The organism is Prosthecodimorpha staleyi, assembly GCF_018729455.1.
In the GTDB taxonomy this organism is placed as follows: Bacteria; Pseudomonadota; Alphaproteobacteria; order Rhizobiales; family Ancalomicrobiaceae; genus Prosthecodimorpha; species Prosthecodimorpha staleyi.
The window spans coordinates 1-57,025 of the sequence record NZ_JAHHZF010000003.1 but is presented as its reverse complement, the minus strand read 5'-3'; the positions used below and the strand labels follow the sequence as shown (position 1 = coordinate 57,025).

At 68.5% G+C, this 57,025-nt stretch carries 50 protein-coding genes (1 of these 50 cut by a window edge); 33 read left to right on the top strand and 17 right to left on the bottom strand.

Annotated elements, in window-relative coordinates:
• From KL771_RS06220 to KL771_RS06200, 5 genes are all read left to right on the top strand, one after another.
• Positions 1-1,021, top strand: the 3' portion of a protein-coding gene (locus tag KL771_RS06220; protein ID WP_315901489.1) for a carboxyl transferase domain-containing protein. 584 nt of this gene lie to the left of the window's left edge; the window shows 1,021 of its 1,605 coding nt (coding positions 585-1,605); its start codon lies beyond the left edge, outside the window; its stop codon occupies positions 1,019-1,021.
• Between the two features lie 13 nt (positions 1,022-1,034).
• Positions 1,035-3,065: an acetyl-CoA carboxylase biotin carboxylase subunit gene (locus KL771_RS06215; RefSeq protein WP_261967688.1), complete on the top strand. Its 2,031-nt coding sequence runs from the start codon at positions 1,035-1,037 to the stop codon at positions 3,063-3,065.
• 36 nt (positions 3,066-3,101) lie between these two features.
• Complete coding sequence (locus KL771_RS06210) at positions 3,102-4,274, top strand: isovaleryl-CoA dehydrogenase (protein WP_261967687.1); 1,173 nt, start codon at positions 3,102-3,104, stop codon at positions 4,272-4,274.
• A gap of 64 nt (positions 4,275-4,338) precedes the next feature.
• Positions 4,339-4,665: an AbrB/MazE/SpoVT family DNA-binding domain-containing protein gene (locus tag KL771_RS06205; RefSeq protein WP_261967686.1), complete on the top strand. Its 327-nt coding sequence runs from the start codon at positions 4,339-4,341 to the stop codon at positions 4,663-4,665.
• The gene (locus tag KL771_RS06200) at positions 4,662-5,051 is read left to right on the top strand and encodes a type II toxin-antitoxin system VapC family toxin (RefSeq protein ID WP_261967685.1); all 390 of its coding nucleotides are present in this window, start codon (positions 4,662-4,664) and stop codon (positions 5,049-5,051) included. Before KL771_RS06205 ends, KL771_RS06200 begins: the two co-directional genes overlap by 4 nt.
• Positions 5,052-5,061: 10 nt before the next feature.
• Here the strand turns inward: KL771_RS06200 and KL771_RS06195 are convergent, their stop codons facing one another.
• The 3 genes from KL771_RS06195 to KL771_RS06185 form a co-directional block, all read right to left on the bottom strand.
• Entirely contained in the window at positions 5,062-5,526 is a 465-nt protein-coding gene (locus KL771_RS06195) for a macro domain-containing protein (protein ID WP_261967684.1), read from the bottom strand.
• 13 nt (positions 5,527-5,539) lie between these two features.
• A complete protein-coding gene (locus KL771_RS06190) occupies positions 5,540-6,130 on the bottom strand; it encodes a TetR/AcrR family transcriptional regulator (protein ID WP_261967683.1) in 591 nt (196 codons plus the stop codon).
• Positions 6,131-6,945: 815 nt separating this feature from the next.
• Positions 6,946-8,151 carry an acyl-CoA dehydrogenase gene (locus tag KL771_RS06185; protein ID WP_261968081.1) on the bottom strand — a complete coding sequence of 402 codons (1,206 nt, stop codon included), beginning with the start codon at positions 8,149-8,151 and terminating at the stop codon, positions 6,946-6,948.
• Positions 8,152-8,602: 451 nt separating this feature from the next.
• Between KL771_RS06185 and KL771_RS06180 the strand changes: the two genes are divergently transcribed.
• From KL771_RS06180 to KL771_RS06165, 4 genes are all read left to right on the top strand, one after another.
• Positions 8,603-9,826 (top strand): CaiB/BaiF CoA transferase family protein, encoded by a 1,224-nt coding sequence (locus KL771_RS06180; RefSeq protein WP_261967682.1) that lies wholly within the window; start codon positions 8,603-8,605, stop codon positions 9,824-9,826.
• Between the two features lie 91 nt (positions 9,827-9,917).
• Positions 9,918-10,862, top strand: coding sequence for a sugar-binding transcriptional regulator (locus KL771_RS06175; RefSeq protein WP_261967681.1), 945 nt, complete (start codon positions 9,918-9,920; stop codon positions 10,860-10,862).
• A 97-nt stretch (positions 10,863-10,959) separates the two neighbouring features.
• Positions 10,960-11,253: a type II toxin-antitoxin system Phd/YefM family antitoxin gene (locus KL771_RS06170; RefSeq protein WP_261967680.1), complete on the top strand. Its 294-nt coding sequence runs from the start codon at positions 10,960-10,962 to the stop codon at positions 11,251-11,253.
• Positions 11,247-11,690, top strand: coding sequence for a type II toxin-antitoxin system VapC family toxin (locus KL771_RS06165; RefSeq protein WP_261967679.1), 444 nt, complete (start codon positions 11,247-11,249; stop codon positions 11,688-11,690). The genes KL771_RS06170 and KL771_RS06165 overlap by 7 nt, the downstream gene beginning before the upstream one ends.
• 160 nt (positions 11,691-11,850) lie before the next feature.
• On the opposite strand, the gene amaB is transcribed toward KL771_RS06165, so the two are convergent.
• Positions 11,851-13,395 (bottom strand): L-piperidine-6-carboxylate dehydrogenase, encoded by a 1,545-nt coding sequence (gene amaB / locus KL771_RS06160; protein ID WP_261967678.1) that lies wholly within the window; start codon positions 13,393-13,395, stop codon positions 11,851-11,853.
• A 559-nt stretch (positions 13,396-13,954) separates the two neighbouring features.
• On the opposite strand from amaB, the gene KL771_RS06155 reads away from it, so the two are divergent.
• The 4 genes from KL771_RS06155 to KL771_RS06140 are packed head-to-tail and all read left to right on the top strand — an operon-like array spanning position 13,955 to position 17,641.
• Positions 13,955-14,803 carry an electron transfer flavoprotein subunit beta/FixA family protein gene (locus KL771_RS06155; protein WP_261967677.1) on the top strand — a complete coding sequence of 283 codons (849 nt, stop codon included), beginning with the start codon at positions 13,955-13,957 and terminating at the stop codon, positions 14,801-14,803.
• 22 nt (positions 14,804-14,825) lie between these two features.
• Entirely contained in the window at positions 14,826-15,932 is a 1,107-nt protein-coding gene (locus KL771_RS06150; protein ID WP_261967676.1) for an electron transfer flavoprotein subunit alpha/FixB family protein, read from the top strand.
• Positions 15,933-15,971: 39 nt separating this feature from the next.
• Positions 15,972-17,279 (top strand): FAD-dependent oxidoreductase, encoded by a 1,308-nt coding sequence (locus KL771_RS06145; protein ID WP_261967675.1) that lies wholly within the window; start codon positions 15,972-15,974, stop codon positions 17,277-17,279.
• 53 nt (positions 17,280-17,332) lie between these two features.
• Complete coding sequence (locus KL771_RS06140) at positions 17,333-17,641, top strand: ferredoxin family protein (RefSeq protein WP_261967674.1); 309 nt, start codon at positions 17,333-17,335, stop codon at positions 17,639-17,641.
• A gap of 14 nt (positions 17,642-17,655) precedes the next feature.
• Here the strand turns inward: KL771_RS06140 and KL771_RS06135 are convergent, their stop codons facing one another.
• The gene (locus KL771_RS06135; RefSeq protein WP_261967673.1) at positions 17,656-18,579 is read right to left on the bottom strand and encodes a LysR substrate-binding domain-containing protein; all 924 of its coding nucleotides are present in this window, start codon (positions 18,577-18,579) and stop codon (positions 17,656-17,658) included.
• Positions 18,580-18,668: 89 nt separating this feature from the next.
• Here KL771_RS06135 and KL771_RS06130 point away from each other — a divergent pair, with 89 nt between their 5' ends.
• The gene (locus tag KL771_RS06130; protein ID WP_261967672.1) at positions 18,669-20,207 is read left to right on the top strand and encodes a trimethylamine methyltransferase family protein; all 1,539 of its coding nucleotides are present in this window, start codon (positions 18,669-18,671) and stop codon (positions 20,205-20,207) included.
• An 8-nt stretch (positions 20,208-20,215) separates the two neighbouring features.
• Entirely contained in the window at positions 20,216-21,223 is a 1,008-nt protein-coding gene (locus KL771_RS06125) for a GlxA family transcriptional regulator (RefSeq protein ID WP_261967671.1), read from the top strand.
• Between the two features lie 19 nt (positions 21,224-21,242).
• On the opposite strand, the gene KL771_RS06120 is transcribed toward KL771_RS06125, so the two are convergent.
• From KL771_RS06120 to chvE, 7 genes are all read right to left on the bottom strand, one after another.
• Complete coding sequence (locus KL771_RS06120; protein ID WP_261967670.1) at positions 21,243-21,701, bottom strand: type III secretion system chaperone; 459 nt, start codon at positions 21,699-21,701, stop codon at positions 21,243-21,245.
• Positions 21,702-21,861: 160 nt separating this feature from the next.
• Positions 21,862-23,172 carry a hypothetical protein gene (locus KL771_RS06115; RefSeq protein ID WP_261967669.1) on the bottom strand — a complete coding sequence of 437 codons (1,311 nt, stop codon included), beginning with the start codon at positions 23,170-23,172 and terminating at the stop codon, positions 21,862-21,864.
• Positions 23,173-23,322: 150 nt separating this feature from the next.
• The gene (locus KL771_RS06110) at positions 23,323-24,474 is read right to left on the bottom strand and encodes an epoxide hydrolase family protein (RefSeq protein WP_261967668.1); all 1,152 of its coding nucleotides are present in this window, start codon (positions 24,472-24,474) and stop codon (positions 23,323-23,325) included.
• Between the two features lie 169 nt (positions 24,475-24,643).
• Positions 24,644-25,708 (bottom strand): alpha/beta fold hydrolase, encoded by a 1,065-nt coding sequence (locus KL771_RS06105; protein ID WP_261967667.1) that lies wholly within the window; start codon positions 25,706-25,708, stop codon positions 24,644-24,646.
• 196 nt (positions 25,709-25,904) lie between these two features.
• Complete coding sequence (gene mmsB / locus KL771_RS06100) at positions 25,905-27,257, bottom strand: multiple monosaccharide ABC transporter permease (protein WP_261967666.1); 1,353 nt, start codon at positions 27,255-27,257, stop codon at positions 25,905-25,907.
• A gap of 1 nt (position 27,258) precedes the next feature.
• Positions 27,259-28,788: a multiple monosaccharide ABC transporter ATP-binding protein gene (gene mmsA, locus KL771_RS06095; RefSeq protein ID WP_261967665.1), complete on the bottom strand. Its 1,530-nt coding sequence runs from the start codon at positions 28,786-28,788 to the stop codon at positions 27,259-27,261.
• Positions 28,789-28,956: 168 nt separating this feature from the next.
• A complete protein-coding gene (gene chvE / locus KL771_RS06090; RefSeq protein WP_261967664.1) occupies positions 28,957-30,021 on the bottom strand; it encodes a multiple monosaccharide ABC transporter substrate-binding protein in 1,065 nt (354 codons plus the stop codon).
• 301 nt (positions 30,022-30,322) lie between these two features.
• Here chvE and KL771_RS06085 point away from each other — a divergent pair, with 301 nt between their 5' ends.
• Complete coding sequence (locus tag KL771_RS06085; protein WP_261967663.1) at positions 30,323-31,258, top strand: polysaccharide deacetylase family protein; 936 nt, start codon at positions 30,323-30,325, stop codon at positions 31,256-31,258.
• Positions 31,259-31,343: 85 nt separating this feature from the next.
• The gene (locus KL771_RS06080; RefSeq protein WP_261967662.1) at positions 31,344-32,936 is read left to right on the top strand and encodes a gamma-glutamyltransferase family protein; all 1,593 of its coding nucleotides are present in this window, start codon (positions 31,344-31,346) and stop codon (positions 32,934-32,936) included.
• A gap of 45 nt (positions 32,937-32,981) precedes the next feature.
• Here the strand turns inward: KL771_RS06080 and KL771_RS06075 are convergent, their stop codons facing one another.
• Positions 32,982-35,141 carry a glycoside hydrolase family 3 N-terminal domain-containing protein gene (locus KL771_RS06075; RefSeq protein WP_261967661.1) on the bottom strand — a complete coding sequence of 720 codons (2,160 nt, stop codon included), beginning with the start codon at positions 35,139-35,141 and terminating at the stop codon, positions 32,982-32,984.
• A 93-nt stretch (positions 35,142-35,234) separates the two neighbouring features.
• Here KL771_RS06075 and KL771_RS06070 point away from each other — a divergent pair, with 93 nt between their 5' ends.
• The 8 genes from KL771_RS06070 to KL771_RS06035 all read left to right on the top strand — a co-directional run bounded on the left by KL771_RS06070 (position 35,235) and on the right by KL771_RS06035 (position 43,110).
• A complete protein-coding gene (locus tag KL771_RS06070) occupies positions 35,235-36,962 on the top strand; it encodes an ABC transporter ATP-binding protein/permease (protein ID WP_261967660.1) in 1,728 nt (575 codons plus the stop codon).
• A gap of 271 nt (positions 36,963-37,233) precedes the next feature.
• A complete protein-coding gene (locus tag KL771_RS06065) occupies positions 37,234-37,806 on the top strand; it encodes a hypothetical protein (RefSeq protein WP_261967659.1) in 573 nt (190 codons plus the stop codon).
• 78 nt (positions 37,807-37,884) lie between these two features.
• Entirely contained in the window at positions 37,885-39,009 is a 1,125-nt protein-coding gene (locus tag KL771_RS06060) for an ABC transporter permease (RefSeq protein WP_261967658.1), read from the top strand.
• Between the two features lie 4 nt (positions 39,010-39,013).
• Complete coding sequence (locus KL771_RS06055; RefSeq protein WP_261967657.1) at positions 39,014-39,805, top strand: ABC transporter ATP-binding protein; 792 nt, start codon at positions 39,014-39,016, stop codon at positions 39,803-39,805.
• A 2-nt stretch (positions 39,806-39,807) separates the two neighbouring features.
• Entirely contained in the window at positions 39,808-40,932 is a 1,125-nt protein-coding gene (locus KL771_RS06050; RefSeq protein WP_261967656.1) for an ABC-type transport auxiliary lipoprotein family protein, read from the top strand.
• A 175-nt stretch (positions 40,933-41,107) separates the two neighbouring features.
• Positions 41,108-42,025: a dihydrodipicolinate synthase family protein gene (locus tag KL771_RS06045; RefSeq protein WP_261967655.1), complete on the top strand. Its 918-nt coding sequence runs from the start codon at positions 41,108-41,110 to the stop codon at positions 42,023-42,025.
• A 286-nt stretch (positions 42,026-42,311) separates the two neighbouring features.
• Positions 42,312-42,767: a hypothetical protein gene (locus KL771_RS06040; protein ID WP_261967654.1), complete on the top strand. Its 456-nt coding sequence runs from the start codon at positions 42,312-42,314 to the stop codon at positions 42,765-42,767.
• 79 nt (positions 42,768-42,846) lie between these two features.
• A complete protein-coding gene (locus KL771_RS06035) occupies positions 42,847-43,110 on the top strand; it encodes a hypothetical protein (protein WP_390866540.1) in 264 nt (87 codons plus the stop codon).
• Between the two features lie 306 nt (positions 43,111-43,416).
• On the opposite strand, the gene gph is transcribed toward KL771_RS06035, so the two are convergent.
• The gene (gene gph, locus KL771_RS06030; protein WP_261968079.1) at positions 43,417-44,157 is read right to left on the bottom strand and encodes a phosphoglycolate phosphatase; all 741 of its coding nucleotides are present in this window, start codon (positions 44,155-44,157) and stop codon (positions 43,417-43,419) included.
• A 68-nt stretch (positions 44,158-44,225) separates the two neighbouring features.
• Between gph and KL771_RS06025 the strand changes: the two genes are divergently transcribed.
• From KL771_RS06025 to KL771_RS06015, 3 genes are all read left to right on the top strand, one after another.
• The gene (locus KL771_RS06025; RefSeq protein WP_261967653.1) at positions 44,226-44,615 is read left to right on the top strand and encodes a hypothetical protein; all 390 of its coding nucleotides are present in this window, start codon (positions 44,226-44,228) and stop codon (positions 44,613-44,615) included.
• Between the two features lie 257 nt (positions 44,616-44,872).
• Complete coding sequence (locus KL771_RS06020) at positions 44,873-46,372, top strand: phosphomannomutase/phosphoglucomutase (RefSeq protein WP_261967652.1); 1,500 nt, start codon at positions 44,873-44,875, stop codon at positions 46,370-46,372.
• A gap of 14 nt (positions 46,373-46,386) precedes the next feature.
• Positions 46,387-47,802: a mannose-1-phosphate guanylyltransferase/mannose-6-phosphate isomerase gene (locus KL771_RS06015; RefSeq protein ID WP_261967651.1), complete on the top strand. Its 1,416-nt coding sequence runs from the start codon at positions 46,387-46,389 to the stop codon at positions 47,800-47,802.
• 46 nt (positions 47,803-47,848) lie between these two features.
• Here the strand turns inward: KL771_RS06015 and KL771_RS06010 are convergent, their stop codons facing one another.
• From KL771_RS06010 to KL771_RS06000, 3 genes are all read right to left on the bottom strand, one after another.
• Entirely contained in the window at positions 47,849-48,760 is a 912-nt protein-coding gene (locus tag KL771_RS06010; RefSeq protein ID WP_261967650.1) for a DMT family transporter, read from the bottom strand.
• Positions 48,761-48,783: 23 nt separating this feature from the next.
• Positions 48,784-49,770: an aspartate/ornithine carbamoyltransferase family protein gene (locus KL771_RS06005; protein WP_261967649.1), complete on the bottom strand. Its 987-nt coding sequence runs from the start codon at positions 49,768-49,770 to the stop codon at positions 48,784-48,786.
• Between the two features lie 211 nt (positions 49,771-49,981).
• On the bottom strand, positions 49,982-51,889 hold the full coding sequence (locus KL771_RS06000; RefSeq protein ID WP_261967648.1) for a putative bifunctional diguanylate cyclase/phosphodiesterase: 1,908 nt from the start codon (positions 51,887-51,889) through the stop codon (positions 49,982-49,984).
• 433 nt (positions 51,890-52,322) lie between these two features.
• Here KL771_RS06000 and rfbC point away from each other — a divergent pair, with 433 nt between their 5' ends.
• The 5 genes from rfbC to KL771_RS05975 all read left to right on the top strand — a co-directional run bounded on the left by rfbC (position 52,323) and on the right by KL771_RS05975 (position 56,313).
• The gene (rfbC, locus tag KL771_RS05995; RefSeq protein ID WP_261967647.1) at positions 52,323-52,892 is read left to right on the top strand and encodes a dTDP-4-dehydrorhamnose 3,5-epimerase; all 570 of its coding nucleotides are present in this window, start codon (positions 52,323-52,325) and stop codon (positions 52,890-52,892) included.
• A gap of 35 nt (positions 52,893-52,927) precedes the next feature.
• Entirely contained in the window at positions 52,928-53,983 is a 1,056-nt protein-coding gene (gene rfbB / locus KL771_RS05990) for a dTDP-glucose 4,6-dehydratase (protein WP_261967646.1), read from the top strand.
• Entirely contained in the window at positions 53,980-54,945 is a 966-nt protein-coding gene (gene rfbD / locus KL771_RS05985) for a dTDP-4-dehydrorhamnose reductase (RefSeq protein WP_261967645.1), read from the top strand. The genes rfbB and rfbD overlap by 4 nt, the downstream gene beginning before the upstream one ends.
• Positions 54,942-55,811, top strand: a complete 870-nt coding sequence (rfbA, locus tag KL771_RS05980) for a glucose-1-phosphate thymidylyltransferase RfbA (RefSeq protein ID WP_261967644.1) — start codon at positions 54,942-54,944, stop codon at positions 55,809-55,811. The genes rfbD and rfbA overlap by 4 nt, the downstream gene beginning before the upstream one ends.
• A gap of 160 nt (positions 55,812-55,971) precedes the next feature.
• The gene (locus tag KL771_RS05975; RefSeq protein WP_261967643.1) at positions 55,972-56,313 is read left to right on the top strand and encodes a hypothetical protein; all 342 of its coding nucleotides are present in this window, start codon (positions 55,972-55,974) and stop codon (positions 56,311-56,313) included.
• Positions 56,314-57,025 lie beyond the last annotated feature (712 nt).

Sequence of the window (57,025 nt, the reverse complement as noted above, 5' to 3'; positions counted from 1 at the left end):
GGCCATGGCCGACCAGTCGATCATGGTGCGCAACCAGGCGACCATCTTCCTCGGCGGCCCGCCCTTGGTGAAGGCGGCGACCGGCGAGGTGGTCTCGGCCGAGGATCTCGGCGGCGCCGACGTGCATACCCGCATTTCCGGCGTCTCCGACCACATGGCCGAGACCGACGCCCATGCGCTGGCGCTGGCCCGCGATGTGGTCGCCCGCCTCAACCGGCGCAAGCAACATAGCCAGGACATCCGGCCGCCGCGCGAGCCCGCGCTCGACCCCGCCGACATCTACGGCATCGTCTCGGCCGATCCGAAGAAGCCGTTCGACATCCGCCAGATCATCGCCCGCATCGTCGACGGCTCGGAACTCGACGAGTTCAAGCCGCTCTACGGCACCACCATCGTGTGCGGCTTCGCCCGGATCTGGGGCTATCCGGTCGGCATCGTCGCCAATAACGGCATCCTGTTCTCGGAATCGGCCCAGAAGGCGGCGCATTTCATCGAGCTCTGCGCCCAGTCCGGCACGCCCTTGGTGTTCCTGCAGAACATTACCGGCTTCATGGTCGGCCGCAAATACGAGGCCGGCGGCATCGCCAAGGACGGCGCCAAGATGGTCACCGCCGTCTCCACCGCCAAGGTGCCGAAATTCACCGTGATCATCGGCAACTCCTTTGGGGCCGGCAACTACGGCATGTGCGGGCGCGGCTACGATCCGCGCTTCCTGTGGATGTGGCCCAATGCCCGCATCTCGGTGATGGGCGGCGAGCAGGCCGCCAACGTGCTCGCCCAGGTCCGCCGCGACGGCCTGGAGGCGCGCGGCGGCACATGGCCGGCCGAGGCCGAGGAGGCCTTCAAGGCCCCGATCCGCGCCCAGTACGAAGAGCAGGGCCACCCCTACTATTCCTCCGCGCGGCTCTGGGACGACGGCATCATCGACCCGCTCGACACCCGCATGGTGCTCGGGCTGGCGCTCTCCGCCGCCATGAACGCCCCCGAGGAACCGACCCGCTTCGGCCTGTTCCGGATGTGAGGGAGACCGACCCATGACCCGCACACCCGACCCGCAAGCCCCCGCGATCCGCCCGATCACCCGCATCCTCGTCGCCAATCGCGGCGAGATCGCCGTCCGGGTCATGCGCACCGCGCGCCGGATGGGCATCGGCACCGTCGCGGTCTATTCCGACGCCGACGCGACCGCCGCCCATGTCGCCGCCGCCGACGAGGCCGTCCGCCTCGGCCCGGCGCCGGCGCGCGACAGCTATCTGAAGGTCGATGCCATCCTGGAGGCGGCGCGCGTCACCGGCGCCGACGCGATCCATCCCGGCTACGGCTTCCTGTCCGAGAACGCCGCCTTCGCGGAGGCCTGCGCGGTGGCCGGCATCGTCTTCGTCGGCCCGCCAGCCTCCGCCATCCGGGCGATGGGTTCGAAATCCGCCGCCAAGCAGCTGATGGAGCGCGCCGGCGTGCCGCTGGTGCCCGGCTATCACGGCGACGACCAGGATCCGGGCCTGCTCGCCGAGGCGGCCGCGGCGATCGGCTATCCGGTGCTGATCAAGGCCTCGGCCGGCGGCGGCGGCAAGGGCATGAAGGTGGTCGAGAGCGCGGCCGGCTTCGCCGAGGCGCTCGCCTCGGCCCGGCGCGAAGCCGCCAATGCCTTCGGCGACGACCGCGTGCTGGTCGAGAAATACCTGACCCGGCCACGCCATATCGAGATCCAGGTCTTCGCCGACAGCTTCGGCGAGACCGTGCACCTGTTCGAACGCGACTGCTCGATCCAGCGCCGCCACCAGAAGGTGATCGAGGAGGCGCCCGCTCCGGGCATGACGCCGGAGCGCCGCGCCGCCATGGGCAAGGCCGCGGTCGAGGCCGCCCGGGCAGTCGGCTATGTCGGCGCCGGCACGGTCGAGTTCATCGCCGAAGGCGACGGCTTCTACTTCATGGAGATGAACACCCGGCTGCAGGTCGAGCATCCGGTGACCGAATCGATCACCGGACAGGACCTGGTCGAGTGGCAGATCCGGGTCGCCCGCGGCGAACCCTTGCCGCTGCGCCAGGAGGCGCTGTCGATCGCCGGCCATGCGGTCGAGGTCCGGCTCTATGCCGAGGATCCGGCCAAGGGCTTCCTGCCGCAGACCGGGCGGCTCGCCCATCTCGTCCTGCCCGAAGGCCTGCCCGGCATCCGCGTCGATGCCGGCGTGCGCGGCGGCGACACGGTCTCGGTCCACTACGATCCGATGATCGCCAAGATCATCGCCACCGGCGCCGACCGGGCTGAGGCGCTCGGCCGGCTCGCGCGCGCGCTCGACCGCACCGAGGTGGTCGGGCTTCGGACCAACCGCGCCTTCCTGGCCGCCATCGCGCGCCATCCGGCCTTCGCGGCGGCCGAGCTCGATACCGGCTTCATCGCCCGCCACGAGGCCGACCTGCTGCCGGCCGAGACCGCTCCGGACGGGCTGACGCTTGCGCTCGCCGCCGCTGCCGTGCTCGGCCGCCGCGCCGGCGCGGCCGTGGCGGAGGCCGATCCGGCCGATCGCTGGTCGCCCTGGAACCGGACCGACGCCTTCCGGCTGAACCGGCCGCGGGTGGTCGATCTCCTGTTCGAGGCCGCCGGCGCGATCCAGCCGCTGCGCGTCGAGCTCGTGCCCGGCGGCCTCAAGACGGAGGCGCTCGCGCTCGCCTATGGCCTGGACGGCTGGGCGGAGGCCGGCGGACGCATCGTTTTCACGGCGGACGGCCGGCGGCGCAGCGCCGCGGCGGCCTTCGACGGCGACCGCGTCGCGCTCTTTCTCGATGGCGCCGAGACGGTGCTGCGCGTGGTCGATCCGCGTGCCGCGGCGGGCGACGAGGGGGCCGGCGCCGGCCGGATCGCCGCGCCGATGCCCGGCACGGTGGTGGCCGTCGCGGTCAAGCCAGGCGACGCGGTCGAGAAGGGCCAGGCCCTGGTGGTGGTCGAGGCCATGAAGATGGAGCACACGCTGCGCAGCCCGCGCGACGGCAAGGTCGCCAAGGTCAACGCCGCCCCGGGCGATCTGGTCGCCGAGGGTGCCGAACTGGTCGTGCTCGAAGAAGGCTGAGACCAGCCGCAACTTCAGAATTCCGAGGAAACCGCCATGATCCCGAACAGCTTCAAGGGCTTCGACTTCGACCTCGGCGAGACCGCCGACATGCTGCGCGACACGGTCGCGGCCTTCGCGGCCGACCGCATCGCCCCGATCGCCGCCAAGGTCGATCGCGAGGACTGGTTCCCGCGCGAGCTCTGGCCGGAGATGGGCGCGCTCGGCCTGCACGGCATCACGGTCGAGGAGGAATGGGGCGGCGCCGGGCTCGGCTACCTCGAACATTGCATCGCCATGGAGGAGATTTCCCGCGCCTCGGCCTCGGTCGGACTGTCCTACGGCGCGCATTCCAATCTCTGCGTCAACCAGTTGCGCCGCTGGGGCACCGACGACCAGAAGACGCGCTATCTGACCAGGCTGGTCTCCGGCGAGCATCTCGGCGCGCTGGCCATGTCGGAGCCCGGGGCCGGCTCCGACGTCGTCTCCATGAAGCTTCGCGCCGAGAAGCGCGGCGACCGCTACGTGCTCAACGGCACCAAGATGTGGATCACCAACGGTCCCTCGGCCGACACGCTGATCGTCTATGCCAAGACCGATCCGGCCGCCGGCCCGCGCGGCATCACCGCCTTCCTGATCGAGAAGGGCTTTGCCGGCTTCTCCATCGCCCAGAAGCTCGACAAGCTCGGCATGCGCGGTTCGGAGACCGGCGAGCTGGTGTTCCAGGATTGCGAAGTGCCGGAGGAGAACGTGCTCGGCGCGGTCGGCAAAGGCGTCAACGTGCTGATGTCCGGCCTCGACTACGAGCGCGCCGTGCTCGCCGCCGGCCCGCTCGGCATCATGCAGGCCGCGCTCGACATCGTGATCCCCTATATCCACGACCGCGAGCAATTCGGCCAGCCGATCGGCACCTTTCAGCTGGTCCAGGGCAAGGTCGCCGACATGTATGTCGGCCTCAATGCCTGCCGGGCCTATGTCTATGCCGTCGCCAAGGCCTGCGACGCCGGCAAGACCACCCGCGAGGACGCGGCCGGCGCCATCCTGTACGCTGCCGAAAAGGCCACCAAGGTCGCGCTCGACGCCATCCAGCTGCTCGGCGGCAACGGCTACATCAACGACACCGCCACCGGCCGCCTCCTGCGCGACGCCAAGCTTTACGAGATCGGCGCCGGCACCAGCGAAATCCGCCGCATGCTGATCGGCCGGCAGATTTTCGAGCGGACCGCCTGAGGTTGTAGTCGACGCGAGGAAATGGCATGATTGGCCCGGTCCGCCAGGATCGGGAGTTCATGCCATGTCGACCCACCGACACTCGTCCGGGTTTGCGGAGGACCAAGCGTCCTTCGAGGCCGCCGCCGCCAACGCGATCCCGGCCGCGCCCATGCGATTGCGCGTCGGCCCCGGTGGTCGGGTGGTGGTTCCGGCCGAGGTGCGTAAGCAGCTCGGCATCGAGACTGGCGACCTTCTGCTCGCCCGGATCGTAGACGGCGACTTCGTGCTGACCACCGTGGCCAACGCAACTCGCCGGATCCAAGCGATTGCGGCGAAGTACAAGCGGCCGGGCGTCGGCGAGGTCGACGAGTTCCTCGCGCAGCGTCGGGCCATGTGGGGCGAGGAATGACCACCGAGGGAGCGGTTCTCGACAGCTCGGCCATTCTGGCGTGGATCTTCGCCGAGCCGGGTGCCGACTTGGTTCGTTCGGTGATTGCGAGCAGTCACGTCAGCGCCGTGAATCACGCGGAGGTCGTCGGCAGGCTCGCCGAGGCCGGCTGGGGCGATGACGACATCCACGGCTTCCTGAAAGAAGCGGCCTATCGGATCGTCGCGTTCGACGCGGGGCAGGCCTTTGCGGCCGGCCTCCTGAAGCAACGCACTTCGAAACTCGGACTGTCGCTCGGCGATCGCGCCTGTCTCGGCCTCGCGGCATTGCTCGGGGCGCCGGTCTATACCGGCGACCGCATCTGGTCTCGCCTCGACGTCGACCTGGAAATCCGTCTGGTGCGATGAAGAGAGAGCATCACGTCTCCGGCACGACCCCGTCGAGCAGGTAGACCACCGGCCGGAATCGGGTTGATTCCGCCTCGACGATCTTCGCGATCACCGACCAAGAGCCGCCGGCGAGACCGGCCCCGATCAGCGGCATGGCGACGGCCGTGCCGTCCGCGACCGTCTCGTTGATGGCCCGCATGACGGACTGCATGGCGTCGTAGTCCACGAATCGACGCCCGCCGCGCGGCGAGCCGAAGCGCTCCTGCGTGATCGCGTTGCCGACCCGATGGCGGCCGCATTCGGCCCAGATGATGGTTCCGAGCTTCAGAGCGCGGGCCTCGTGCGCGGCACGGTAGGCCGCATAGGCCGCCGGATAGCGATCGCGGATCGCACGGGCGACGCCGGCTCCCATGGAGCCCTGCGCGTTGCAGCCGTGCACGAGCACCGGCTCGGCCGCCTCGAGCAGGTCGCCTGTCCTGTATTCGATCCGCATCAACCGCCTCCGGTCACCCCATCACGCTGCGCATCGCCAGGTCGGTATGGATGCGGATCAGCTCCTCCTGGCTGCGTGGGCCGTCGGGACGGTACCACATGCAGATGCCGGTCAGCATGGCGATGATCGCGAAGGTGGTGACCCGGGCGTCCTCGATCCGGAACAGGCCGCGCGCGGCGCCCTCGCGCAGGATGTCGGTCAGGCGCGCCTCGTAGGCGTCGCGCAGGGCGACCGCGGCGGCGCGGTTGTCCGGCTCCAGGCTGCGCAGTTCCATATTGGCGATCACGACCTCGGCGCGGCGGGTCATGTGGTAGGTCAGGTGCAGCCGGCAGAAGGCTTCCAGCCGCGCGACCGGCCCCTCGACGCCGTCGAGCGCCGCGTCCAGCCGGGCGATCAGGGTCTGCATGTGGTCGAGGACGATCTCGACCAAGAGCGCCTGTTTCGAGGCGATGTGGTTGTAGAGCGAGCCGGACTGGATGCCGACCTCGGTGCCGAGCTGGCGCAGGCTCATGGCCTCGTAGCCATGCCGATAGATCAGCCGCAGCCCCGCCGCGCGGATCGACTGCGCCGTCTTCGGTCCGCTCGACCCGACCGTCCTCGCCATCTCCCCGGACCCCTTGCGCCTCGACGGCCGGAGATTACCGCAAGGCCGGGGAAAAATACGAGCGCTCTTTTGTTTTTAGTGCCGGAGCCCACGCCGGCATTCGCAGATCGAGCGGCGAGAGGCGGCCACCCACAGACCCCTGGGCACGCGTCGATCTCTCCGCGCATCCCCGGACAAGGCCCGAAGGGCCGCCGATCCGGGGCCTACTCGCCTCTGAGCGGCATCAAGATCGTCAGTATAATCAAACCCTTGCGGCAAGTTGGCAGCAGAGTGGGTCCCGGCGCTCCGCTGCGCTGCGGCCGGGAATGCGATGAGAGATCGAGTATCCCTGTCGAGATCCGTGGAGCGCCCCGCGATCTCCCGGCCGCATCCCCGGACAAGGCCCGAAGGGCCGCCGATCCGGGGCCTACTCACCTCTGAGCGGCATCAGGATCGTCGGTATAATCAAACCCTTGCGGCAAGTTGGCAGCAGAGTAGGTCCCGGCGCTTCGCTGCGCTGCGGCCGGGAATGCGATGAGAGATCGAGTATCCCTGTCGAGATCCGTGGAGCGCCCCGCGATCTCTCGGCCGCATCCCCGGACAAGGCCCGAAGGGTCGCCGATCCGGGGCCTACTCGCCTCTGAGCGGCATCAGGATCGTCGGTATAATCAAACCCTTGCGGCAAGTTGGCAACAGAGTGGGTCCCGGCTCTCCGCTGCGCTGCGGCCGGGAATACGATGAGGGATGGTGGACCCACCCCGGCGAATGCGGGGGGCGATCGGTGATTGCCCGGCGGACGGGGGAGCCCCATCCGCCGTTTTCGCAGGACCAAAGCCTCAGAAGAACGCCTGGATGCCGGTCTGGGCGCGGCCGAGGATGAGGGCGTGCACGTCGTGGGTGCCCTCGTAGGTGTTGACGGTCTCCAGGTTCTGCGCGTGGCGCATCACGTGGTATTCCTGCTGGATGCCGTTGCCGCCATGCATGTCGCGGGCGACGCGGGCGATGTCGAGCGCCTTGCCGCAATTGTTGCGCTTGACCAGCGAGATCATTTCCGGCGCGGCCTTGCCCTCGTCGAGCAGGCGGCCGACGCGCAGCGAGCCCTGCATGCCGAGGGCGATCTCGGTCTGCATGTCGGCGAGCTTCTTCTGCACCAGCTGGGTCGCGGCAAGCGGCCGGCCGAACTGCTTGCGGTCGAGCGTATACTGGCGGGCGCGGTGCCAGCAGTCCTCGGCGGCGCCGAGCACGCCCCAGGAGATGCCGTAGCGGGCGCGGTTGAGGCAGCCGAACGGACCCTTCAGGCCCGAGACGTTGGGCAGCAGGTTCTCCTCGGGGATGACCACGCCGTCCATGACGATCTCGCCGGTGATCGAGGCGCGCAGCGAGAGCTTGCCGCCGATCTTCGGCGCCGACAGGCCCTTCATGCCCTTTTCGAGCACGAAGCCGCGGATCTGCCCGCCATGGGCCTCCGACTTCGCCCAGACGACGAAGACGTCGGCGATCGGCGCGTTGGAGATCCACATCTTCGAGCCGGTCAGCCGGTAGCCGTCCGAGACCTTCTCGGCGCGGGTCTTCATGCCGGCCGGATCGGAGCCGGCATCCGGCTCGGTCAGACCGAAGCAGCCGACATATTCGCCGGTGGCGAGCTTCGGCAGGAATTTCCGGCGGGTCGCCTCGTTGCCGTAGGCGTAGATCGGATACATGACCAGCGAGGACTGCACGCTCATCATCGAGCGGTAGCCCGAATCGACCCGCTCGATCTCGCGCGCCACCAGGCCGTAGGAGACGTAGCTGGCATGGGCGCAGCCATAGTCCTCCGGCAGCGTCACGCCGAGCAGGCCGAGTTCGCCCATCTCGTTGAAGACGCCGCGGTCGGTCTTTTCTTCCGCATAGGCCTCGATGATGCGCGGCTGCAGTTTCTCCTGCGCGAACTGCCGGGCCGTGTCGCGGATCAGGCGCTCGTCCTCGGTCAGCTGGTCGTCGAGCAGGAAGGGATCCTCCCAGACGAAACGCCCGCCGCCTTCCGGAGCCGACTTCTTTTCCATCTGATGCGCCACCGCCACCATCGCGTCCTCCGCCTGATCCCGGTCCATCGCCGCACGGGCGACCCGTTCGTGAATTATTTGAACCTTAAACTAATTCCGCGGCCCGGGCAACCGCCGGCCGGCGGGTCGGACCCGCGCCGGCGGCATGGCGCCCCGGCATTCGTGTCGGGCGTTGTCATCCGTGAGCCGGTCGGGTTCGTCAAGCAAGGGAAAAGGCGAAATCGGCCGATGGCCTGGACCCCAGGCGGTGAAGGACCGACGAATCGTGCCGACTTCCGCCCCCCGGCCGGGACGACACCGGATCCACGGCCGGTGCCCCTTTGCCCCTGTCCGACGAACCGTCATCGGCAGCGGATAGCTTCGGGTTTGCACGGATCGGACGGTTGCGGTCGGGCGCTGTCCGCCGCACTCTGCCGGCCCGCCGCTTTCGCCTTCGATCGTGAGAGACGCCATGTCCGCCGCACCGCTTGCCGGTCTGAAAGTCCTCGAACTCGCCCGCATCCTGGCCGGCCCCTGGGCCGGGCAGATCCTGGCCGATCTCGGCGCCGAGGTGATCAAGGTCGAACGCCCGGGCACCGGCGACGACACCCGCACCTGGGGCCCGCCCTTCGTTGAGGCGGCCGGCGGCGGCCGGCTCGGCTCGGCCTATTATCATTCCTGCAACCGCGGCAAGCGCTCCGTCGCCATCGACTTCGAGCACGAGGACGGCCGCGCGCTGATCCGCCGGCTGGCCGAGACCAGCGACGTGGTGATCGAGAATTTCAAGGTCGGCGGCCTGAAGAAATACGGGCTCGACTATGCCAGCCTCGCGGCCGTCAATCCGCGCCTAGTCTATTGCTCGGTCACCGGCTTCGGCCAGGACGGCCCCTATGCGGGCCGGGCCGGCTACGATTTCATGATCCAGGGCATGGGCGGTTACATGGACTTGACGGGGGCGGCCGACGGCGAGCCGTTCAAGGTCGGCGTGGCGGTCGCCGATATCGCGACCGGCCTCTATGCGGTGATCGGCATCCAGGCGGCGCTGGCGGTGCGCGAGAAGACCGGCCTCGGCCAGCAGGTCGACATGAGCCTGCTCGACACCATGGTCGGCATCCTGGCCAACCAGGCGATGAACTATCTCGTCTCCGGCGCGGCGCCGAAGCGGATGGGCAACGCGCATCCCAACATCGTGCCCTACCAGGTCTTCCCGACCGCCGACGGCCACCTGATCATCGCCACCGGCAACGATCGCCAGTGGCGCGACTGCGCCGGCATCCTCGGCTTGGAGGCGCTGGCCGAGGACGCGCGCTTCCGCACCAATGCCGACCGTGTGCGCCATCGCGACGACCTGGTGCGGCTGATCGCCGCCGAGACGCGCCGCTTCCGCCGCGACGACCTGCTCGCGCGGCTCGAGGCCTTGCATGTCCCGGCCGGCCCGATCAATTCGGTCGCCGATGTCTTCGCCGACCGCCAGGTGGTCGCGCGCGGCATGAAACTCGATCTCGCGGCGCCGGAGGCCGCCGGCGGCAGCGTGCCGTCGGTGCGCACGCCGATCCGGCTCGGCGCCACCCCGCTCGCCTATGAGCGCCCGTCGCCCGCGCTCGGCGCCGACACCGAGGCGGTCCTGGCCGATCTCGGCATCGCCGCCGAGGAGCGCGACCGGCTGGCCGAGGCGGGCGTGATCGCGCGGCGCTGAGCCGCCATCCTGCAATCTCTTGCAGTTTCGCTGTGACGGAGCGTGCCGGCCGTGCTATCTGGTCGTCAGACTTGACGCGAGCGATTTGCCCATGGCCCGAAACCGTCGTGACGAAGAGCTGATCCTGCGCATCGCCAGGATGCGCTACGATCAGAAACTCCCGCAGCACGAGATCGCCCGCCAGCTTGCCGTCTCCGAATCGACCATCAGCCGCGCCCTGAAGGCGGCGATGGATCTGGGCTTCGTCGAGATCCAGATCACCCCCTATGCGATGCGCGATTTCGAGCTGGAGCGTCGGCTCGTCGCGCGCTTCGGGCTCGAATTCGCCGTCGTCGTGCAGCCGCGCGCCGGCGCCCACAATGCCTACGAGATCCTCGGCCGGGCGCTGGCCCGCACGATCGAGGACCGGCTGGTGCCGGGCGCCGTGCTCGGCGTCTCGGACGGCGACACGGTCGCGGCGGTGGCGGCGGCGATCCGGCGCGGCAAGACCTCGGATGTCGATGTCGTCTCGCTGATCGGCGGCGTCGGCGCGCCCCAAATTCCGAGCCATTCGAGCGAGGTCTGCCGCATGCTCGCCGCCGGCCTCGGTGGCCGCGCCTGGCAATTGCCGGTGCCGGCGATCGTCGACGATGCCGTTGCCGCCAAGGCGCTGCTCGACACAGCAGCGGTGCGCTCGGTGTTCGAGACCATGCGGCGCTCGACCATCGCGCTGGTCGGCGTCGGCTCGATGTCGCCGCGCGCAACCGTGTTCCGCCATGGCGTGATCGATCCGGGCTATATCCGCACCATCGCCGCCAAGGGCGCCATCGGGACGATCTGCGGCCGCTTCTTCGGGGCGGACGGCAAGCCGGTGCCGTCGGATTTCGACGACCGCACCCTGTCGGTGACGCTGGCCGAGCTCGCCGCCGTACCGCTCGGCATCGCCGCCGCGGTCGGCGCCGCCAAGGCTCCGGCCATCCGCGCGGCGGTCGCCGGCCGCCTCGTCAACGCGCTCGGCACCGACAGCGAAACCGCCCGCGCCCTGCTCGACGGATAGGGCCCCCAGACCGGTGCGGCCGGACAGGCCCGGAGACGGGATCGACGCCCTGTGCTATCCTGTTCTCGTTCCGGTTGGCAGGAGCATGAAAGCAGCCATGGGTCTTGTCGTCACCGTCCGGGAAGCCGAGGAACGCATCGCCGAGCTGCTGCAGCGCGTCCGCGACGGCGAGCACGTCGTCGTCACGGAGGACGGCAAGCCGATCGTAAGTTTCGTTCCGTCCTCTGTCGATGCGCCTCAATTGCAAACGGCGAAGGTGCCGGGGGACATTTTTGCGCGATCCCGCGCCTTCTTCGCAGCGCGCGGTATCGACAGCACCGTCATTCATGTATCGCCGGATTTCGACGAGCCACTGTCGGATGACTTCTGGGAAGGCAAAGCCGAATGGTGAAACGCGTTCTGCGATTGCACAGACGCACCGCAGGTCGTCAGGCAAGCCGTTTGCTGCTGGACACGCATATCCTGATCCACGTCGTTTCCGGCACTTCCGACCTCGTCCCACACCGCCATCAGCAAGTACTCGCCGACCATCGCTCGACCCTGAAGGTCAGCGTGGTTTCCCTTTGGGAAATCGCGATCAAGATGCGACTGGGAAAACTGGGACTTCCGATTCCGCTCGTCGAGGTTCACGAGTTCTTTACAGCCGAGGGATTTGGCTTGCTGCCAATTACCGCCCGCCATGTCATGGCGGAGGTTGATCCATGGCCGCCGACCCGCGATCCCTTCGACCGGCTTCTGCTCGCGCAGGCGCAGGTCGAGGGACTGCGGCTGATGACGCTCGATCGAGCGCTGGTCGACCATCCGCTGGCCTGGCGGGCGGAGGTCTGATCGCAGTCCTGATCAGCGCCGAGATCGGGCGACCGGCGCGGTGTGAAAAATCACCGGTCCAGACGCCGTGCGCCCGAACCGGCGACGATCCCGTGCAGGCCGGCCAGCCGTCCGGCCCGGCAAGGAGACAGCCGGACCGACCGGTAGCCGATCCGGCCCCTCACTCCACGTCGAAGACGACGCCCTGGGCGAGCGGCAGGGTGGTGCCGTAGTTCACCGTATTGGTGGTGCGGCGCATATAGGCCTTCCAGGAATCCGAGCCGGCCTCGCGGCCGCCGCCGGTCTCCTTCTCGCCGCCGAAGGCGCCGCCGATCTCGGCGCCCGAGGGGCCGATATTGACGTTGGCGATGCCGCAATCCGAGCCTTCCGCCGAGACGAAGCGCTCGGCCTCGCGCATGTCGGTGGTGAAGATCGACGAGGACAGGCCCTGCGGCACGGCATTGTGCTGGCGGATGACCTCGTCGAAATCCGAATAGCGCATCACATAGAGGATCGGCGCGAAGGTCTCCTCGACCACCGGGCCGCACTGCTCGGGCATCTCGACCAGCGCCGGAGCGACGTAAAATCCGCCCTCGCAGCCGGCGACGGTGGCGCGGGCGCCGCCGGTGACCGTGCCGCCGGCCTTGGTGGCCGCGTCGAGCGCGGCCTGCATGGCCGTGAAGGCGCGCTCGTCGATGAGCGGACCGACCAGGGTGCCGGCCTCGAGCGGATTGCCGATCTTGACCGAGCCATAGGCCTTCTTCAGGCGCGGCACGAGGCGGTCGTAAACGCTGTCGTGAACGAACAGGCGGCGCAGCGTGGTGCAGCGCTGACCGGCCGTGCCCATGGCCGCGAAGGCGACGCCGCGCAACGTCAGGTCGAGATCGGCCGAGGGGCAGACGATGGCGGCGTTGTTGCCGCCAAGTTCCAGGATCGCCCGGGCGAAGCGCTTGGCGAGACGCGGGCCGACCGCGCGGCCCATGACGGTCGAGCCGGTCGCGGAGACCAGCGGCACGCGCGGATCGTCGACCAGCGCCTCGCCGGAGGCGCGCCCGCCGATCACAACCTCAAGAAGACCTTCCGGCGCCGTGCCGCCCTCGGCACGGAACCGGGCCACGGCCCGCTCGAAGATGGCCGCGACGGCGAGGGCGGTCAGCGGGGTCTTTTCCGACGGTTTCCAAACGACGGAATTGCCGCACACGAAGGCCAGCGCCGCATTCCAGGACCAGACCGCGACGGGGAAGTTGAAGGCCGAGATCACGCCGACGACGCCGAGCGGATGCCAGGTTTCCATCATCCGATGGTTCGGCCGCTCGGTGGCGATGGTCAGTCCGTAGAGCTGGCGCGACAGGCCGACGGCGAAGTCGCAGATGTCGATCATCTCCTGGACCTCGCCGAGGCCCTCCGAGGTGATCTTGCCGACTTCGAGCGAGACCAGCCGGCCGAGCGCGGCCTTGTGGGTGCGCAGCTCCTCGCCGAGCAGGCGGACGAGTTCGCCGCGCTTCGGCGCGGGCACGCGGCGCCAGTCCCGGAACGCCGCATCGGCCCGTCCGATCGCCGCCGTCGTTTCGTCGGCACCGGCCTCGGCCAGCCGCGCCAGGACCGAGCCGTCGATGGGCGAGCGCACGACGATCGCGTCGCCGGCCCTCAGGCTGGCCCCGAGGCCTTCCAGCAGGAGGGCGGTTTCGCGCGCGAGGCCGGAGGCGGTCTGGTCGGTATCGGTCATGGTTTGTCCCGCGGCTGGAGCCCGTCCCATCCGGATCGGCACGACCCGCCAGCAAGGGACCGACTCGCGATGTTGGTTCTGGGCGCGTCCCGATCGGCGGATGGCCTCCGGCCGCGACCTGCCCTGTCGAATGCGGGCTGTTTATCACCGTCCCGTGCGGAAGGCTGCCGAAAAACGACCGGCGATGACGGGATGGGCGTATCGCAAGCCGTGCATGACGCCCGGAGCAGCGCCCCGGGACGGATTTCGATCGGCCCCGGACCGGGCGTCGACGTTTCGGCCCTGGGTGTCCAGCGCAGCCGTTGATGCCGTGGCCCCTCGCCGATCCCGGAGCGGCACGATGTCTCCGCGCCGCCGAGCGCGGCTTGGAACCGATCTGGCGTCCGTGCCGCCGCGGTCGCGACATGACGTGTCTGTCGGCTTTGCGACAGGGTGGTACCAGGGAGCGCCGTTCATTCGAAAAGGAAAGCGAAGTCAAATGGATGCCGGCTTGGCACGGCTGATGCTCTTGATCTCTCGAACGGCGCCGGGGCGCCATCATGACAGCCGGGAGACGTGCATGCATATCGTCGTCTGCATCAAACAGGTCCCCGACAGCGCGCAGATCCGCGTCCATCCCGTGACCAACACGATCATGCGCCAGGGCGTTCCGACGATCATCAACCCCTACGATCTGTTCGCGCTCGAAGAGGCCCTGCGCCTGCGCGATCGGCTCGGTGGTACCGTCACGGTGGTGACCATGGGGCCGCCGACGGCTGAGGATTCGCTGCGCAAGGCGCTGACCTTCGGGGCCGACCGCGCGGTCCTCCTGACCGACCGCTTCTTCGCCGGCTCCGACACGCTGGCGACTTCCTACGCGCTCGCCGCCGCGATCCGCAAGATCGGCGAGACCTTCGGGCCGGCCGATCTGGTCTTCGCCGGCAAGCAGACCATCGACGGCGACACCGCCCAAGTCGGCCCGGGCATCGCCAAGCGGCTGGGCCTCCTGCAGCTCACCTATGTCTCCAAGCTCGGCGCGGTCGACCTCGACGGCCGGTCCATCGACGTCGAGCGGCGCGCGGAGGGCGGCACGCAGGTGCTGGCGACCCGGCTGCCCTGCCTGGTCACCATGCTGGAAGGCTCCAACGAGATGCGCCGCGGCACCATGGCGGACGCCCTGCGCGCCGCCCGGGAGCCGATCGTGGTCTGGAGCGCCAAGGATGCCGGCATCGAGGATATCGGCAAATGCGGCCTGCGCGGCTCCCCCACCGTGGTCAAGCGCGTCTTCGCGCCGACCGCCCGCTCCGAGAAGGCCGCGTTGATCGAGGGGCGGCCCGCCGCCCGCGACACGGCCGATGCGCTGATCGATGCCCTGTTCACCCGGTTGCCGAAGCTCGAGGCCGAGCTGATCGCGGCCCAGACGGCCTGAGCGCCCGCGCGAGGAGAGAGCCATGACCGAAGCCAAGCCCCAGGCCGCCGCCGCCCCGTCGCGCGCGGGCATGAAGAAAGAGTTGCCCGATCATTTCAAGGCCTACCGGCATGTCTGGGTGTTCGTCGAGGTCGAGCGCGGCCAGGTCCATCCGGTCTCGTTCGAACTGATGGGGGAGGGGCGCAAGCTCGCCGACCGGCTCGGCGTCGAGCTGGCCGGCGTCGTGCTCGGCCCACCCGGCGAGGCCACGCAGGCGGCCGTCGCCGAATGCTTCGCCTATGGCGCCGACCTCGCCTATCTGATCGAGGATCCGCTGCTGGCGGACTACCGCAACGAGCCCTTCTCCAAGGCGCTGACCGATCTCGTCAACACCTACAAGCCCGAGATCCTGCTGCTCGGCGCGACCACGCTCGGCCGCGACCTCGCCGGCTCGGTGGCGACGACGCTCCTGACCGGGCTGACCGCCGACTGCACCGAACTCGCCGTCGACCAGGACGGTTCGCTCGCCGCGACCCGGCCGACCTTCGGCGGCTCGCTGCTGTGCACCATCTACACGCTGAACTTCCGGCCGCAGATGGCCACGGTCCGGCCGCGCGTCATGGCCATGCCGGAGCGCCGGGAGCGGCCGATCGGCCGGGTGGTGAGGCATCCGCTCGGCCTGATCGAGGACGACATCGTCACCAAGATCCTGTCCTTCCTGCCCGATCGCGACGCCGGCACGTCGAACCTCGCCTATGCGGACGTGGTCGTGGCCGGCGGCATGGGGCTCGGCGCGGCGGAGAATTTCCAGCTGGTCCGCGGGCTCGCCCGCACGATCGGTGCTGAGTTCGGCTGCTCGCGCCCGGTCGTGCAAAAGGGCTGGATGCCGTCGGACCGCCAGATCGGCCAGACCGGCAAGACCATCCGGCCGAAGCTCTACATCGCCGCCGGCATCTCGGGCGCGATCCAGCACCGGGTCGGGGTCGAGGGCGCAGACCTGATCGTGGCGATCAACACCGACCGCAACGCGCCGATCTTCGATTTCGCCCATGTCGGCATCGTCGCCGACGCGATCCGGCTGCTGCCGGCGCTCACCGACGCCTTCGCCCGCCGCCTGTCGCCGCACAACCGCGACAAGCTCGCCGGCTGACCCCCACCCGATCCCGCCATCCCCCAAGGGAGCCGTCCCATGATCGAGGAAAAGTTCGATGCCATCGTGGTCGGCGCCGGCATGTCCGGCAATGCCGCCGCCTATACGCTGGCGAGCCGCGGCCTGAAGGTCCTGCAGCTGGAGCGCGGAGAATATTCCGGCTCCAAGAACGTGCAGGGCGCCATCATGTATGCCGACATGCTGGAGAAGATCATCCCGGACTTCCGGGAGGATGCGCCGCTAGAGCGTCATATCGTCGAGCAGCGCTTCTGGATGATGGACGACACCTCGCATACCGGGATGCACTACCGGTCGGAGGACTTCAACTCGGACCGGCCGAACCGCTACACCATCGTGCGCGCCCAGTTCGACAAGTGGTTCTCGCGCAAGGTGCGCGAGGCCGGCGCCACGGTGCTGACGGAGACCACCGTCACCGAACTGATCCAAGACGCCTACGGCAAGGTGATCGGCGTGCGCACCGACCGGCGCGGCGGCATCGTCCATGCCGACGTGGTCGTGCTGGCGGAGGGCGTCAACGGCCTGCTCGGCACCCGCGCCGGCCTGCGCACGCCGCCCAAGCCCGAGACCGTGGCGCTCGCCGTCAAGGAGATGCATTTCCTGCCGCAGGAGGTGATCGAGGCGCGCTTCAACCTGCGCGGCGACGAGGGCTGCGTCATCGAGGCCGCCGGCACCATCTCCAAGGGCATGACCGGCCTCGCCTTCCTCTACACCAACCGGGAATCCGTCTCCGTCGGCATCGGCTGCCTCGTCTCGGATTTCGCCCAGGCGATGGAAAGCCCCTACGCGCTGCTCGAAGACTTCAAGCGGCATCCCTCGATCCGTCCGCTGCTCGAAGGCTCCGAGGTCAAGGAATATGCCGCCCATCTGATCCCGGAGGGCGGCTACCGGGCGATCCCGGAACTCTGCGGCGACGGCTGGGTGATGGTCGGCGATGCCGCCCAGCTCAACAACGCCATTCATCGCGAAGGCTCCAACCTCGCCATGACGTCGGGGCGGATCGCTGCGGAGGCGATCTTCCAGGTCAAGAGCCGGCGCGACCCGATGACGAAGGATAATCTCATCCTCTACAAGAAGATGCTGGACGACAGTTTCGTCATCAAGGATCTCAAGAAATACAAGGACATGCCGAACCTTCTGCACACCAATTCGCAGAATTTCTTCATGACCTATCCGCAGCTGGTGTCCAAGGCGGCGCAGAATTTCCTGCATGTCGACGGCACGCCGAAGCTCGACAAGGAGCGCGAGACCACCCGCGCCTTCGTCAAGGCGCGCTCCCGCCTCGGCCTGATCGGTGACGCCTTCAGGCTCGCGCTGGCCTGGCGCTGACGCCGGCCTCTCGCTGATTTCGACTGCTCGATCACCATGACCGGAGGACCGCCATGAATGCCATCGTCAAGCCGGCGCAGGATGTGCGCGTCGAGGACAAGCTGTTCCAGAACCGCTATCTGGTCGATGCCGGGCGCCCGCACATCAAGGTCGCCCCGCACGAGACGCCGAGCGCCGCGCTCCTGGCGCTGACCCGCATCTGCCCGGCCAAATGCTACGAGCAGAACGAACGCGGCCAGGTCGAGATCACGCCCGACGGCTGCATGGAATGCGGCACCTGCCGGGTCCTGTGCGAGGAGAAGGGCGAGATCGAGTGGAACTATCCGCGCGGCGGCTTCGGCGTGCTGTTCAAGTTCGGCTGATCGCCGGCCGCCGGTCACCCGCCACTCGCGTCCGCTTGTGCGTAACCGCGCGCCATCAGCCAGTCACGGACGCTGCGGGCGGCCGGGCCGAGCGGTCCCGACCAGACGACGCAATAGTCGACCGCGGTGCGCCAGTCCTCGGCGACGGGGCGGACCAGGAAGCCGCTGGCGATCAGACTGTCGACCAGATGGTGCCAGCCGAGCGCCACGCCCTGGCCTTCGAGTGCGGCCTGAAGGACGAGCGCATAATCGTTGAGCTTCAGTCCCGTGCGCGGCAGGGGCGGCATGCCGCTGGCGCGCGCGAAGTCGAACCAGTCCGGGCAGGCGCGCACCGGTTCTTCCAGATGGATCAGCGGCGCGGCCGCCAGCGTCGCGAGCGTCCAGGGCATCGGCTCGCTGGACCTCTCGGTCAGCCGGGGGCTCGCCACCGGATAGATGACCTCGGGGGCGAAGACCGCACTCTCATAGTGTCCGAAGATGCCGCCGCCGTAGCGGATGCCCAGATCGACGCCCTCCGCGGCGATGTCCAGGTCCCGGTCGGTGGTCTGCAGGCGCAGGTCGACGGCGGGAAGGTCGGCCCGGAATTCGGCCAGCCGCGGCAGCAGCCAGAAACGCGCGAAGGCGGTCGAACAGGACAGCGTCACCGGTCCGTCCCGCTCGCGTGCCGGCCGCAGCGCCTCGAAGGCGCGGCGGACATGACCGAGACCCATCCCGACATGGTCGTGCAATTCGCGCCCGGCCGGCGTCAGCGCCACCTGCCGGTGGCCGCGCTCGAAGAGCGGCCGGCCGATCTCCTGTTCGAGCTTGCGGATCGCGTAGCTGACCGATTCCTGCGAGATGCCGAGTTCGCGCCCGGCGCGCGTGAAACTGCCGAGCCGCCCGGCCGCCTCGAACACCGCCATGGCCGGCAGCAGGCGCCATGTGGTTGCGTCCGACATATAGAGCCTCTCTATCCCAGAGATCGAATCTTTCACCGGTCACGGCCGGTCGGCCTGCGCCTAGCCTATCCGAAAGTGAGGAGGCGGGCATGTCGGACGGAGCACGGATGCGCAGCGGGGGGCGGGCGGCACGGCAACGGGTCCGGCAGGCCGGCGGCCCGCCGCGCCCGGCCTATCTGACCCGCACGATCCCGCCCTATGCGCTCTTGTCGGAGGAGGGGCTCGTCCGCATCGAGGAGGCCGCCGACCGGCTCCTGGCGGAGGTCGGCTTCGAGATCCGCGGCGACGAGGAGGCCAACCGGCTGTTCGTCGCGGCCGGTGCCACCCTTGAGAACGGCCGCCTGCGCTTTCCGCCCGGCCTGGTGCGCGCGATCATCCGGGCCTCCGCGCCCGCCGCCTTCGTGCAGCATGCGCGCAATCCGGCGCGCAACGTGGTCATCGGCGGCGATGCGGTCGTCTTCGCGCCCGCCTACGGCTCGCCCTTCGTCACCGATCTGGACGGCGGGCGCCGCTACGGCACGATCGCGGATTTCGAGAATTTCGTGAAGCTCGCCTATGCCTCGCCCCACCTGCACCATTCGGGCGGCACGGTCTGCGAGCCGGTCGACCTGCCGGTCAACAAGCGCCATCTCGACATGGTGGCGGCGCATATCCGCTTCTCCGACAAGCCCTTCATGGGCTCGGTGACGACCGCCGCCCGCGCCGCCGATTCGATCGACCTGGTGCGGCTGGTGTTCGGCGAGGCCTTCGTCGACCGCCATTGCGTGATCCTCGGCAACGTCAACGTGAACTCGCCCCTGCTCCTCGACGGCGAGGCCGCGCGGGTCATTCGCACCTATGCGGCGGCCAACCAGGCGGCGGTCTGCGTGCCCTTCATTCTCGGCGGCGCCATGGGGCCGGTCACCACCGCCGGGGCGCTGGCGCAATGCTTCGCCGAGGCGATGGTCTGCGTCGCGCTGACCCAGCTGGTCCGGCCGGGCGCGCCGGCGATCCTCGGCAACTTCCTCTCGTCCATGTCGCTGAAATCCGGCGCCCCGACCTTCGGCACCCCGGAGCCGGCGCTCGCCTATTTCGCGATCGGGCAGTTGGCGCGCCGGCTCGGCGTGCCGCTGCGCTGCGGCGGCAATCTCTGCGCCTCGAAGCTGCCCGACGCCCAGGCGGCCTCGGAGAGCGCCAATTCGCTGTGGCCGGCCCTGCTCGCCGGCGCCCATTTCGTGCTGCATGCCGCCGGCTGGCTCGAGGGCGGCCTGGCGATGAGCTACGAGAAGTTCATGATCGATGCCGAGCAGCTCGGCGCCTTCCATGTGCTGGCCGGCGGGCTCGCGCTCGACGAGGACAGCTTCGCGCTCGATGCCTTCCGGTCGGTCCCGCCCGGCGGCCATTTCCTCGGCGCGCCGCACACCCTGCGCCACTTCGAGACGGCCTTCTACGATTTCGCCCTGTCGGACTCCAATTCCTACGAGCAGTGGCGCGAGGAGGGCGGGCAGGATATCGCGCGGCGTGCCCAGAAGGCCTGGCGCGGCGCGCTCGCTGCCTATGAGCCGCCGCCGCTCGATCCGGGCATCGCCGACGCGCTCGACGATTTCGTCGCCCGGCGCAAGGCCGCCGTCGCGGATGCCTGGTATTGAGCCCGCCCATGCCGTCGCGGACCGCCGCCCCCTTCACGCTCGGCATCCTGCTCGTGCCCGGCTTCTCGGTCCTCGGCCTCGCCGCGCTGATCGAGCCGTTGCGCCTTGCCAACCACGTTGCCGATCGCACCCTGTTCGCGTGGCGAACCCTGTCGCCCGACGGCGCGCCTGTCGTGTCGTCGAGCGGCTTTGCGGTCGGGGTGGATGGAGCCGGCGACCCTGACGCGGCATTAGACGGCTTGGTGCTATGCGCCGGGGCGGATGCCGAGGCGCCGGGGGCTCCCTTCGCGGAGCTTATCGCGGCCTCGGCGCGACGCGGCGCTTTGGTCGCCGGCATCGATGGCGGTGCCGAGGGGCTCGCGGCGGCCGGTCATCTGGCGGATCGCCCGGTGCCGGTGCATTGGCGACGGCGGGAGCATTTCGCGCTGTGCCGGCCCGATCTTGCCGCCAGCGACGGCCTGTTCGATCTGTCCGACACCCGGGCCTCGTCGGCCGGCGGCATGGCGGTCGTCGATCTCGCTCTGGCGCTGATCCAGCGGCAGGCGGGTCGCGATGTCGCGGTCTCTGTCTGCGACGAACTGCTTCATCAGCGCCCGCGCGAAGCCGGCGAGCCGCAGCGACCCGGCGCTGCCTCCCCGGCGCAGCATCACGATCCCCGCACCGCGCATGTGATCGCGGTGATGCGGGCCGCCATCGGCACGCCGCGGCCGATCCACGCCTTCGCGGCGGAAGTCGGTCTCTCGTCCCGCCAGCTGGAGCGGCTGTTCCTGCGTGATCTCGGATGTTCGCCGGGCGCGGTCTTCCTGGACATGCGCCTCGATCGCGCGCGCGACCTGCTCGCCGGGACCGACCAGCCCATCGCCTGCGTCGCGCGCGATTGCGGCTTCGTCTCGCAATCGCATTTCTCGAAGGCCTTCCGCGACCGGTTCGGCCTCAGTCCCGGCGAGGCACGGCAGCCGTCCCGGCCGCCGCGTCCGTCCTGGCGGGTTCACGCCGCCACCGCTGAGCCGGTTTGAACGCGGCGCGAGCCACCGTTCAGATCCGTATGGCGGTCGGGTCGGCGGCGAAGTCGGTTTCGGGTTCGTCCGGCATGGACGCGGCGATATGGGCGGCGAGCGATTCGGCAGCGCTGACGAAGGCACCGATGTCAGCCTCCAGGCTGTCTGCCGTCATGCCTTCGCCGCTCAGACGCCGCATGAGCATGAAGGGACCTTCGCCGGGCTCGCGCGAGACGGTGCCGCCTCCGGTTCCGGCCCAGCCGAAATTGGCTTCGAGCAGCGCGCCGAACAGCGCTTCGGAGGGGACGGCCGGCTGACCTAGGGGCGCCAGCAGGAGCACCGTGCCCTCCTGCTGCGCAATCCGGAAGACCACCGCGACGTCGTCGAAGGCAAGCGTGGCCTCGCCGTCCTCGTCGAATGCGAAGCCCTCGAGGTCGACCCGGGCGGCAAGCGTCTCGAAGGCGGCTTCGATCTGGCGGACGGTGTGGCTGGACATGCGTCACTCCTGGCAAGGTGACGAGCCCCCGCGCCGCTGCCGGGCATGGGGGCTCAATGAGGGAGGGTTCCGGTTGCGGACGTTCAGTCAGTATTCGTTCGGCGCTGTTCGATCCGAGTGATTGGCTCCGCAGGTGCCGCGACGGCGACCCGGCGTGTCGTCACTTATTGTTCAGTCCATTGTCTTCGGCCATTTCCAGCAGCATCTGCTGGCGCTCCTCTTCGGTCCGCTGAATATAGGCCTTGTGCTGGATCTCGCCTTCCTCGTGGATGCCCGGCAGGAGCTGCCCGACGCCCTTTGAGATCGATGGGCCGCTGGAGAGGCCAGCATCCTTCAGCTTCGACTTCTCGATCTGGCCAGTCGTGATTTCCTTCTCCGACAGGTCCTGACCGCCTTCAAAGATTTTCGTCACCTTGGTACGCGCGTCCGGTATCCCGCCATGCTCGCCGATGCGGACGACGAACTCGACCAAGGCGGTGCCGAGGGCCTGCGCACCGCTCTGGTTCGCCAGCGAGCGTTCGAAGTCGCCCTTGACCTTGTGGCCGGGATGCACGGTGGCGGCACCGAGGCCGAACAGCAGCTGCCGCGCCGGGCTGTCGGGCCGCATCATCTCGGCGAACTGGCGCCGGGCCTCGACCGGCGTCATACCGGCCAGCAGGTTGTCGATGCCCTGATAGCGGGCGCGGAGCAGGTCGTCGCCGCCCATGCCGCCGGTATTGCCGCCGAGCGTGGTATCCTCGCGCAGGTCGTCGAGCTTCGTCAGATAGTCGCGCAGTGCCGCCAGATGGTCGCTCATGGTGGTCTGGTCGCGACCGGTATTCATGCGCAGGAAGCCGACGCCGGCCTTGTTGGCATCGTCCCAGGCCTCGATCCGCTCACCAAGCTCCGTCGGATCGAGCGAGGCGACGTATTTCAGGAGCTTGGCGGCCGGGCGGTCGAGATCCTCGACTGTGACCTTCTCATGCGATTCGGACTGCATCTGGACGGCGGTGCCCTTCAGTCGCGCCGCAAAGAACGTCATCTGGTCCTCCGACAGGGTCGAGGGATCGACACCGGCCTTCTTGGCGATCTGGTCGAACCGGTCGCCGGTCTTGGGATCGAACTGATCGGCGAGCTTGCCGGCGCGGCTCAGCGTCTTGGCGGTCTCGATGGCGTCGCGGACCTGACGGACGGTCAGCGGCTTGGCGACATCCATCATCAGCTCGCCCTTCCGGCCGTAGCGCAGATCCTGGCGGACCTTCATGAAGGCCTCGGTCCCGACCTCCGGGCCGTATTTGGTGCGCAGCGACTTCAGCAGCGCATGGGCGGTGTCCCGGGTTTCCCGGTGTTCGATGCTCGGCGCGAAGAAGCGGACGAGACGGCCAAAGAAGCCGCGCTTGGCGGTCGTCACCTGGTCCTGGCTGTCGATCCGGACTTCCTTGTTGTCGGGCGCCTGGATGGCCTTGAACTGGCTGATCGCGATCGTGGTCATGTCGATCTCTCCTCAGCCCTCTCGGGCTTTTCAAAGGGTTGGCGGCGTTCGCCGCGGCTGAGGTGAGGTATAGGGGGTTCCGCAGGATCGGCCTGTGTCGAACGAGACAGGCCCAGCGGAAACCGGGATCCGACCGTCTGGACTGCCGGATCAGCGCAGATCGCGGAAGAACGCGGTGATCTCGCCCGCCAGCGCCTCTGGCTGTTCCATGGCGGCGAAGTGGCCGCCTTCGGGCATCACCGACCAGCGCCGGATGTCGGCATAGACCCGCGCGGCCATCGAGCGCGGCGGCTTCAGGATCTCGGTCGGGAACTGCGCATAACCCATCGGCACGTCGATGCGCGCGCCGATCGGCCAGGGGCCGTGCATGCGGGCGTAGTAGGGCCAGAAGGACGACCCGATCGTGCCGGTGAACCAGTAGAAGGAGACGTTGCCGAGCAGGCGGTCGAGCGACAGGATCGAGGTCGGGTCTCCCTTGCAGTCCGACCAGGCGCGGAACTTCTCCAGGATCCAGGCGGCCAGTCCCGCCGGACTGTCGGTCAGCCCGTAGGCCAGCGTCTGCGGCCGGGTGCCCTGGATCCACTGGTAGCCGGTATTCTCCTTCAGGAAATGCGCCAGTTCGGCAAGATAGCGGGTCTCGTCCTCGGTACGCGCGTCGAGCCCGGCGGCGTCGCGGCGCAGCGGCAGCAGGTTCAGGTGGATGCCGGCGAGCCGGTCGGGATGGTCGCAGGCGAGCCGCGAGGTGATGAACGAGCCCCAGTCGCCGCCCTGTGCGCCGTAGCGCGGGTAGCCGAGCCGCTGCATCAGCTCGGCGAAGACCCCGACGATCATGGCGAGGTCGTAGCGCTTCTGACCCGGGCGGAACGAGAGGCCGTAGCCGGGCAGCGATGGCGCCACCACCGTGAAGGCGTCGGCCGGATCGCCGCCGAAGCGGGCCGGGTCGGTCAGGCGCGGGATGATGTCAAGGAACTCGAAAACCGAGCCGGGCCAGCCATGCGAGAGCAGCAGCGGCATCGGGTTCGGACCCTTGCCGGCGACATGCAGGAAATGGACGGGGATGCCGTCGATCTCGGTCATGAATTGCGGGAAGGCGTTGAGGCGGGCCTCCTCGGCGCGCCAGTCGAAGCGGTCGCGCCAATGCTCGACGACCCGGTGCATGAAGGCGAGATCGGTGCCGAAGGCCCAGGGCGCCTCGGGTGCCTGATCGGGAAAGCGGGTCAGCGTCAGGCGGGTCTTCAGGTCGGCGATGTCCCGATCGTGGACGTGCAGGCGAAAGGGTTCGATCGTCGGGTCTGCGGACATGCTTCCTCCTGGCAGGCTCTGATGATGCCGGTCTGTCGCCGTTTGCCCGACCCTAGCCGGCTTCTGCGAAACCGGCAGCCTGCCCGACGGCATGGGTGCCCTGACGCGAAACCGGCCCCGGACGGGGCCGGAGCCGGATCGCGAAGGGCGGCAATGCCCGACGCTGCGCTCAGCGCTTCGGGACGGCCGGCAGGAAGGCGGCCAGTTCGCCGGCCCAGAGCTTGGCCATGCCTCCGGTCGTACCGTGACCGGCGGTCGTGGCGCTGCCCGGGATCACATAGAGCCTACCGTTGGCGATCTTCTTCATGGACTCGACCATCAGCCCGGTCGCGACCGGATTGCGCTCGTCGTCGGCGGAGTTGATCGCCAGCACATGGGCCTTGATGGCGCCGAGTTTGGCCGACGGATCGTAGTCGGCGGAGGCCGCCCACTGGTAGATGAAGTCGTTCGCATCGGCGGTGAACGGGGCCGCCAGACGGGCCTCGACCAGCTTGTCGGCAGCCTCTCGGGTCGGCGCCATCCGCTGGTAGGCGAGATCGCCGCCATTCGTGCCGGTGCCATAGAAGACGTTGGCGATGCGGGCGAATTTCGGCTGCGTCGTGTAGTTGCCGCCCTTGTAGTCCGGATCGGCCTTGATCGTCTCGATCATCAGGCGGCGCATCATCCAGTTGCGGCTGGACATCGCGGTCGGCTGCGAGGCCATCGGCACGATCGCATCCATCATGTCCGGATAGCGCGTGCCCCAGACCCAGGCATGCATGCCGCCCATCGAATTGCCGAGGACGAGGCGCAGATGCTTGATGCCGAGCCCTTCGGTGACCAGGCGATACTGGGCATCGACCATGTCGTCGTAATTGTATTGCGGGAATTCGGCCTTCAGCGCGTCCGACGGCTTCGACGACTTGCCGGCGCCGAGCGCATCCGGAATGATGATGAAATACTTCTTGGCATCGAGCGGCTGGCCCTCGCCGAACAGTTCGCCGCCGAAGCCCGGCGTCAGCATGGTGCCGGCCGAACCGGCAGTGCCGTGCAGGATCAGGACCGGCTCGCCGGTCGGCTCGCCGACGGTCTTGTAGGCGAGCTTGACCTCGGCATGGGTCTGGCCGGTATGGAACTTGAAGTCCTTGGCGACATAGAGCCCGTCCTTGGCGGCCGGGAACTCGGCAGCCACGATCGGTGTGGCGCTGGCCAGGACATAGGCCGACAGCGCGGCGAGCGCGAATTTCCTCAACATGGGATCGTCCTCCTGTGACGCGCCGCTTGGATGCGGCGTCGTTCGGCCGGTCGGGCCTTGCCCGATACCGTAGAAATCCGGAGCCGCCCGCGCAAACGGGCTTCCGGCCGGCGGTGCCCGATCACCGCAACGTGAAGCCGCCGCACGGGGTGGCGGCTCACGGGGCGGCGGCTCACGGGGCGCGGCGGTGCCCGCCTCAGCCCTTCTTCTTGTTGTAGACATCCAGGAAGACGGCCAGGAACAGCACGCTGCCCTTGATGATGAACTGCCAGTCGATGCCGATGCCCATCATCGACATGCCGTTGTTCATGACGCCCATGATGAAGGCGCCGATCACCGCGCCGAGCACCGTGCCGACGCCGCCCGAGGCCGAGGCGCCGCCGATGAAGCAGGCCGCGATCACGTCGAGTTCGAAGCCGTCGCCGGATTTCGGCGTCGCCCAGCCGAGCCGGGTGGCGAACATCATCCCGGCCAGCGCCGACAGCACGCCCATGTTGACGAAGGCGAGGAAGACCAGCCGCTCGGTGTTGATGCCCGAGAGCTTGGCCGCCTTCTCGTTGCCGCCGAGCGCATAGAGGCGCCGCCCGACCGTGGTGCGCGTCGTGACGAAGGAATAGAGGGCGATCAGGAGCCCCATGATCACGAAGACGTTGGGCAGGCCGCGATAGGTTGAGAACAGATAGGCGAGGTAGAACAGCATCCCGGCGATCGCCAGCGTCTTCAGAAGGAAGAAGACGAAGGGCTCGGTCTGCATGTCCTGGCGGACCAGCTTGACCCGGGCCGCGAAGGCGTTGGCGAGCATCATCGCCACCACCACGGTGGCGATGCCGAGCGAGGTGGCGCTGATATCGCCTGTCGTCTCCTGGCGCGTCAGGACCGGTGCCCACTCGATCTTCGGCAGAAGCGCGGCACTCTCGGTCAGCCGGTTCCAAGCCTCGACCGCCGCCAGCGCGTAGGGGGCGACGAACAGGCGGAGCGTTTCGAGATGCGGCGCGATCGGATCGGGCATGCGGCCGGTGAGATCGGGGAAGAAGCCGGTCAGCAGGGTGGCGAGTTCGGGCGGGAAGGGGCCGACATTGCGCCCACCCAGGACGTAGAGCGTCAGGCCGCGGAAGATCAGCATGCCGGCGAGCGTGACGATGAAGGAGGGGATGTGCAGATAGGCGACCGCGTAGCCCTGCACCGCCCCGACCATGCCGCCGAAGACGAGCGTGGCCAGCACGGCCAGATACCAGGGTACGCCGTGATCGACCATCAGGATGGCGGCGACCGCTCCGAGGAAGCCGCACAGCCAGCCGACCGACAGGTCGATATGGCCGGCGACGATGATCATCAGCATGCCGAGCGCCATCACGACGATGTAGCCGCGCTGCTGCACGATGTTGGTCAGGTTGTCGGGCTGGAACAGCCGCCCGTCGGTGGCGAACTGGAAATACAGCATGATCACGATCAACGAGATCAGCATGCCGTATTCGCGGATGTTGTTCTTCAGGAAACCCGCATAGGAGCGGCTCGGCGCTTCCGCGGCGCTTGTCGTCTCGGCCGACATCTCAGGCGTCCTCCCTCCGCATGATCGCTGCCATGATCCGTTCCTGGCTCGCCTCCGCGGCCGGGAACTCGCCGACGAACCGCCCCTCGTTCATCACGTAGATGCGGTCGGTGATGCCGAGCAGTTCGGGCATCTCGGAGGAGATCACGATCACGCCGCGGCCGGAATCGGCGAGCTGGTGGATGATGGTGTAGATTTCGTACTTGGCGCCCACGTCGATGCCGCGGGTCGGTTCGTCCAGGATCAGAATCTTCGGATCGGCGTGCAGCCATTTCGACAGCACGACCTTCTGCTGGTTGCCGCCCGACAGGTTGACGGTCTGGTGCGTGATGCCGGCGGAGCGGATCTTGAGCCGGTCGCGGAAGCGCTTGGCGAGCGTTACTTCCGCGTGGCGGTCGATCACGCCGCGCTCGGAAATCTTGTCGAGGCCGGCCAGCGGCACGTTGAAGCGGATGTCCTCGTTGAGGATCAGGCCGAGTTGCTTGCGGTCCTCGGTGACATAGGCGATGCCGGCGTCGATCGCCTTCGGGATGGTCGAGACGTCGACGGGACGGCCGTCCATCAGCACCTCGCCGGAGATGCGCCGGCCATAGGCGCGCCCGAAAACCGACATGGCGAATTCGGTCCGGCCGGCGCCCATCAGGCCGGCAATGCCGACGACCTCGCCGCGGCGGACGGTCAGGTTGACGCCCTTGACCACCAGCCTTTCGGGATGGACCGGGTGATGCACCCGCCAGTCCTTGACCTCGAAGATCGTCTCGCCGATCGCCGGCGTCCGCTGCGGATAGCGATCGTTCATTTCGCGGCCGACCATGCCGCGGATGATGCGGTTCTCGTCGATCGCGCCGGCGCCGGCCTCGATCGTCTCGACCGTGGAGCCGTCGCGCAGGATGGTGATGGAATCGGCGATGCGCGAAATCTCATTCAGCTTGTGAGAAATCATGATCGCCGTGATGCCGTGGCCCTTCAGTTCCAGGAGCAGGTCGAGCAGGGCCTGGCTGTCGCGCTCGTTGAGGCTCGCGGTCGGCTCGTCGAGGATCAGGAGCTTGACCTCCTTGGCGAGCGCCTTGGCGATCTCGACCAGCTGCTGCTTGCCGACCCCGATATCGGTGATCAGCGTCGACGGGCTTTCCTTCAGCCCGACCTTGGCCAGCAGTTCGCGCGCGCGCCGGTGGGTCTCGAACCAGTCGATCACCCCGTTCCGGGCGATCTCGTTGCCGAGAAACAGGTTCTCGGCGATGGAGAGCTGCGGGGCCAGCGCCAGTTCCTGGTGGATGATGATGATGCCGAGCCGCTCGGAATCGTGGATGCCGCGGAAGTGCCGGACCTGCCCCTCATAGACGATGTCGCCCTCGTAGGAGCCGGCCGGATAGACGCCGGACAGGACCTTCATCAGGGTCGACTTGCCGGCGCCGTTCTCGCCGCAGATGGCGTGGATCTCGCCCTTGCGGACAGTCAGGTTGACGTTCTGCAAGGCCTTCACGCCCGGGAAGGTCTTGGTGATGCCGCGCATTTCGAGAATGGAGTCCATCGCCCCTCCGGGTCGGCTGCGGCGCCGACGCGCCTCCGCGGGACGGTCGGTCCCGGGGACGGTTCAGATCAGTCTGGCGGGTTCGAGACCGGATGTCGGCCGGGGGCCGGCCGGCCGATAGGGGGAGGGTCCGACCCGGGCGGATGGCGTCCGCCCGGGCCGTGGCCGTCACTTCACCTGAGCTTCGGTATAGTAGCCGGAGCCGACCAGAATGTCCTTCCAGTTCGAAGCGTCGACCGCCACCGGCTTCAAGAGGTAGGACGGAACCACCTTCTTGCCGTTGTCGTAGGTCTTGGTGTCGTTGACTTCGGGCTGCTTGCCGGACAGGACCGCGTCGACCATGTTGGCCGTGACCTTGGCCAGTTCGCGGGTATCCTTGAAGATGGTCGAATACTGCTCGCCCTTGATGATCGACTTGACCGACGGCACCTCGGCATCCTGGCCGGAGACGAAGGGCAGCGGCTGGGCGGCGGTGCCGTAGCCGACCGCCTTCAGCGACGAGATGATGCCCATCGACAGGCCGTCATAGGGCGACAGGACCGCGTTCACCTTGGCGTCCTTGCCGTAATAGGCCGACAGGATCGCGTCCATGCGCGCCTGCGCCACCGCGCCGTCCCAGCGCAGCGTGGCGACCTTGTCGAAGGCCGTCTGCTTGGAGCGCACGACCAGCTTGCCGGAGTCCAGGTAGGGCTTCAGCACCGACATGGCGCCGTTGAAGAAGAAGGTCGCGTTGTTGTCGTCCGGCGAGCCGGCGAACAGCTCGATGTTGAACGGACCCTTGCCGTCCTTCAGGCCGAGCGCCTTCTCGAGCGTCTGCGCCTGCAGCACGCCGACCTGGAAGTTGTCGAAGGTCGCGTAGTAGTCGACATTCTCCGAGCCACGGATCAGACGATCATAGGCGATGACCTTGATGCCGCTGTCGCTCGCCTTCTTCAGGGCCGAGGTCAGCGTCGTGCCGTCGATCGCGGCGATCACCAGAACCTTGACCTTCTTGGTGATCATGCCCTCGATCTGGGCCAGCTGGTTCGGGATGTCGTCCTCGGCATATTGCAGGTCGGTGCCATAGCCCTTGGACTTGAACACCTTGACCATGTTGTCGCCGTCGGCGATCCAGCGCGCCGAAGACTTGGTCGGCATGGCGATGCCGATCGTGCCCTTGTCCTGGGCGATGGCGGACCCGAAGGTCGCCAGGCCGAGCGCGAGCGCGGCCAGTGCGGTCGTGATGAACTTCAAATTATCCTCCCTCGCGCGACCGGCATGGACCTGCGCCTGCCGGTTCGATCCGAGCCGTGGTGCGATTCGGAGAGGGTGGGACCTTCCTGCCGGAAGCCTGCCCGCCCGATCGCCCCGTCGCCTCCCAGCGCGGCTCTTCAGCAGCGGAGCGTCTTCAAAAGCACGCGCGCTGTCAATCGTCTGTTCCGTGATTTGTATGAGGATATGTCGGCCGTTCCGGAAGCCCCGGAGCGGGGCGGCAGAGACGCGCATTGACGTTCGGGCCGCATCCGGTTTCCCTCGACCGCAGGAAAGGAAATCCATGCCCGATCAGGATCCAAAGCGGCATCATGATGCCGTCTCGCCGCCGCGTCTCGCCGGCCATGGACGGTACGGCTACAGCGCCCTGCCGCAGCGGCCGGTCTGGACCTGGCCGAACGGGGCGCGGCTCGCCGTCTATGTCGCCGTCAACATGGAGCATTTCGCCTTCGGCGAGGGGCTCGGCGCGGAACTGGCGCCGGGTGGCCCGCAGCCCGACGTGTTGAACTACGCCTGGCGCGACTACGGCAACCGGGTCGGCGTCTGGCGCCTGATCGATCTCCTCGACGACCTGGCGCTGCCGGCCTCCGTCCTGGTCAATGCGGCGATCTATGGCTATTGCCCGGAAACCATGGACGCCTTCCGGGCGCGCGGCGACGAGGTCGTCGGCCATGGCCGGACCAATGCCGAGCGGCAGGGCATCCTGGCCGAGCCCGACGAGCGCCGCCTGATCGCCGAGACGACGGCGGTGATTGCCGCCGCCGAGGGGCGGGCGCCGCAGGGCTGGCTCGGGCCGTGGATCTCGCAGTCGCGAGTCACCCCCGATCTCCTGAAGGAGGCCGGCTATTCGTATCTGCTCGACTGGTCGATGGACGAACAGCCGGTCTGGTTTTCGACCCGCGACGGCGGCCGCATCCTGTCGGTGCCCTATCCGCAGGAGCTGAACGACATCCCGTCGATCGTCGGGCGCAAGGATACCGGCGAGGACTTCGCCCATATCCTGGAGACGACCTTCGACGAGATGGCCGAGCAGTCCGCCAAGGCGCCGCTGGTCATGGGCATCGCGCTGCATCCCTATCTGGTCGGTCAGCCGCACCGCTTGCGGCCGCTCCGCCGGGCGCTGCGGCGCGTCGTCGAGCGCCGCGACGACCTCTGGATCACCACGGCCGGCGCCATCGCGGCGCATGCTGCCAGCCTGCCGGAGGGGATGATCCCCTGACCTTCGGGACCTTGCCGGCCGCCCGGCAGCGCCCTTCCACCCCCGCATGACCCTCCTCTTCCGCCCGCCTGCCACGGAGCCAGCCATGATTGAAACCAAGCGTGCCTTCCGCGGCATGGTGACCGCGCCGCACGACCTCGCCGCCCGCGCCGGCCTGCGCATCCTGGAGGAGGGCGGATCGGCGATCGAGGCCATGGTGGCGATGGCGGCGGCGATCGCGGTGGTCTACCCGCACATGAACGGGCTCGGCGGCGACAATTTCTGGATCGTCGCCCGGCCCGGCGCGGACCCGGTCGGCATCGACGCCTGCGGGGCGGCGGCCGGGCTGGCGAGCCCGGATTTCTACCGCGCCGCCGGTCATGACGCGATCCCGGCGCGCGGGCCCCTGGCGGCCCTGACGGTCGCCGGCGCGGTGTCCGGCTGGCAGGCGGCGCTCGCCCTCGATGCCGGCACGAACGGCCGGCCGCTGCCGCTCGCGCGGCTGTTCGAGGACGCGATCGGCCATGCTGGCGACGGGGTGCCGGTCTCGCGCACGCTCGCCCGCAACGCCGCGGCCAAGCGTCCGGAACTGGCCTCCGTGCCCGGATTTCTCGGTGTCTATGCGCCGGCCGGAAGGCTGGTCGAGGTCGGCGACCGGCTGACCCAGCCGCGGGTCGCCGCCACGCTGGAGCATCTGGCGCGCGCCGGGCTCGACGACTTCTACCGCGGCGATCTCGCCCGCAGCCTCGCCGGCGACCTGGAGGCGGCCGGATCGCCGCTGCGCCTGCGCGATCTGGAGCGCCACCACGCCCTGACCCTGCCGCCCTTGTCGGTGGCGGTCGGACCGCACCGGGTCTTCAACATGCCGCCGCCGACCCAGGGCCTCGCCTCGCTGATGATCCTCGCGCTCTATGCCCGGCTCGGCGTGGCGGTGGGCGAGGGCTTCGACCATCTGCACGGGCTGGTCGAGGCGACCAAGCAGGCCTTCATCATCCGCGACCGGCATGTCGGCGACCCGGCCTTCATGACCCGGCCGGCGTCCGAGTTCCTTGACGATGCGCTGCTCGACGACCTGGCCGGCCGGATCGACCGCGCCCGCGCGCTGCCCTGGCCGCATGTCGCACCGCCCGGCGATACGGTCTGGCTCGGGGCGATCGACCGCGACGGCACGGCGGTCAGTTTCATCCAGAGCGTCTACTGGGAGTTCGGCTCCGGCCTGGTGCTGCCGGAGAGCGGCGTCACCTGGCAGAACCGCGGCACCTCCTTTTCGCTCGATTCGAAGCATTGCAACGCATTGCAACCCGATCGGCGGCCATTCCACACCATTCAGCCGGCCTATGCGGAACTGGCCGATGGCCGCCGCATGGTCTACGGCACGATGGGCGGGGAGGGGCAGCCGCAGACGCAGGCGGCGGTCTTCTCGCGCCACGTCCTGCACGGCATGCCCCTGCAGGCGGCGGTCAGCGCGCCGCGCTGGCTGCTCGGCCGGACCTGGGGCGCTTCGACGACCAACCTGAAGATCGAATCGCGCGTCGACCCGGACGTGGTCGCGGCCCTGGTGGCGGCCGGCCACGAGGTCGAGACGGTCGGCGCCTTCGAGGAGATGATGGGCCATGCCGGCGCCATCGTGCTGAGCCCGGCGGGCCTGTTCGAGGGCGCCGCCGATCCGCGCTCGGACGGAGCGGCGATGGGGTTCTGAGGCGCGCGGGCCGAGCCGGGCGCGGACAGCGATCGGGCGGGGTGCCTACCGCGTTTCGAGCGTCACCGCAGCGACCAGATGCCGGCTACGGTCGGCATCGAGGCCGACCCGGATGGCATAGCGGCCGGGCTCCGGGACCGCCCCATCGCCGAGACGGTCGAGGGCGGCGGCCGGCAGCCGGAGGGTTGCGCGCCGGGTCTCGCCGGGCGCCAGCGCGACCCGTTCGACCGCGCGCAGTTCCAGGACCGGCCGATTCGGCAGCGCCTTGAGGGCCTGGATGAAGACGAAAACCACCGCATCCTCCGCGCGCGCGGCCGTGCTCGCCACGGTGACGGCGATCGCGATCTCCTCCGCCGGGCCGACCGTGACGGGCGCGACCGCCAGGTCCGACAGCGCGAAGGCGCCGGGCGTGCCGCCATGGCCGAAGGGGAAGTGCGGGGCGTTCGGCTGGTCGAGATAGTGCGACGTGAACGGATTGTCGGGCGCGAAGGGGCGCCCGCTCGGACGTTCCGCGAAGAAGATCGGGATCTGGCCGATGCTGCGCGGCCAGGAGACCGGCAGGCGGCCGCCGGCCGGCACGTCGCCGGCGAGGATGCCGGCCAGCGCCGGGGCGATCTCGGTTCCGCCGAACCATGCCATCAGGGCGGTCCCGGCGCGATCGATCACGGCCGAGGCGATCAGCGGGCGGCCACCGGTCAGGATCAGGACGGTCGGCCGCTCGAGGGCGAAGATGGCCTCGGCCAGGGCGGGCTGGTCGCCCGGCAGGCCCGGCTCGGCGCGGCTGGCCGCCTCGCCGCTCCAGTCCGCCGGTTCGCCCAGGCACAGCAGCACCAGATCGGCCTGACGCGCGGCCGCGACCGCCCCGGCAATGTCGCGCCGGCCGGGCCTGTGGGCGTCGACACCGACCCGCGACACGATCTCGGCATCGGGAAAGCGCGCGCGCAGGGCCGCCGGCAGCGAGGACGCCTGATCGGGGTCGCCGAGCCCGGCCCAGGGGCCGATCCGGTCGCTGCCGCCGCCGGCCGCACGGGCGAAGGGGCCGATCACGGCGATCCGTCGCGGGCTGCCGACGGGCAGGAGGCTGGATCGGTCGTGCAGAAGCACGGTGCTGCGCTCCGCGGCATGCCGGGCGAGCGCGCGCCGGCCAGCGGCCTCGGCTGCGGGCGGCGGTCCGGCCGGGGCGACGGGTTCCGCCTCGAACAGGCCGAGCCTCTCCTTCAGCGCCAGCACGCGCAGCACCGCCGCGTCGATCGCCTCGGGTTCGACCAGACCGCGGTCCAGGGCTTCGGGCAGGCCGCGCCGATAGGCCGCGCTGACCATGTCGATATCGACCCCGGCCCTCAGCGCCAGGGCGGCGGCCTCGGCGAGATCCGCCGCGACGCCGTGGGCGACGAGCTGGCCGATCGCGTCCCAGTCGCTGATGACGACACCGTCGAAGCCCCAGACGCGCCGCAGCCGCCCGGCGATCAGCGCGGCATGGGCGGTCATCGGCACGCCGTCAATGTCCGAGAAGGCCGGCATGACCGCCGCGACGCCGGCTTCGACGGCGGCCCGGAACGGCGGCAGATAGACCTCGGCGAGGCTCGTGGCCGAGACCTCCGCGCCGGCATAGTCGCGCCCGGCGACGGCCGCCCCGTAGGCGACGAAATGCTTGGCCGTGGCGGCGAGCGCGTCCGGCGCAGCCAGGTCAGCGCCCTGGAAGCCGGTGACCTTCGCGGCGGCGAAGCGGGCCGCCAGCCAGGGATCTTCTCCCGGTCCTTCGACGATGCGGCCCCAGCGCGGATCGCGGGCGATGTCGAGCATCGGGGCGAAGGTCAGGTGGATGCCCTGCCGGCGAGCCTCGGCGGCGGCCACGCGGGCCGTCTCGCGCCACAGCGTCGGGTCGAAGGCACCGGCCTCGGCGATCGGCACCGGAAAGACCGTCCGGTATCCGTGCACCACATCGAGCCCGAAGACGAGCGGGATGCCGAGACGGGTGGCGCGCGCCAGCGCCTGCACCTGCGCGATCCGCTCCGGCCCGGCGAGGTTGAGCACGCTGCCGACCCGGCCGGCATGGACCTCCGCGATGGTGACCGGATCGGCGATCGGGCCGGTCGGTTGGTCGCCGAGCGTGATCATGGTCAACTGGCCGATCTTCTCGGCGAGCGTCATCCGTTTCAGGAGCGCGCGGGCGTGCCGGCTCGCGGGACGAAGGCGGTGTGACATCCGATGCGGTTTTTCCACGGTTGACGTTCTGGCGCGCGACCGACAGCTTCGACCCCCAAGGTGAAGCGGCCCGATGGCCGGAAGGTAGCAGAGATGACCGCTAGGGAGGAGGCGGACGCGCCTCGGAGCCGCTCGGAGGCTTGGCGCGCCGATGCGGCGGTCAATGTGGCGCGGGCCTGGGCGCGGCGGGAACGTCGCGCGCTCGTGGTCATGGCCGGTCTCGGCATGGTGGTGATCCTGAACACCGTCCTGCAGATCGGCCTGAACAACTGGCAGGGTGCGTTCTACGATGCGCTGGAGAAGCGCGACGTGCCGGCCTTCCTGCAGCAGCTGCTCCGCTTCCTGTCGCTCGCCGGCATGCTCCTGGTCCTGGTCGTTTCGCAGACCTGGCTGGTCGAGCGGCTGAAGATCGCCCTGCGGCGGGTCGTCACCGACGACCTGCTCGACCTCTGGCTGGTGCCGAAGCGGGCCTATCTGCTCGCCTTCGCCGGCGAGGCCGGCGCCAATCCCGACCAGCGCATCCAGGACGATGCCCGCCGGATCGCCGAACTGACGGCCGATCTCGGTACCAGCCTGCTCCAGGCCATCCTCCTGCTTCTGACGTTCGTCGGCGTGCTTTGGGGCCTGTCGCGCCAGGTCGGCTTTCCGGTCGGCGGGGAGGTCCTGTATGTGCCCGGCTCGATGGTCTGGTGTGCGGTCGCCTTCTCGGCCTTCGGGTCCGGTCTCGCCTGGCTGATCGGCCGGCCGCTGGTGCGCTCCAATGCCGAACGCTACGAGCGGGAGGCGGAGCTGCGGCTGGCCCTGGTCCGGGTCGAGGAATCGGCGGAGGGCATCACGCTCTATGGCGGCGAGGCCGACGAGCGGCGCACGCTCGCGCGCCATTTCGAGGCCGTGACCGACGCCATGGGCCGTCTCGCCCGCCAGGTCGCCAACCTCACCTGGGCGACCTCGGGCTATGGCTGGCTGGCGCTGGTCGTGCCGGTGCTCGCCGCCGCGCCGGGCTATTTTTCCGGGACGCTGACGCTCGGCGGCCTGATGATGGTGGTCGGCGCCTTCAACCAGGTGCAGAGCTCGCTGCGCTGGCTGGTCGACAACGCGCCCCGGCTGGCCGACTGGATGGCGACGCTGGAACGCATCCTGGCGCTACGCGCTGCGCTGGCGACGCCGGTCGGCACCGAGGGCGAGCAGGGCCATATCGTGATCGAGGAAACGGAGGCGCCGCGCCTCGTGCTCGAGGATCTGCGGCTGACCCTGGCCGGCGGGTCGGCTGGGCTGGAGGGGCCGCCGGTCGAGGTCGGCCCGGGCGAGCATGTCCTGATCGTCGGCGATCCCAAGGCCGGCCGCAGCATGGTCTTCCTGGCGCTGGCTGGCCTGTGGACGCTCGGCTCGGGCACCATCCGCATGCCGTCGCGATCCCGCTGCCTGTTCCTGCCCGAGCGTCCCTACCTGCCGGTCGGGCCGCTGTCCGCCGCGCTCGCCTATCCGCGCGAGCCGAACGAATTCGCCGCCCTGGATTTTACCGAGGCCCTGGAGACGGTCGGGCTCGGCCATCTCGCCGCACGCCTGGACGAAGAGGGACGCTGGAGCCGCATGCTGTCGCTCGACGAGCAGCAGGCCGTGGCCTTTGCGCGGGCCATGCTGCACAGGCCCGAATGGCTGTTCCTCGACGACGCGATGAGCGCCCTCGACGAGGACCGGATCCGGCAACTGCATGCGGCCCTGGCGCAGCAATTGCCCCGGACGGCGGTCATCGGAACCGGTCGCCGGCCGACCGGCATGCTCTTCTTCGAACGGGTCGTGCGCCTCCGGCGGCTGTCGTGAGGGTTGCGAAGTCCGACGGCGGGACAAAATCGCCCTGCTCCCCGTGACGTGATCGCGGCGGACTCGACGCGGGACGTTGCGCACGCGAAAATTGCCCAAAATCTGATTCCGGGTTGACCACGACCCGTTTCGGATCTTCGTCTGTTGCCGAACGCACACAATCGCGATCTGAAAATAGACCGAATTGTCGCTCTGGCTGTTACGGTTCGGTCGAATGAATAACGTATCCTCGAGTGCCGGGGGCCTCGTCGAATCCGGCAGGGAGCGAAATATGGCGTGGAAATCGTTTTTGGAGGAAGAGCGACGGGAGTCGTTCGGCCGGTTCGTGGGTTTTGCGCGGCGCTTGGCCTCCGTGACCCTGATCGGCTTCGGCCTTTTCGCCGCGGCTTCGGCCGCACCTGCGCCTGCGCGGGCCCAGAGTGCCGAAGCGAGCGAAGGCGCCCTTCGCAGCTTCAACGGCAATTGGTCCGGCTCGGGCACGGCCCAGAATGCCCAGGGGACGGCGGAGCGGCTGCGTTGCGATGCGAGCTATCGGGTCGTGCCTGCCGGCGATTCGATGCAGCTGACGATCCAGTGCAACAGCGATAACTACAAGTTTTCCCTGCGCTGTTCGATCGAGTACAATGACGGCGCCGTCACCGGCAAATGGATGGAGACCACCCGCAACGTCGAGGGTGTGATCACCGGCCGGGGGCAGGCCGGCGAGATCAAGGCCGCCGCACAGGGGGCTCAGTTCTCCGCCTCGCTGTATATTCAGACGCGCGGCCGCACGCAGAACGTGACCATCCGTTCGCCCGGAACGGAGCTGACGCAGATCAGCATCACGTTTAACCGGAAGGGGTAAGGCCATCGCCAGCCTGATCGCCGGTCATCGGAGGCCGGCATGCTCGCGGCATGACGGCGCTCGCGCGAGGGGGTGCCGGTGACTGCTGGAACACTCGAGATTCGCCGCGACGGCGAACGCATCGATCTCGTTGCGGCGGGATCGTGGACGGCTTCCCATGCGCATGCGCTGGAAGGTCTGGTCGAGACCGCCGAAAAGGCCGGTCCCGGCCCGCGACAGGTCGATCTTGCCGGGCTCGGCGAGATGGACACCTTCGGCGCCTGGCTGGTCCAACGCCTGGTCCGCAGCGGAGGCGGCGACGGCGAAGCCTCGATCGTCGGCGTCCGCGACAGCTATCGGGACCTGCTCTCCCGCGTTGCGGCGACCAACCGCCGGACCCCGCGCCAGCGGACATCCGAAACCGGTTTCGGAGGATGGCTGCGCTCCATCGGGCGCTCGGTCGAGGGGCTGGGCGGCGAGCTGACCACCTTCGTGCAGATGCTCGGAGCGGTCGCCGTCGCCATCGTCAGGACACTCGCGCATCCGCGCAGTTTCCGCCTGACCTCGTTCGTCAACCAGCTCGACCGGGTCGGCCTCCGGGCCGTGCCGATCATTCTGCTGGTCACGGTGCTGATCGGCGGGATCATCGCCCAGCAGGGCTTCTTTCATTTCCGCAAGTTCGGCGCCGACGACTATGTCGTCGACATGGTCGGCATCCTGGTGCTGCGCGAGATCGGCGTCCTGATCGTGGCCATCATGGTGGCCGGCCGTTCGGGCAGTTCCTACACGGCCGAACTCGGCTCGATGAAGATGCGCGAGGAGATCGACGCGCTGCAGACCATGGGGCGCGATCCGGTGCAGGTCCTGATCCTGCCGCGCATCGCCGCGCTCGTCGTCGCCTTGCCGATCCTCGCCTTCCTCGGGTCCATGGCGGCGCTCTACGGCGGCCTGCTGGTCGCCTGGGGCTATGGCGGCATGGACCAGCTGATCTATCTGGCGCGCCTGCGCGAGGCGGTATCCCTGACACACTTCGATGTCGGCATGATCAAGGCGCCGTTCATGGCCCTGGTGATCGGCATCGTCGCCTGCTCGGAGGGGATGCGGGTCAAGGGCAGCGCGGAATCGCTCGGCCTGCAGACGACCGTCTCGGTGGTCAAGTCGATCTTCCTGGTGATCGTGCTCGACGGCTTCTTCGCCATCTTCTTCGCTTCGATCGGGATGTGACCCCATGAGCCTCGGCGGAGCGACCCCGGCAATCTCAGTGCGCGACCTCGTCGTCGGCTTCGGCGATCACACCGTGCTGGACCGACTGTCGCTCGACGTGCGCAGCGGCGAGATCCTCGGCGTGGTCGGGGCATCGGGCGGCGGCAAATCGGTCTTCCTGCGGACCATGATCGGCCTCGTGCCAAAGCGGTCGGGTCAGGTCGTGCTGCTCGGAACCGATATCGACCGGGCATCGGACGCGCAACTGCGCGGCCTGGAGCGGCGTTGGGGCGTTCTGTTCCAGCACGGCGCCCTGTTCTCGTCGCTGACCGTCCGGCAGAACGTCCAGTTCCCGATGCGCGAATATCTCGGCATTTCGCAGCGGCTGATGGACGAGGTGACCCTCGCCAAGCTGGAGATGGTCGGGCTCGGTCCGGACGATCTCGACAAGTTCCCCTCGGAACTCTCCGGCGGCATGACCAAGCGCGTCGCGCTCGCCCGCGCGCTGGCGCTCGATCCCGAGATCGTCTTCCTCGACGAGCCGACCTCCGGCCTGGATCCGATCTCGGCCGGCGAGTTCGACGAACTGATCCGGACCCTGCAGACGACCCTGAAGCTCACCGTCTTCATGGTCACGCATGATCTCGACAGCCTGCGCACGATCTGCGATCGCATCGCCGTGCTGTCGGACGGGCGCATCGTCACGGTCGGGCCGCTGGCCACCATGTACGAGAGCGATCATCCCTGGGTGAAATCCTATTTCGGCGGCGAGCGGGCAAGCCTGCACTTCTCCGCTGCCGCCGCGACCGAGGTCTGACCATGGAAACGCAAGCCCGCTACGGGATCATCGGCGCCTTCACGCTGGCGGTGATCGGTGCCGCCTTCCTGTTCGTGTTCTGGCTGCACACGACCGGCGGCGTCGGGGCGGAGAGCCAGTATCGGCTCCGTTTTTCAGGCTCGGTCGTGGGCCTGCGCGCCGGCTCTTCGGTGATGTTCAACGGGATCAAGGTCGGCGAGGTCAAGTCGCTGCGATACGATCCGGCCGATCCGCTAAAGATCGACGTGCTGATCGGCGTGGCGACCGCGACGCCGATCCGGACCGATACCCGCGTCGTCGTCGAGACCCAGGGCCTGATGGGCTCGCCCGCCATCCTGCTCGGCAGCGGAACCTCCACCACCGCGCTGACGCCCGGTCCCGGCGGCGGGCCGCCGCTGCTCGAGGTCGGCGCGGCGGCGAGCGAGACGCTGACCCAGTCGGCACTCGGCGTGCTGCGGCGCATGGACAAGCTGCTGGCGGACAATTCCGAGCCGTTCAGCAACATCGTCAACAAGATCTCCGTCTTCTCGGACGCCCTCGGCCGCAATGCCGGACGCATCGATACGATCGCCGAAAGCCTCGACAAGATGCTCGGCGGCGGCAAGGACAAGAAGCCGGCGGTGGTCTACGACCTGGCGGCGCCGAAGACCTTCGCCGAACTGAAGAAGCCGCCGGCGGCGAAGTTCGCCGTGTTGGAGCCGAGCGCGCTGGTGGTGTTCGACACCCAGAAGATCCTGCTCAGCACCAAGCCGAACGAGCGCATGCCGCTGGCCGAAGGCCAGCTCAGCGACAGTCTGCCCAAGCTCTTGCAGGCCAAGCTGGTCGAGAGCTTCGAGAATGCCGGCTATCTCGGCCATGTCCAGAAGGGCAACGACGCCGGCACCGCCGACCTGTCGATGCTGGTCGACATCCGCAATTTCCAGGTCGCGACCGAAGGCAAGCCGACTGCGGTGATCGAGCTGTCGATCAAGCTGCAGAGCGGCGAGGGGCAGGTCGTCGCCGCCCGGATCTTCCGCTCCGAGGCGCCGGCCGAATCCGCCGAGCCGGAACCGGCCGCGAAGGGGCTCAGCGATGCCTTCGGCAAGCTGGTCGGCGATCTGGTGGTTTGGGTCAACGAGGCCGGCTGAACGCCGGTTCGCATCCGGCCCGCCGTCGACCGGCGTTGCGGTTTCCGAGGCGGCGTCCGGCAGGGCGCCGCCTTTTGATTTCGCGCCGGCGCCGTCTCGCATCGGCGCCGAATCCGGGCTATCAATCCTCTGAGGAATAGAACCCCGCAATGGGGACGTTCACGGAGGAGACCCGATGGCCCAACCCTATACCGGCATGTATCCGATCGCCCCGACGCCGTTCCACGACAATGGCGATCTCGATCTCGACGGCATGCGCCGCGTCATCGATTGCATGGTCGACCAGGGTGTCGACGGCATCTGCATCCTGGCCAATTTCTCCGAACAGTTCCTGCTCACCGACGACGAGCGGTCGGTCCTGCTGACGACCTGCATGGAGCAGGTCGCCGGCCGGGTGCCGGTGATCGTCACCTGCAGCCATTTCTCGACCCGGATCGCGGCGGCGCGCTCCAAGGCCGCGGCCGAGGCCGGGGCGGCGATGATCATGCTGATGCCGCCCTATCACGGCGCCACATTGCGCGCCGACGAGGGCGCCGTCATCGAGCATTTCGCCCGCATCGCCGATGCCTGCGGCATCCCCTTGATGCTGCAGGACGCGCCGCTCTCCGGCGTCACCCTGTCGGCGGCCGCGATGGTGCGCATCGCCGAGGCGGTGCCGCTGATGCAGTATTACAAGATCGAGTGCCCGGGGGCTGCGGCCAAGCTGCGGACGCTGATCGCGCTCGGCGGCCAGGCGATCGTGGGTCCCTTCGACGGCGAGGAATCCATCACCCTGATGGCCGATCTCGATGCCGGGGCGACCGGCACCATGGCGAGCGCGCTGCTGCCCGACCTGATCCGCCCGGTCGTGATCGCCCATCGGGAAGGCCGCCGCGACGAGGCGCGGCAGCTCTATGCGCGCATCCTGCCGCTGATCAACTACGAGAACCGGCAATGCGGCCTGCGGGCCTGCAAGGCGGTGATGATGGAGGGCGGCGTGATCCGCTCCGACGCGGTGCGCCACCCGCTCGAAGCGCTGCATCCGGCCACCCGCGCCGGCCTCCTGGAACTGGCGCGCGAGGTTCAGCCACTCGCCCTGACCTGGGGCCGCTGAACCGACTGCCGCCCCGGCGGCGCCCGCCACATCGGGCGGTCCGCCCGTGACCGATCGCCGCGCTGAGGGCTCTCTAAGAAGCCGGCGCGGTGGTTGGTGCTCCGGGACGGCGGGATGCCGTCCCCTGGCGCCCGTATCGGGCGAACTCTTAGAAATCGCACAGTCTTCGGCGCGTGCATCGCGCTTCGAAACCTGCAAGATCGGCTCTCGACCGGTCCGGAGGCCTGATGGGATCCGACCGACCTGCCGGCCGGGAGAAGGCCGGATCGACATCGGGAGAGACGCCGTGTTCCGCCTCAACACCATCCTTCTTGCCGCCGGCCTCGCCTTGGCGGGCGTGACCGCAGCGGTGCTGCCCCAGACGGCGCAGGCCGCCGGCGATCTCATGAAGGGTCGCGAGATCCTGCCCGAGATCGTGCTCGGCGACGGCGCCGACAACGACTATGCGGTCGAGAACCGCGAGATCACCATCGAGACCGGCAAGGCCTATCGGCTCCAGATCACCTCCAAGAGCCCCAAGGAGATGAAGTTCCTGGCGCCGGAATTCTTCCGCAACATCTGGTGCGATCAGATCGTCATCAACGATCTCGAGGTCCACATGAATGGCGGCCCGGCCTGGCTCGAGTTCGACGACCAGGGCACGATCGAAGTCTCCTTCGTGGCCATCAAGACCGGCACCTACGAGTGGCGCATCGGCGGTCTTGAGCAGAAGGGCATGACCGGCAAGATCATCGTGAAGTGATCGGCCGGCCGGGCTCCGGCGGCACGGGCCGCCGGGGGCTCCCGACAGACAAAAATCCGAAATCAAAGGGGAAACGCAGATGTCGTCCATGCTCCGTCCCGCGCTCGTCGTCGCGGCCTTGCTGATCGCCTCCGGCCCGGCGCTGGCCGCCGACGATCTCGCCTCCTGCACCAAGGGCATCGCCTTCATCAAGGCCGAGATCGCCAAGAACCCGCCGGCTCCTGTCCTGACCCGCCTGAAGAAGGCGTTGAAGGACGCCAACCGCGAACTCGGCGAGGGCGAGTTCGACGAGTGCATGGACGCCGTGCGCGATGCCGAGAAGACGACCGGCCGCAAGAGCTGACCCATCCCCCCCTGGGCGCGACGCCGCCGCGACGCCGCGCGCATCGATCGACATGATGCGCCGCAAGGGGGCGAGCGCGGAATTGGACTTGCCGGAATAGGACTTTGCCGGCCCGGTCGCCTGTTCTTTCCGTGTCGCGCGGGATGGCCGGGCCGGACTTTTTGCGCGGCCCGGTTCTGGACGGAGCCCGGCCGGCAGCCCGCACCGGTCGGGCTCCGGACCGGAGGCATTGCCCGGCCGATCAGGCAGCGCAGTCGTCTGTTCAGGGCCGCGGGCCGGCGGCTCCGGTGCCCGCCGAACGGGTATTCAGTCCCGCGCCGGTCCGGCCGCCGGGCTCTGCCGGATGGCCGCGACCGATACCGGCGCACCGGTCCCGACCACGCCATGGACCGCCTCCCAAAGCGCCGCGAAGTCGTCGATGATCCGATCCGGCGTGAAATCCGCGACCGGAACGTCGCTGTAGCCGAAGGTCACGGCGACCACCGGCACGCCGGCATTGCGCGCCGCCAGGATGTCGGCCCGGCTGTCGCCGATCATGACGCTGCGCTGCGGGTCGCCGCCGGCGGCCGCGATCGTGCCGATCAGATGGGCCGGATCGGGCTTGCGCACCGTGAAGGTGTCGCCGCCGCAGATGGCATGGAACCGGTCGGTCAGGCCGAGTTCACCGATCAGGCGCCGCGACAGGCTCTCCATCTTGTTGGTGCAAACCGCCATCCGCCAACCTGCCGCCGCAAAGCGGTCCATCGCGTCGAGCACGCCGGGAAAGGGCCGGCTCTCGGCCGCAATATTGGCGCTGTAGTGCTCCAGGAAATCGTCGAAGAGCCGGGCCAGCACCGCCTCCTCGACCTCGACGCCGTTTGCCCTGAGCCCCCGTTCCAGCATGACCCGTGCGCCCTGGCCGACCAGCGACCCGACCGCCGAAAAGGGCAGGGGACGATGGCCTTCGCGCACCAGCAGGGCGTTGAGCGTGGCCATCAAGTCTGCAGCGGTATCGACCAGGGTGCCGTCGAGGTCGAAGACGAGAAGGGGTGGCTGCCCGGTGTGCATCAAGGTCTGGCTTTCGAATCGGCCGGCCCGGTTCGGGCCCGGCAGCGTTGAAGCGGAGAATCGCGTCGATGGGTAGTCCCTGCATCCAATCCCGTCGCCTTCTGGCGGGCGTCCTGACCCTGGCCGGGACCATGCTCGCAGCCGGGCCGGCGGCGGCCGAATATGTGTTCGCCTCGCCGTCGGTCAGCAACCAGAACAGGGTCTACTGGCTCGACCGCTACACCGGCACGGTCGGCGCCTGCCAGTATCAGGCCGGCGGCGGTGCTGCCGGGTCGATGGCCTGCTTCCCGCCGGGAGAGGGGGCGCGGGCGATGCCGTCAGGCGACTACGACCTGAAGGGCTCGAACTGGGAGACCGAATGGGGCGTCTTCCGATTGAACCGGACGACCGGCGAGATCAGTCTCTGCTTCGTCAAGGAGGCCGAGGTCGTCTGCACGCCGCAGGCGATCGCACGATGAGGTCTGCGGCGCTGCAGGATGGCGATGCCGGGTCCGGCAGCCGCCGGACTTAACGGCCTGACCGCGGGACGCCGTCCCGGGCGGGGTTGTAAGCAGTCCTTTCATGTGGCTGGACTATCGTCCTGGAATCGCGTGCGGACGAGCGTCGCTTTGCCGTCGCCGCATGTCTGGTTCCGAGACTCGCGTTCGATTCCGGTCGAGCGTCCTGGCTGCCCCACCTGCCGTTCCTTCCGTATTGCGTCGGAGTGCCATCGAAAATGTTCCCGATTCCCCGGCCGAAGCTGATTGCCAACACCTATGCCTTCGAGTCCGAGCCGATGGTGAAGCCGACCGGCTTCCGCGAGTATGACGCGCGCTGGCTGTTCGGGACCGAGCTCAACCTGATGGGCGTGCAGGCGCTCGGCATGGGGCTCGGCACCCTGCTTGGGCAATTGGGCATCCGGCGGGAAATCGTCACCGGACACGATTTCCGCAGCTATTCGGCCTCGATCAAGATGGCGCTGGTCACCGGCCTGATGGCGGCGGGCTGCCGGGTGCACGATATCGGCCTGGCCGTCACCCCGATGGCCTATTTCGCGCAGTTCGAACTCGACGTGCCGGCCTGCGCGATGGTCACCGCCTCGCACAACGAGAATGGCTGGACCGGCGTCAAGATGGGCGCCAACCGTCCGCTCACCTTCGGGCCCGACGAGATGGGCCGGCTGAAGGAGATCGTGCTGTCCGCGGCCTTCGACCTTTGCGGCGGCGGCTCCTATGTCTTCGTCGCCGACCTGGCCGAGCGCTACATGCGCGACCTGACCGACCGGCCGAAGATCACGCGCCCGCTCAAGGTGGTGGCGGCCTGCGGCAACGGCACGGCCGGCGCCTTCGCGCCGCAGGTGCTGGAGGCGATCGGCTGCGAGGTGGTGCCGCTCGACACCGAACTCGACCATTCCTTTCCGCGCTACAATCCCAACCCCGAAGACCTGAAGATGCTCCATGCCATCCGCGACGCGGTGCTCGAGCACGGCGCCGATGTCGGGCTCGGCTTCGACGGCGACGGCGACCGCTGCGGCGTCATCGACGACACCGGCGACGAGATTTTCGCCGACAAGGTCGGCGTCATGCTGGCGCGCGACCTGTCGGCGCTCTACCCCCAGGCGACCTTCGTCGTCGACGTGAAGTCGACCGGTCTCTATATGACCGATCCCGTCCTGAAGGCGAATGGCGCGACGACCGACTACTGGAAGACCGGGCATTCCTACATCAAGCGGCGGGTCAACGAACTCGGCGCCGTCGCCGGCTTCGAGAAGTCGGGTCACTACTTCTTCAACGCTCCGATCGGTCGGGGCTACGACGACGGCCTGGTCTCGGCAATCGCCATCATCGACATGCTCGACCGCAACCCGACCCGGCGCATGTCGGACCTGAAGGGCGCCATCGCCAAGACCTGGTCGTCGCCGACCATGTCGCCGCATTGCGCCGACGAAGTGAAATATGACGTGGCCCGGCGGGTCGTTGCCCGTTTCGAGGCGATGCGGGCGGCCGGCGAACCGGTCGCCGGCCAGCCGATCACCGATCTGGTCACCGTCAACGGGGTTCGCGTGACCACGGCCGACGGGACTTGGGGCCTGGTGCGCGCTTCGTCGAACAAGCCGGAACTGGTGGTGGTGGTCGAAAGCCCGGTCTCGGAGGCGCGCATGCACGAAATCTTCCGCGCCGTCGATGCCGTGCTGCGCGAGAATCCGGAAGTCGGCGCCTACAACCAGTCTCTCTGAACGGAGCCCCCCAAATGGTGGCAGCGATCATTCCCGTCATCCTGTGCGGCGGCTCCGGCTCGCGGCTCTGGCCGGCTTCGCGCGACAGTTTTCCGAAGCAGTTCCTGACCCTGGTCGGATCGGACTCGCTGTTCCAGGCGACGGTCCGCCGGGTTGCCGGCGCCGGCTACGGCGCACCGATCGTGATCACCGGTGCCGACTATCGCTTCCTGGTCGCCGAGCAGATGCGCGCGCTCGGCATCGAAGGCGACATCGTGCTGGAGCCTTTGCGGCGCGACAGTTGCGCGGCGATCGCGGCGGCGGCGGAAATCGCGCTCCGGCGCGATCCCGCGGCGCTGGTCCTGGTCCTCGCCGCCGACCACGCCATTCCGGACGCGGCCTCCTTCCGGGACCATGTCGAACGGGGGCGGATCGCCGCGGAGGCGGGGCGGATCGTGACCTTCGGCATCCGTCCGGACCGGCCGGCGACCGGCTACGGCTATATCCGCCCGGGCCGGCCGGTCGAGGGCGCCGAGGGCGTCAACGCCATCGCGGCCTTCGTCGAGAAGCCGGATCTTGCGACCGCCGAGCGTTACCTCGCCGATGGCTATCTGTGGAATTCCGGCAATTTCCTGTTCTCCGCCCGTGTCTTCCTGGACGAGCTGGCGCGGCTGGCGCCGACCATCGCCGGACCGGTCCGGGAGGCTGTGCAGAAGGCGTCGCGCGATCTCGACTTTCTGCGGCTCGACGGCGAGGCCTTCGGGCAGGCGACGGCGAAATCGGTCGACTATGCGGTGATGGAGAAGACCGACCGCGCCGCCGTGGTGCCGTCGGATTTCGCCTGGTCGGATATCGGCGCCTGGTCGGCGATCTGGGAACTGGCCGAGAAGGATGCGGACGGCAACGCCGCGTCCGGGGAGGCCGTGTTCGTCGGCGCGCGCAACTGCTATGTCGGATCGCCGGACCTGCTGACCGCGGTGATCGGCCTCGACGACGTTGTCGTCGTGACCACCAAGGATGCGGTTCTGGTGACGGCGCGCGACCGTGCCGAAGAGGTCAAGTCGGTGGTGCAGCAGCTGACCGCGGCCCGGCGCCGCGAGGCGACCGAGCACCGCATGTCCTACCGGCCCTGGGGCAATTTCGAATCGATCGACCGCGGCACGCGCTACCAGGTCAAGCGGATCACGGTCCATCCCGGCGGCAAGCTCTCGCTGCAAAGCCATCTGCACCGGTCGGAGCATTGGGTGGTCGTTTCCGGCACCGCGCAGGTCACCGTCGGCGACGATGTCCGCCTCCTGACCGAAAACCAGTCGATCTATATCCCGCTCGGCGCCGTGCACCGGCTGGAGAATCCCGGCCACATCCCGCTCGAGATCATCGAGGTCCAGTCCGGCCCCTATCTCGGCGAGGACGACATCCGCCGCTACGAGGACGACTATCGGCGGACCTGAGCGGCCGGCTCACGGCCGACCCGGCGGCTCGGCCGGACGACGGCGGTCAGACCGCCGTCTCCTCCACCTTGCGGGCCTGGGCCATCAGCCCGAGGACGATGCCGCCGGCAATGACGCCGAAGCCGATGAACACCCAGATGTCGAGCGGTTCGCCGAAGACCCAATAGCCGATGACGGCGATCAGGGGCACGCGCAGGAAGTCGAGCGGCATGACCAGCAGCGCCTCGCCCAGATGCAGGGCGCGCGAAAGGCACAGCTGCGAGAGCAGACCGGAGACGGCCAAGGTCAAGCAGGCCAGCAGGCCATGGCTGTCGAGCGCGCCAAAGCCCGGCTGCGCTCCCGGCCAGAAGGCGCTGCCGACCGCATTCAGGGTCAGCTGAATCACCATCATCCAGAACAGGATGGCAAAGGTCGTCTCGGTGCGGGTCAGCCGCCGGGTCAACAGCACCGACAGCCCGAAGCCGAGGGCAGCGCAGAGCGGCAGCAGCGCCGTGACGTCGAAGGTCGACGGCGACGGACGCAGGATGATCAGCACGCCGACGATGCAGGCGAAGATGCCGACCATCGTCATGCGGCCGATCTTCTCGCCGAGAATCGGAAAGGCGAGCAGAGCCGCCCAGGCCGGCGCCGTGAACTCCAGGGAGAAGACGGTCGCGAGCGGCAGGAGGCCGATCGACACGGTCCAGAAGACGCCCGCCGAGGCATGGGCGATATTGCGCGGGATATGCCGGTAGGCCCGGCGGATATCCAGCCCGCGCGCCAGGGAGGGACGGATCGCGAGCGCACCGAGGAGGAGCAGGAGGCCCCCGCCGGTGCGGACGATGTTGATCTGCAGCGGCGGGAGGGTTCCCGACAGAACACGGATCGACAGGGCCGCACCCACGAATGCCAGGAGTGCGCCCGCCATCAGGGCAGCGACGGCTGCGATCGGGGATGCCTTGGCCGTATCTGTCGTCACCCCCGCATCGTCCTCCGCCGGATTCAGACGGCCGACAAGGCCCGGTCCAGGATCGCCATCCGCATGAACTTCGAGAGGCGAACCTGCTCGAAATACCGTGCGTTGTCCAGGTCGTCGCATGATGGATCGATCTCGTCCTGGCGGGGCAGCGGGTGGTAGAGCAGCGCCGACGAACTCAGCCGGTCGATCTTCTCCTGGGTGATCACATGGCTGTCCGGCGTCCGCCGCGGCGACACATAATCGGAGTTCGGCGCCTCGCCAATGTCCGACATGTCGTAGGGCGCCATCATGATCGCGTCGCAGCCGGTCAAGGCGTCGTTCACGTCGCTGATCTGGCGGAACCGGATCTGGTGGCGCGTGAAGGTCTCGATCAGATCCTCCGGCACCGGGATGTGCGACGGCGGACAGAACACGATCTCGGTCGGATGCTCGTGGCGCAGCAACTGCACCAGCGAGCGGACGGTCCGACCGCGCGGATCGCCGCCGATGGCGATCGACCGGCCCCGGATGCGGCCGAGGCCGCGGCGCAGGGCGAAGATGTCGATCAGCGCCTGACTGGGATGCTCGTTCCAGCCGTCGCCGGCATTGATCACCGGCACCCGCGACTTCGCCGCCATGCGCGCCGCCGCGCCGTTCTCGAAGTGGCGCACGACGATCGCATCGCAGAGATTGGAGAAGACCGCCGCGCAATCCTCGAGCGTCTCGCCGCTGCGCTTGTTCGAGCGCGAGGCGGTCATGTCCTCGATGCCGATGGCATGGGAGCCGAGCGCCACGGTGGCGACCTGGAAGCCGACCCGGGTGCGCGTGCTCGGCTGGAAGAACAGCAGCGCGACGGCACGTCCCGCCGCCCGCCCGATCGGGCCGACGCCGGTCTCGAATGCTTCCGCCATCTCGCAGTAGCGGTCGATATCCTCTCCGTCGATCGTCGCCGCGGAGAGCATGTGGCCAGAAACGTTTCTGGAATCCTGGCGTGTACGGTGGGCGCCGGCCCCCGAATACATGAATGCCATGGTGTCGGCCTCTTGGTCGGGTCCGCCGCCGCACGGGCGAACCTTCAAGTGGATTTAACCAAAGGGTCAGGCCGATCGGAACATGATTAACGATTCATTACCGCGATATATGGAAATGTGGTTAAAAAACAGAGTTAATTTCGAAGGGTCATATGTAGAATTGCGTAGGTCGTGGCGTCAAGGCGCTGGATGGCGGGGGGTGCCCGACCGGTCACGCGGCCGAATGCGCGTTCACGGCGCCGTTGCGGCGCGGCGGCCGGGAGGTGGGTTGGATCGGCGCGCTGATGGTCTCGCGCAGCCGTTCGGCGGAGAGCGGACGCGAGAAGAGATAGCCCTGGACGGCATTCACGCCGAGGCGCGATGCGGAATCGAGCTGTTCGGCCGTCTCGATCCCCTCCGCGACCAGTTCCATCCGCAGGTCGCGGGTGATTTGCACGACGCCCCGGACGATGGCCGCCGAGCGGCGCGATCCGACCAGGTTGCGCGAGAAGACCCGGTCCAGTTTCAGCTTCGAGAACGGGAATTCGTGCAGGTAGCCGAGCGAGGAGAAGCCGGTGCCGAAATCGTCGAGCGCGACGCCGATCTGCTGGCGGCGCAGGGCGGAGATCAGCGAAAGGGCCTCCTCGGCGTCCTCGATCAGCACGCTTTCGGTGACCTCGAGTTCCAGCCGGTAGGCGGCAAGACCGGTCGCGGCGAGACATTGCAGAACCGTCTCGATCAACGCCTCGCCGTCCTTGAACTGGACCGGCGACAGGTTGACGGCGACATTGATGTCGGATCGCCAGAAGGTCGCCTCCCGGCAGGCCTCGCGGATGACCCAGGCGCCGATCGGCACGATCAGCCCGGTGGCTTCGGCGAGCGGGATGAACACCGACGGCGGGATCACGCCGCGGCGCGGATGGTTCCAGCGCAGCAGCGCCTCGCAGCAGACGGTCCGGCCGTCGCTCGGATTGACGATCGGCTGATAGACCAGTTCGAACTGGTTTTCCTCCATCGCTACCTGGAGGTCGGCGAGCAGTTCCATGCGCTCGTGATAGACGGCGGAGAACTGGGCCTCGTAGCCGACCACGCTGCCGGCGGACCGGCGCTTCGCCGCATAGAGCGCCAGATCGGCGTGGCGCATCAGTTCGTCGAGATAGCTGCCGTCGCGCGGCGCGACCGCATAGCCGATGCTCGCCCCGCAGGTGACCCGGGTCAGGTCGAGCAGGATGCGCTTGCCCAGGCAGTCCGCCACCCGCTGGGCGGTCGCGGCGATGCCGGCGGGCGTGTCGGCTTCCGCCAGCACCAGGAACTCATCGCCGCCGATGCGGGAAATGCAGTCGTCCGCGCCGAGGATCGTGCGCAGCCGTTCCGCGGTTTCGAGCGGCACCTTGTCGCCGGCCGGATGGCCGAGCGTGTCGTTCACATCCTTGAAGCGGTCGAGATCGATGGCGAGGAGACCGAGGCAGCGCGACGGATCCAGGCTGCCGAGGGCCTGCTCGAGCCGTTCGAAGAAGGCCGAGCGGTTGAGAAGGCCGGTCAGGGGATCGCGCAGCGCCAGCCGCTCGAGCTTGGCCTGGGCGCGGTGCCGCGAGACGATCGTGTCGTAGACCTTCCGGCACATCACGATCGTGCTCGCATAGAGCGCGCAGATCATGGCGCCGAGGGCCAGGTGGACCAGATCGCCGGCCAGGACCAAGGCCCCGACGAACGGAAAGCATGTCGCCGAGATCTGGCCGACGGTGATCAGCGGCCGGCTGGCATTGCGCGAGGAGATGCCGGCCACATAGGCGATGACGCAGCATCCGACCAGAAACTCCGTCGGGGTGCCGGCATGTCTCAGCGAGGCATAGCCCCCCGACAGGCCGACCACGGCCGCGAAGCCCCAGGCGCCTGCCAGCGCCGCCAGTTCCCAGCGTCGCGTCGCGATCCGGTCGGCGGGATTCTGCGGGCTGCGGATATAGGCGACGTTGGCGATGACCCGTGCGATGCCGATCGCCAGGAATCCGGCGAGGAACAGCCGGAAGACGCCATCGCCGCTGATGTCGGCAGCGACCTCCACGACGACGAGAGCCACCAGGGTGGCGACGAGCATCGACTTCGGCGTTGCATAGAGAGCGGCGACGAGACTGAATCGCAATGCGGCTTCCGCTTGCGATTCCTCCCGTCCCCAATCTTCGATCGGTCTGAACGACCTCAATGCCTCTCTCCACGCGGAACAATCCAGGCAGCGGCAACATCTCACTGGTCAGTGAATAATTCGTCATCGAAACAGTCAAAATTGAAAATCGGAGCTTTTATAGACGTCTCCACGCAGATCGCGTTACGTGACGAGATACTGCCTGAGGTCGAGGGTCGACTTTGAAGCTGCGCGGAATACAAGCATGCTGAAGAAATATGCCCGCGCTGGTGGTGGGTGCGCCGACAGGGTGTCAGCATATTGACAGACGGCCTTCCGCTGGCGATGTGCACGGTCTAGGGTCCCGAACCGCGGCGCGCGGTGTCCGGGCATCGGCGGATCGGTCCGTCGAGAGGTGGATTGCGTCGAAGTCGGATAGCCAAGAGGTTTTTGCGTGTCCCGGCCCCTGTACATCGTGCCCAAACGATACGGCGACGAACGCGGTTGGTTTTCGGAGACCTGGAACGAGCGGGACCTTGCGCGCGCCGGCGTGACGACGCGCTTCGTGCAGGACAACCAGTCCTTGTCGCGGCGCGCCGGGACGATCCGCGGCCTCCATTTCCAGGCGCCGCCCTTTGCCCAGGCCAAGCTCGTCCGGGTTCTGGCCGGCGCGATCCTGGATGTCGTCGTCGACATCAGGACCGGCTCGCCGACCTATGGTCGCTTCGAAGCGGTCAGGTTGACCGCCGAGGGCGGCGAGCAACTGTTCGTCCCGGCCGGCTTCGCCCACGGTTTCGTCACCCTGGAGCCGGACACCATCGTCTTCTACAAGGTCGACGCCTATTATGACCGCGCATCCGATGGCGGCGTCTTCTTCGGCGATCCGGAGATCGGGATCGACTGGGGCATCGGCGCGGGCGACGCTACGGTGTCCGAGCGCGACAGGGCCCTGCCGCCGCTGGCGGCGTTGAAAAGTCCGTTCGACTATGACGGCGAGCCGCTCGGGCCGATCCGGCCGGCGTGAACCAGAGGTCCGGTTGGAGCCGGGCGAGGGGAACCATGCGCATCATCGTGACCGGCGGCGCCGGATTTATCGGATCCGCCGTGATCCGCCATCTGATCGGCGATCTCGGGCTGTCAGTGGTCAATGTCGACAAGCTGACCTATGCGGCCAACCTGGCTTCGGTGGCCGCCGTGTCCGATCGGCCCGGCTACGCCTTCGTCCATGCCGACATCACCGACCGGGCGGCCATGGACGCGGTCTTCCGCCGCTTCGCACCCGACGCGGTGATCAATCTCGCCGCCGAGAGCCATGTCGATCGTTCGATCGATGCCCCGGACGCCTTCCTGACCACCAATGTCCTCGGCACCGCGACGCTGATGCAGGCGGCGCGGTCCTGGCTCGACGGGGAGGGGCGCGGCAAGGCCGACCGGTTCCGCTTCCTGCAGGTCTCCACCGACGAGGTCTACGGCTCGCTCGGCGAGACCGGGCTCTTCACCGAGGAGACCCCCTACGATCCGTCCTCGCCCTATTCGGCCAGCAAGGCGGCGGCCGATCATCTCGCCATGGCCTGGCATCGCACCTACGGCTTCCCGGCGCTGGTCTCCAACTGCTCGAACAATTACGGGCCGTATCATTTTCCCGAGAAGCTGATCCCGCTGATCATCCTGAATGCGCTCGACGGCAAGCCGCTGCCGGTCTACGGCGACGGCCGCCAGGTGCGCGACTGGCTCTATGTCGAGGATCACGCCCGCGCGCTGGTCGCCATCCTGACCAAGGGCCGGCCGGGCCGGAAATACAATGTCGGCGGCGGCAACGAGCGCACCAACATCGAGGTGGTGCGCGCGATCTGCGCCGTGCTCGACCGGCTGCATCCGGGGGCCGCGCCGCATGACCGTCTGATCCGCCATGTCGCCGACCGGCCGGGTCACGACCGGCGCTACGCCATCGACGCCGGCCGGATCGAGGCCGAACTCGGCTGGCGCGCCGCGGTCGATTTCGAGGCCGGCATCGAGCGGACGGTCGCCTGGTATCTGGACCGGCGCGACTGGTGGGAGCCGATCCGCAGCGGCGTTTATCAGGGTGGCCGGCTCGGCCTGGCGGCAGCCCGATGACATGTCGGCTGTTCGTCACCGGGGCGACCGGTCAGGTCGCCGGCGCCCTGGCCGAAGCCGGACCGCGGCGCGGCCTTGCCGTGACGGCGATCGGCCGGCCGGCCCTCGACCTGGAGACCGCCGACGCGGAGGCGGTGATGCGGCTGATCGAGGCCACCGGCGCCGATGTCGTGGTGTCGGCTGCCGCCTATACGGCGGTCGACCGCGCCGAGAGCGAGCCGGACCGGGCCTGCCGGATCAATCGCGACGGGGCTGCGGCCGTCGCGCGCGCCGCGGCCCGTCTCGGTCTGCCGCTCCTGCACCTCTCCACTGACTATGTCTTCGACGGCAGCAAGCCGGAGCCCTACCGCGAGAGCGATCCGACCGCGCCGCTCGGCGTCTACGGCCGCTCCAAGCGGGAAGGGGAACTGGCCGTGCTGGAAGCGCATCCGACCGCGCTGGTCCTGCGCACAGCCTGGGTCTACGGTCCGGCGGGAGCGAATTTCCTGCGCACCATGCTGCGGCTGGCCGGCGAGCGCGACCGCCTGCGCGTGGTCGACGACCAGATCGGCAATCCGACCTCCGCGCTCGATATCGCCGAAGCGCTGATCGATCTCGCCCTCAAGGCGACGGCTGCGGCGGACGCGCCGGCGACCGCGGACGTCGACCCGAAACGGGCCACTCCGCCCACCATGGGCGGGATCTTTCATATGACGGCTGCCGGCGAGACCAGTTGGTGCGGCTTCGCCCGCGCCATCATGGCAGATTGTGCCACCCGCGGTGCGCGCGCCGTGCCGGTCGATGCGATCGGCACCGCCGACTATCCGACCCCGGCCCGTCGTCCTGCCAATTCCCGGCTCGATTGCAGCCGGCTCGCCGAGACCTGGGCCGTCAGTCTGCCGGACTGGCGGCGCGGGCTCGGCACCGTCCTCGACCGGCTGTTGCCGCCCCTGTCTTCGAAGGAAACGAGCTCGCCATCATGAAAGGCATCATTCTGGCCGGCGGCCGCGGCACCCGGCTCTATCCGATCACGCGTGCGGTCTCCAAGCAGCTGCTGCCGATCTACGACAAGCCGATGATCTACTATCCGCTGTCGGTGCTGATGCTGGCCGGGATCCGGGAGTTCCTCCTCATCACCACGCCCGAGGCGCTGCCGCTCTACCGGGCGGTGATCGGCGACGGGCGCGATTGGGGCATCACGATCGACTATGCGCCGCAGCCGGAGCCGGAGGGGCTGGCCCAGGCCTTCCTGATCGGCGCGGATTTCTGCGCCGGCGGTCCGGTCGCCCTCGCGCTCGGCGACAACATCTTCTACGGCGCCGGACTGACCGGCGTGCTGCGCCAGGCGGCCGAGCTGCAGAAGGGCGCCGTGGTCTTCGCCTATCCGGTCGCCGATGCGGGCGCGTTCGGGGTGGTCGAGGTCGACCGGACGGGCCGGGCGGTCTCGATCGAGGAGAAGCCGGCGCGGCCGAAATCCAACCTCGCCGTCACCGGGCTCTATTTCTACGATGCGGATGTGGTCGACATCGCGCGCGCGGTGAAGCCCTCGGCGCGCGGCGAACTGGAGATCACGTCGGTCAACGAGGCCTATATGCGGCGCGGCGACCTGTCGGTGGTGCAGCTGCCGCGCGGCACCGCCTGGCTCGATACCGGCACGCCGACCAGCCTGCTCGAGGCCTCGCAGTTCGTGCATACGGTCGAGACCCGTCAGGGCTTCAAGATCGCCTGCCTCGAAGAGATCGCCTGGCGCAACGGCTTCATCACCACAGACGCCTTGCTCGCGCTGGCGGCCGACTACAAGAACGAGTACGGCCGCTATCTGCAGGCCCTGGTGGCGGCGCCGGCCTGACGCCGAACGAGGTCCGCGATGGCCCGGCGTCGCGCGCCGGGCTCCCGGGCGCGCCCGGCGCGTCGGTCCTCCCGACGCGACAGGCACTGCGGGGGCGCCGGCGGACCGCACGGGGCCGGCTCGCCGGCATGGTGAATCGAGCGTATCGGCCGGCGGGGCGATGCGGGATTCAGCATCTGATTACCCAAACGATCGAAACCGTTTCAATATTCAAAGTCGTCAACCTGATCTTTTCGGCCGCTCGGGCAACCTCTCGTCTGGAACGACGGGGGATGACATGAAAATTCCGTTTATTGCGACCGCGATGGCCGGCTTCCTGGTCGGTTTTGCTTGCGAGCCCAGCGACGCGCATTTCTCGGCTGTGTTCGGCCCACTGAAGGCGGTTCTGACCAGCGCGGAACCGACGCCGAGCGCCGCCGGCGGACCGCTGTGCCGCATGGAAGCCATCGACCGCGCGGCGGTACGCATGGATGAGATCGTCCGCCTGCAGCCGGTCGACTGAGCCGGGGCCGATCGAAGCGGCGCGCTCCGATCGGACGTCGGTGCGGACAAGCACGAAGATGCCGAGCCCCATCCGATCGGGTCAGGGCGGATGAGGCTCCGGTCGAACGGCGGCCAAGCCCCTCCGACGCCGCGACCGGCGGTCCGCCATGGGCCGGGGCGGCCGCGACCGACCCGACCGATCGCATCGGGCGCCCTCTGGCCAGAACCGCAAGCCTGTGGAAAACTCCGCAAAGCGGCGGCGCGCCTGGAGATTCGGGTCGGGCCCCGCTTGGCCATGAAGATTTTTTGACGACCCGTGTTGACACCCCGGGGTGATGGGCTTAGAACCCGGCTCACCAACGAGGGCGGCGGCGCTGCACACGGCAGCGGGCTTCGCCCTGGTGACGGTCCTGGTGGTCTGGAAAGACGGGCTTGGATCGGGCTTCACGAGCAAGAGTGATCTCTGGCAAAGTGGATGCGGTCAGCCCCGAGAGAGACGGGGACGAATTTGTGCCTCTGGTCGCCCGTGAGGGTGACGCCCCGAGGGGATCGTCCGCAAGGATGATGGAGGTTTGGTCCCGCGACGGTTTCGCCGGACGGACATGAGCTGGGGTTTGGCCCCGGCATCGACGAAGGTTTGATCCTTAGTCGCGTTCATTGACAAGATGGATCGAAGAAAGAGAAACGTGGACGGCGTGGTCCTTGCGGGGATGCCTGAGAGGGCATCTTGT

Excerpts from the sequence above, each read along its gene's own strand:
- KL771_RS06215 (WP_261967688.1), top strand. The coding sequence starts at position 1,035 with ATGACCCGCACACCCGACCCGCAAGCCCCCGCGATCCGCCCGATCACC.
- KL771_RS06210 (WP_261967687.1), top strand. The coding sequence starts at position 3,102 with ATGATCCCGAACAGCTTCAAGGGCTTCGACTTCGACCTCGGCGAGACC.
- KL771_RS06205 (WP_261967686.1), top strand. The coding sequence starts at position 4,339 with ATGTCGACCCACCGACACTCGTCCGGGTTTGCGGAGGACCAAGCGTCC.
- KL771_RS06200 (WP_261967685.1), top strand. The coding sequence starts at position 4,662 with ATGACCACCGAGGGAGCGGTTCTCGACAGCTCGGCCATTCTGGCGTGG.
- KL771_RS06195 (WP_261967684.1), bottom strand. The coding sequence starts at position 5,526 with ATGCGGATCGAATACAGGACAGGCGACCTGCTCGAGGCGGCCGAGCCG.
- KL771_RS06190 (WP_261967683.1), bottom strand. The coding sequence starts at position 6,130 with ATGGCGAGGACGGTCGGGTCGAGCGGACCGAAGACGGCGCAGTCGATC.
- KL771_RS06185 (WP_261968081.1), bottom strand. The coding sequence starts at position 8,151 with ATGGAAAAGAAGTCGGCTCCGGAAGGCGGCGGGCGTTTCGTCTGGGAG.
- KL771_RS06180 (WP_261967682.1), top strand. The coding sequence starts at position 8,603 with ATGTCCGCCGCACCGCTTGCCGGTCTGAAAGTCCTCGAACTCGCCCGC.
- KL771_RS06175 (WP_261967681.1), top strand. The coding sequence starts at position 9,918 with ATGGCCCGAAACCGTCGTGACGAAGAGCTGATCCTGCGCATCGCCAGG.
- KL771_RS06170 (WP_261967680.1), top strand. The coding sequence starts at position 10,960 with ATGGGTCTTGTCGTCACCGTCCGGGAAGCCGAGGAACGCATCGCCGAG.
- KL771_RS06165 (WP_261967679.1), top strand. The coding sequence starts at position 11,247 with ATGGTGAAACGCGTTCTGCGATTGCACAGACGCACCGCAGGTCGTCAG.
- amaB (WP_261967678.1), bottom strand. The coding sequence starts at position 13,395 with ATGACCGATACCGACCAGACCGCCTCCGGCCTCGCGCGCGAAACCGCC.
- KL771_RS06155 (WP_261967677.1), top strand. The coding sequence starts at position 13,955 with ATGCATATCGTCGTCTGCATCAAACAGGTCCCCGACAGCGCGCAGATC.
- KL771_RS06150 (WP_261967676.1), top strand. The coding sequence starts at position 14,826 with ATGACCGAAGCCAAGCCCCAGGCCGCCGCCGCCCCGTCGCGCGCGGGC.
- KL771_RS06145 (WP_261967675.1), top strand. The coding sequence starts at position 15,972 with ATGATCGAGGAAAAGTTCGATGCCATCGTGGTCGGCGCCGGCATGTCC.
- KL771_RS06140 (WP_261967674.1), top strand. The coding sequence starts at position 17,333 with ATGAATGCCATCGTCAAGCCGGCGCAGGATGTGCGCGTCGAGGACAAG.
- KL771_RS06135 (WP_261967673.1), bottom strand. The coding sequence starts at position 18,579 with ATGTCGGACGCAACCACATGGCGCCTGCTGCCGGCCATGGCGGTGTTC.
- KL771_RS06130 (WP_261967672.1), top strand. The coding sequence starts at position 18,669 with ATGTCGGACGGAGCACGGATGCGCAGCGGGGGGCGGGCGGCACGGCAA.
- KL771_RS06125 (WP_261967671.1), top strand. The coding sequence starts at position 20,216 with ATGCCGTCGCGGACCGCCGCCCCCTTCACGCTCGGCATCCTGCTCGTG.
- KL771_RS06120 (WP_261967670.1), bottom strand. The coding sequence starts at position 21,701 with ATGTCCAGCCACACCGTCCGCCAGATCGAAGCCGCCTTCGAGACGCTT.
- KL771_RS06115 (WP_261967669.1), bottom strand. The coding sequence starts at position 23,172 with ATGACCACGATCGCGATCAGCCAGTTCAAGGCCATCCAGGCGCCCGAC.
- KL771_RS06110 (WP_261967668.1), bottom strand. The coding sequence starts at position 24,474 with ATGTCCGCAGACCCGACGATCGAACCCTTTCGCCTGCACGTCCACGAT.
- KL771_RS06105 (WP_261967667.1), bottom strand. The coding sequence starts at position 25,708 with ATGTTGAGGAAATTCGCGCTCGCCGCGCTGTCGGCCTATGTCCTGGCC.
- mmsB (WP_261967666.1), bottom strand. The coding sequence starts at position 27,257 with ATGTCGGCCGAGACGACAAGCGCCGCGGAAGCGCCGAGCCGCTCCTAT.
- mmsA (WP_261967665.1), bottom strand. The coding sequence starts at position 28,788 with ATGGACTCCATTCTCGAAATGCGCGGCATCACCAAGACCTTCCCGGGC.
- KL771_RS06085 (WP_261967663.1), top strand. The coding sequence starts at position 30,323 with ATGCCCGATCAGGATCCAAAGCGGCATCATGATGCCGTCTCGCCGCCG.
- KL771_RS06080 (WP_261967662.1), top strand. The coding sequence starts at position 31,344 with ATGATTGAAACCAAGCGTGCCTTCCGCGGCATGGTGACCGCGCCGCAC.
- KL771_RS06075 (WP_261967661.1), bottom strand. The coding sequence starts at position 35,141 with ATGTCACACCGCCTTCGTCCCGCGAGCCGGCACGCCCGCGCGCTCCTG.
- KL771_RS06070 (WP_261967660.1), top strand. The coding sequence starts at position 35,235 with ATGACCGCTAGGGAGGAGGCGGACGCGCCTCGGAGCCGCTCGGAGGCT.
- KL771_RS06065 (WP_261967659.1), top strand. The coding sequence starts at position 37,234 with ATGGCGTGGAAATCGTTTTTGGAGGAAGAGCGACGGGAGTCGTTCGGC.
- KL771_RS06055 (WP_261967657.1), top strand. The coding sequence starts at position 39,014 with ATGAGCCTCGGCGGAGCGACCCCGGCAATCTCAGTGCGCGACCTCGTC.
- KL771_RS06050 (WP_261967656.1), top strand. The coding sequence starts at position 39,808 with ATGGAAACGCAAGCCCGCTACGGGATCATCGGCGCCTTCACGCTGGCG.
- KL771_RS06045 (WP_261967655.1), top strand. The coding sequence starts at position 41,108 with ATGGCCCAACCCTATACCGGCATGTATCCGATCGCCCCGACGCCGTTC.
- KL771_RS06035 (WP_390866540.1), top strand. The coding sequence starts at position 42,847 with ATGTCGTCCATGCTCCGTCCCGCGCTCGTCGTCGCGGCCTTGCTGATC.
- gph (WP_261968079.1), bottom strand. The coding sequence starts at position 44,157 with ATGCACACCGGGCAGCCACCCCTTCTCGTCTTCGACCTCGACGGCACC.
- KL771_RS06025 (WP_261967653.1), top strand. The coding sequence starts at position 44,226 with ATGGGTAGTCCCTGCATCCAATCCCGTCGCCTTCTGGCGGGCGTCCTG.
- KL771_RS06020 (WP_261967652.1), top strand. The coding sequence starts at position 44,873 with ATGTTCCCGATTCCCCGGCCGAAGCTGATTGCCAACACCTATGCCTTC.
- KL771_RS06015 (WP_261967651.1), top strand. The coding sequence starts at position 46,387 with ATGGTGGCAGCGATCATTCCCGTCATCCTGTGCGGCGGCTCCGGCTCG.
- KL771_RS06005 (WP_261967649.1), bottom strand. The coding sequence starts at position 49,770 with ATGGCATTCATGTATTCGGGGGCCGGCGCCCACCGTACACGCCAGGAT.
- rfbB (WP_261967646.1), top strand. The coding sequence starts at position 52,928 with ATGCGCATCATCGTGACCGGCGGCGCCGGATTTATCGGATCCGCCGTG.
- rfbD (WP_261967645.1), top strand. The coding sequence starts at position 53,980 with ATGACATGTCGGCTGTTCGTCACCGGGGCGACCGGTCAGGTCGCCGGC.
- rfbA (WP_261967644.1), top strand. The coding sequence starts at position 54,942 with ATGAAAGGCATCATTCTGGCCGGCGGCCGCGGCACCCGGCTCTATCCG.
- KL771_RS05975 (WP_261967643.1), top strand. The coding sequence starts at position 55,972 with ATGCGGGATTCAGCATCTGATTACCCAAACGATCGAAACCGTTTCAAT.